We start from the raw sequence: 57,671 nt of genomic DNA, 5'->3' as shown, positions 1-57,671 counted from the left end.
ATTCCGGATAAAATAGAAGTTAATGTGTTGCGAGGGATGCTGACGGCTGTCCAGAAGTGTACTAAGGGCAAAGAATCTTAATGTCGGGGTTTGTTGTTATGGCATTATATATTACAAGGTTATAAGTCTGACTATTTTAGTCGGTTAAATAGTTGACCAAAATAGTTGGTTATTGCATAATGCTTGCAGCTTCGTCGCAGGACGAAATAAGATAAAGAGGCTGAGCGATGCGATTAACAACAAAAGGACGGTATGCGGTTACGGCGATGCTGGATCTGGCAATACATGCTGGTAACGGGCCGGTAAGCCTTGCAGATATTTCCGAGAGGCAGGGTATCTCACTCTCCTATCTTGAGCAATTATTTGCGAAACTGCGGCGAAATGAATTAGTACGCAGTGTACGTGGTCCGGGTGGTGGATACCAGCTCAACCGCGAGCAGCAGGATATAGATGTCGCTCAGGTGATTGACGCGGTTAATGAGTCTGTAGATGCCACTGGTTGTGGTCATACGGGTAACTGTCAGGATGGTAATATATGCCTGACCCATCACTTGTGGTGTGATCTGAGTAGTCAGATTCATGAGTTTTTAAGTCAGATTAGTCTGGCAGATCTTATGGCGAGAAAAGATGTTCGATCGGTAGCGGAACGCCAGGATCGTGGGCATAATGCGTCGTTTGAAGAGTCATTGATTTCAGCAAAAGTAACAGCCTGAGTTTGTTGATTCAGGTATTTGGAGAAGTATAGATAATGAAATTACCAATCTACTTTGATTATTCTGCAACTACCCCGGTTGATCCTCGGGTTGCGGAAAAGATGATTGAGTGCCTCACAATGGACGGTAATTTCGGTAACCCGGCGTCTCGTTCACACCTGTATGGCTGGAAAGCTGAAGAGGCTGTAGAAATAGCCCGTCGCCAGGTTGCTGACCTGCTTAACGCAGATCCGCGCGAAATTGTCTGGACCTCCGGTGCAACAGAGTCCGATAACCTTGCTATTAAAGGTGTGGCGCACTTCTATCAGAAGAAGGGTAAGCACATTATCACGTCCAAAATTGAGCACAAGGCGGTACTGGATACCTGTCGGCAGCTTGAGCGTGAAGGATTTGAGGTGACTTACCTTGATCCGGATAAGGACGGCATTATTCAGCCTCAGGCTATTGCCGATTCATTACGTGATGACACTATTCTTGTGTCAGTGATGCACGTGAATAATGAAATTGGTGTGATCAATGATATTGCGGCTATCGGTGAGATTACCCGGGCTAACGGTGTATTGTTTCATGTTGATGCCGCACAGAGTGCTGGCAAAGTCGAGATTGATATTGCGGCAATGAAAGTTGATCTTCTTTCTCTTTCTGCACATAAAATGTATGGCCCGAAAGGTATGGGGGCGCTGTATGTCCGTCGTAAGCCGCGGGTACGCCTGGAAGCGCAGATGCACGGTGGTGGTCACGAGCGTGGTATGCGTTCCGGTACATTAGCCACTCACCAGATCGTTGGAATGGGTGAGGCTGCAGCATTGGCTAAAGCTGAAATGCATGTGGAGCATGAGCGAATCACTACCTTGCGTAAACGTTTTTGGGATGGCCTTGCTGATATGGAGGAGATCTTTCTGAACGGTTCAGAAGGGCAGCGCTATATCGGTAATATGAATGTGAGCTTTAATTACGTTGAAGGTGAGTCGCTGCTGATGTCTTTGAAAGATCTGGCAGTATCTTCGGGTTCTGCCTGTACGTCAGCCAGTCTTGAGCCTTCCTATGTGCTGCGAGCATTAGGTTTAAGTGATGAGATGGCGCATAGTTCTATTCGCTTCTCTATTGGTCGTTTTACGACTGAAAATGATATTGATGAAGCTGTTGCTGAGATCCGCACGGCTGTTAGTAAGCTCCGCGAACTTTCTCCGTTGTGGGATATGTATAAAGACGGTGTGGATTTAAGCAAAGTTGAATGGGTTCACCACTAAATTTGTATTGGGTGAAACCGCTTTAGGAGGTCGTTATGGCTTATAGTGAACAGGTTATCGATCATTACGAGAATCCTCGTAATGTCGGCAAAATGAATGATTCAGACGAGAACGTTGGCACAGGTATGGTGGGAGCGCCAGCCTGCGGCGATGTTATGCGTCTGCAGATTAAAGTCAGCGATGAGGGTATCATTGAAGATGCCAAGTTCAAGACCTATGGATGTGGTTCTGCAATAGCATCAAGCTCACTGGTGACTGAGTGGGTTAAAGGTATGAGCCTTGATGAAGCGCAGGACCTGAAGAATACTAAAATCGCAGAAGAGCTGGCGTTGCCGCCGGTTAAAATTCACTGCTCGGTTCTGGCAGAGGATGCGATTAAAGCAGCTGTAGCTGACTATAAAGAGAAACAGACTAAGAAGTAATAACAGGGCCCAGGGCTCACGGAGTAAGCGGATTCATGGCTATTACAATGACACCTGCTGCGTCTCAGCATGTTGGTAAGTACTTACAGTCCAGAGGGCATGGGCTGGGTATACGCTTGGGTGTGCGTACTTCGGGCTGCTCTGGCATGGCTTATGTGCTGGAGTTTGTTGATGACACTCAGGATGAAGATGAGGTGTTTGAGACTGAAGGTGTTAAGATCATTATAGACCCCAAAAGTCTGCTCTATTTAGACGGTACAGAGCTGGACTTTGTCAAAGAGGGGCTTAATGAAGGGTTTAAGTTTAATAACCCTAATGTAAAAAACGAGTGCGGTTGCGGCGAAAGCTTTAACATTTGACGCCTATTCTCTTTATCTGCTGGTTATATAATGGATATTACCCAGAACTATTTTGAATTTTTAGCTCTGCCGGTGACTTATCAATTAGACCTGCAGTCACTGTCTGAGCGAAGCCGGGAGTTGCAGAAAACACTGCACCCCGATCGCTTCTCGCATCTGTCTGATCGGGAACGCAGGCTATCGGTACAATATACTGCTTATCTTAATGAAGCGGTGATGACTCTCAAAAAACCTCTCACCCGTGCTCAATACCTGCTGAAGCTGGAAGGTATCGATACCTTTTCTGAATCTCAGGTTCATCTTGAGCCTATGTTTCTTATGCAGCAGATGGAGCTTAGGGAAGGGCTTGAGTCAGTTCGCGATGCGTCTGAGCCTGAAGCTGAGTTACTGGCTCTTCAGGCAACGGTTGATAGTGAAATGGAAGTTTTACGTGGTCAGTTTGATAGTTTCTATCGTCAGTCAACACCGACCTCTCTGGAAGCTGCCGCGGTGTGCGTTAGAAAAATGCAGTTTATTGATAAACTGGGCCGCGAAATAGAGGCTCTGGAAGATCAACTTTTCGATGAATAAATAAATATGGCGTTATTGCAGATTGCAGAACCGGGACAGAGTCCTGAGCCACATCAGCGCAAGCTGGCGGTTGGCATTGATTTAGGAACGACTAACTCACTTATTGCAACGGTTCGCAGCGGTGAGGCGACGACCTTACCGGATGAGGGAGGGAGTCACCTGCTGCCCTCTGTTGTGCGTTATACCGATCAGGGTGTGGTTGTTGGGCAAGCGGCTTTAGCGCAAGCTTCAGTTGATCCTTTTAATACCATCCTGTCGGTAAAGCGTTTGATGGGGCGTGGAGCTGTCGACCTGAAAGGGCTGAAAGGCGAAGCGGTTTATCGTTTTGCTGATACTGATGGTGGTATGCCCTATCTCCAGACAGTTGCAGGCGATAAGAGCCCGGTAGAGATCTCTGCAGAAATTCTTAAAACGCTTAAAGCGCGCGCCCGAGCGTCCCTGGAAGGGGATTTGGAAGGTGCGGTAATTACTGTGCCGGCCTATTTCGATGATGCGCAGCGTCAGGCGACTAAGGATGCTGCTCAGCTAGCTGGAATTAAAGTGCTGAGGCTTTTGAATGAGCCCACGGCCGCAGCTGTTGCCTATGGTTTAGATCAGGGGGCGGAAGGTGTTATCGCTGTTTATGATCTGGGCGGGGGTACTTTTGATATCTCTATCCTGCGTCTCAATAAAGGCGTATTTGAGGTGCTGGCGACCGGCGGTGATAGTGCTCTAGGGGGAGATGACTTTGATTTGGCTCTGGCGCAATGGTTTCTGCAACAGTTAGGCGGTGTTGAAGTAATCGCGGGAGAGTCCCGTTATCTGACTGAGAAAGCGCGTTGGACTAAAGAGAGATTGACCGAGAGCTCTGTAGTGACTGTGGACCTGGAGCATGCAGGTCAAAAGGTCTCTTTAGAGGTGACCCGGGAGTTATTTGATGGGTTGGTTGAGTCATTAGTTAATAAAACCACCCGGGCCTGCCGTAGAGCGTTGAAAGATGCCGCTGTCAGTGCGGATGAAGTGCTCGAAGTTGTGATGGTGGGTGGAAGTACCCGGATGCCGGTTATCCGTGACTGTGTCGAGCAGTTTTTTGGTCGTCAGCCCCATATTGATATTGATCCGGATCGCGTAGTGGCGGTCGGTGCAGCAATTCAGGCGGATGTGCTGGCAGGAAATAAGCCCGACAGTGAGATGTTGCTGCTGGATGTGCTGCCGTTGTCTTTAGGGCTTGAAACCATGGGCGGGTTAGCTGAAAAAGTTATCCACCGGAATACGTCGATTCCGGTTGCCAGGGCTCAGGAGTTTACTACCTACCAGGATGGACAGACCGCAATGATGGTCCATGTGGTGCAGGGTGAGCGCGAGTTGGTTGATGATTGTCGCTCTCTTGCTCAGTTCGTTTTGCGAGGAATTCCACCGATGGCGGCTGGAGCGGCTAAGATTCGGGTTGCATTCCAGGTGGATGCGGATGGCTTGTTGAGCGTCTCCGCGAAAGAGCTATCGACCGGTATTGAGAGTGAAATTCAGGTGAAGCCTTCCTATGGTTTGGCGGATAATGAGATTGCCGAAATGCTCAAAGCTTCGTATAGCTTTGCTGAAGGTGATATGGCGGCGCGTAATTTGCGCGAGCATCAGGTAGAAGCTGATCGTTTGCTTCATTCGCTTGAGCAGGCCGTTATCGCTGACGGTCCGCAGTTGTTATCCGAGGAAGAGTTGCAGCACTTGCGGGAGCAGATGACGCTTCTGCTGAGCCTGCGTAATGGCACAGATGCCGCGCTGATAGAGCAGGGTGTGAAGGTGTTGGCGCAGGCCAGCGACTTCTTTGCTGCTCGGCGTATGGATCTGAGTATTAAGAATGCTCTTAAAGGGCACAGTATTGATGAGATTGAGGGAGATTCCTGATGCCGCAGATTATTATTCTGCCCCATGATGAGCTTTGTCCGGATGGTGTAGTGATTGAAGCCGAAGCGGGTGAAACTGTCTGTGATGCTGCTTTGCGTGAGGGGATAGAGATTGAGCATGCCTGTGAGAAATCATGCGCATGTACCACCTGTCATGTGATTGTGCGTGAGGGGTTTAACTCATTAGAAGAATCCGATGAGCTTGAAGACGATATGTTGGATAAGGCCTGGGGATTGGAGCCTGAATCGCGCCTGAGCTGTCAGGCTGTGGTTGCAGAGAGTGATCTTGTGGTTGAAATACCTAAATATACTATCAACCAGGTTTCAGAGCGGCATTGATTTGGGTTCTGAAGCGATGAAACAGAGGTCACTATGAAGTGGGTAGATGTTTACGATATTGCTATTGATCTTGATGAAAAATACCCGGATGTTGATCCGCTAGCGGTGAGTTTTCCTGATCTTTATGAATGGGTTATGGCGCTTGAAGGTTTTGATGATGATCCTGATCGGTGTGGTGAAAAAGTGCTTGAAGGGATTCAGATGGCCTGGATCGAAGAACGTCAGTGAATGATTCAAATAAAGCCCGCAAATGCGGGTTTTTTCATTTCTATCGATGCTGTTAAGTGAACGGTCCTTAGCGTATAATTGCGCGTTTTCTTTTTCCAGGAAGTCTGAGACTTTAGTCTGTTGGCTTCGAATTGCCCTGAAATTTATATTGAGGATGAATAGCACATGGCTATCGAACGTACTTTTTCTATCATTAAGCCTGATGCCGTAGCAAAAAACGTTATTGGTAAAATTGTTTCTCGTTTTGAGTCAAATGGCTTAAAAATTGTTGAAATGCAGCTGAAGCAGTTGTCTCGTGAAGAAGCTGAAGGTTTCTACGCTGAGCATAAAGAGCGCCCTTTCTTTGGTGATCTGGTTGAATTCATGACTTCTGGCCCTGTTGTTGTTCAGGTTCTTGAAGGTGAGAATGCAATCACGTTGAACCGTGACCTGATGGGCGCAACAAACCCACAGGAAGCAGCTGAAGGTACTATCCGTCGTGATTTCGCACAGTCTATCGATGCGAACGCTGTACACGGCTCTGACTCTGCAACTTCTGCAGAGCGCGAGATTGCTTACTTCTTCGGTAAGTAATTTCAGCGGGCCGCTATTAGGCGGCCCGTCATTCCATGAAAGTTGAGGCCGTTATGACCGAATCCACCCAAAAAATTAACCTGCTGGGATTCTCACCCAAGAAATTGGAAGAGTTCTTTTTGAGTATCGGCGAAAAACCTTTTCGTTCGACTCAGGTGTTGAAATGGATTCATCAGTTCGGTGCCAGCAGCTTTGATGAAATGACCAATATCAGTAAAGCATTGCGTCAGAAGCTCAGTGAAGTATCTGAAATTCGTGAGCCGGAAGTGCTGGTACAGAATATATCTAAAGACGGTACCCGCAAGTGGGTGATCAAGCTAGACGGCGGTTCTGCCGTTGAGGCTGTACTTATTCCCGATAATGGTCGGGCTACTCTCTGTGTCTCGTCACAGATAGGCTGTTCTCTGGACTGTAGTTTTTGTTCTACAGGGAAACAAGGTTTCAACCGTAATCTGAGTGCTGCTGAAATTATCGGTCAGGTAAGGGTAGCGATCCGTTCATTCGGGCCTTTTGATCCTGCCGGTGATCGTCGGGTGACCAATGTCGTTCTGATGGGGATGGGCGAACCCTTGATGAACTTTGATAACGTGGTCGATGCCATACAGTTGATGATGGAAGACAACGCATACGGTTTATCTAAACGACGAGTTACCTTGAGTACGGCTGGTGTGGTGCCGCAGATAGATAAGTTGCGTGAGCATACCGATGTGTCTTTGGCTATATCGCTTCATGCGCCAAATGATGAGCTGCGGGATCAATTGGTACCTATCAATAAGCGTTACCCAATCAATGAGTTGGTTGATGCTTGTAATCGATATATGGAAAGTTTGAATGATAAACGGGTAATTACCGTTGAATATACGATGATTGCCGGTGTAAATGATCATCCAAGTCAAGCAAAACAGCTAGTTAAGGTGTTAAAGCGTTTACCCTGCAAGCTAAACCTAATACCATTTAACCCGTTCCCGAATTCAGACTATCAACGTCCGTCTGATGATACGATTCAGGCTTTTAAGATGGTGATGGTCAAAGCGGGAATTATAACGACAGTGCGACGTACCCGGGGTGATGATGTTGATGCTGCCTGTGGACAATTAGTTGGTCAGGTGATGGACCGGACGCGTCGTAGTGAAAAGTACATACCGTTAAAAGATGCGAGTGGGGTGCAGCAGGAACCATCCCGTTAATTGATCGTATGTAATGCTATCTCGCCAGGAGTAAAAAAGATTGAAAGGTTATCTGATAATACTGATTAGTCTGATTCTCTCGGGTTGTGCGGGGCAAGAGGTTTCAAAGGCGGAACAAAATGCTCCTGAAGCATCGCAAGCCTATAGCTCTTTGGGGATGCAGTACTTGAGCAGTGGTGATACTGCTAATGCTAAAGTAGCTTTTCAACGGGCTATTGAAATCGACTCCAGAGGGGCACAGGCTTATAACGGGCTGGCGATGGTTTTCCAGCTCGAGGACGATCCCGTTCTGGCGGAAAGCTATTTTCAGCAAGCGATCTCTGTAGCGCCTGATAGCGCGATGATGCACAACAACTACGGCGCTTTTCTATTCAGTCTGGAACGATATCCTCAAGCCTGTAAAGAGTTAGCTCGTGCGACTGAAGACCCTTTTTATAATCAACGTAGTCAGGCTTTTGAAAATCTTGGCCGTTGTTATCTGTTGATTGACCGTCTGGATGCTGCTGAGCATGCCTTTAAGCGTAGTTTGAAGCTTAATCCCAATCGCCCTCTGGCGTTGCTGCAATTATCAGATGTGTTGATGCAAAAAGATAAGTTAGATGAATCAGTCAATTACTTTGAGCAGTTTAGAGCCATGGTAGATGATAAACGAGTTCAGCACAGTGCTCAGAGCCTTTGGCTTGGGGTGCAGATATCCCGATTGCAAAATAGTGGCGTAAATGCTGCTACTTATGGCTTGATTCTTAGAAGTATGTTTCCTGAGTCAGAAGAGTATCGTCAGTATAAGGAGTCGACTCCGTGAGTAATAACCAGTCACAGAACCCTGAAGGTGAAGGACAGGAACTAGCATTTCCAACCGCTGAGTTGGTTGCTGCAAGAGAGCGACAGGGTTTGTCGCAGAATGATGTGGCTCATGAGCTGAGATTGTCGGATAAATATATTGATGCTCTTGAGCGTGCAGCGTTTGAGGAGTTGCCCAGCCTGGTTTTTGCACGGGGTTATATTCGTTCATATACAAAGCTACTGAAGTTAGATGAAGAGCGTTTTCTTATCTGCTTTGATGCCCTTTATGGCCGTTCAGGGGCAGCGCCTAATATTCGTTCTGCTCCCGGAATGCAGTCTTCAGCACGTTTGGGTGACCCCATGATTAAGTGGTCGGCCTGGTTCTTTTTATTGGTTGTTATTGCGGCAACCATTTGGTGGTGGAAGACTCAGCAAGGACTTGATCAGCCGATATCCCAGTTGCCTACAACACAGTCGGTAGAGGTGGAATCTGCAGATGGTACTACTTTAATAGTTCCGCCAGATTCGGTAGCGGTGTCAGGTAGTGCGTCCGTTGTGCCGCCGGTTACGATCAAAAGTGACGCGCAGCTTGTCGAGGGTGAGCTCGAGGTGCAGCCTTCAGGAGAGCTTTCGATTCCTTTGACTGTGACGGGGTCTGTCTCGGTGGATGAGCCGACCACAGAAATCGTTGCGGAGCCTGCTGTTGAAGAAAGTGTGGCAGCAGCAAATACAGCGATGCAGGCCGTTACTGATAAAGGAACGCTACGAATTACCTTTGTTGATGAGTGCTGGGTAAGTGTTGAAGATCATACGGGGGAAGTGCTGGCGATGCGAGTTAAGCCAGCAGGTAGTGAGTTAACAGTCTCCGGTGTGACGCCGCTGAAAGTGTTGCTGGGAAGGGCTAGCGCTGTCGGTGAAGTTGTTTTTGATGGCAAAGCTGTGAGCTTCGAGCGTAATGGTCGTTCAGGTGTGGTGCGATTAAGTTTGCCGCAAAGTTAATAAAGAAATAGTCGATCAGGTATTAAACATTGGCCAAGATTAAAGCCATCCGCGGAATGAACGATATTCTGCCAGACCAGACGCCAGTATGGCAGTTTTTGGAAAAAAGTGTGAAGTCAGTGCTGGGGGCTTATGGGTATTCAGAGATTCGAATGCCTATTGTCGAGCAGACAGACTTATTTAAGCGCTCTATCGGTGAGGTTACCGATATCGTTGAAAAAGAGATGTATACCTTTGACGACCGAAATGGTGAAAGTCTGACGCTTCGTCCGGAAGGTACGGCTAGTTGTGTGCGTGCCGGTGAAGAGCATGGTTTGCTTTTTAATCAGGCACAGCGGTTATGGTATCAGGGGCCGATGTTTCGGTATGAAAAACCTCAGAAAGGTCGTTATCGCCAGTTTCACCAGATCGGTGTGGAAACTTTCGGTATGGCTAATGCTGATATCGATGCTGAAGTGATCATGCTCAGTGCCCGGCTCTGGAAGGAGTTAGGGATTCTTGATTCGGTCACTCTCCAGCTTAATTCGCTGGGGAGTAATGAGGCACGGGCAGAATATAAGGAAGCTCTGGTTGCATATCTGTTGGAGCGTAAAGATCAGCTGGACGAAGATAGTCAGCGTCGTTTAACGACAAATCCATTGAGAGTGTTGGATAGTAAGGATCAGCAGACGCAATCGTTGTTAAATGATGCGCCCTCTTTAGTCGATTATCTGGACGCTGAGTCCCGTGAGCACTTTGCTGGTCTTTGTAGCATGCTGGATCAGGCTGGAATTGCGTATGAGTTGAATCCACGTTTGGTTCGGGGTCTCGATTATTACTGCAAAACTGTCTTTGAATGGGTGACTGATAAGCTGGGTGCGCAAGGTACTGTGTGTGCCGGTGGTCGGTATGATGGTTTGGTTAAACAGTTAGGTGGTAGGCCCACACCAGCGGTTGGTTTTGCAATGGGAGTCGAACGTCTGATTCTCTTACTGGAAACCCTGGAGGTGGTGCCTGATACGGTGAAACAACCATTTGATCTATATCTGGCTGCAGAGCATAAAGGATTGCAAGAGCGATTGGTGGTGCTTGCGGATCAGCTTCGTGATCAGTTGCCTGAGATGCGGATTCGGGTACACTGCAGCGGACTTAAGAATATTAGTAGTAAGGCAAGGCAAACGGGTGCGCCCTGGGTAGTGTTAGTTCGCGAAGAAAACGATTCTCTGCTTGCTAACCTGTGGTATAACTCTGAACCAACTTATGATATTCAGGTCGATAACCTGAGTGAAACGCTGCTGCAGCAACAGCAGGCATAATTAGCAAAACAATAAGCGAATACGATTAGGAGCGGGCTGTGTCGGAAATGCGCACTGAGGAAGAACAGGTTGAAGCGTTAAAGGGCTGGTGGAAAGAGAACGGTCGATCTCTTCTATTGGGAGTTGCGCTGGCACTGGCGATTGTATTTGGCTGGAACGGCTGGCAAAACAACCAGCGTGTCAATGCAGAGAATGCGGCAACTGTGTATCAGAGTCTGGTGCAGGCAGTTGCACTGGCAAGTGGGCCGCAGTCTACAGATGTGCAGCGTACAACGGCGACCCATCTGGCTAAAAGTCTCAAGGAAGATTATGCCGATACTGCCTATGCTCACTTTGGTGCGTTATTCGCAGCACGTCTCTCTGTTGATGCGGGTGATTACGCGGCGGCATTAAATGAGTTGGACTGGATTCTGGTTCAGTCACAGGACAGTGTTATGAAAACTGTTGCAACTATGCGCAAGGCGAGAGTGATGGCTGCGATGGGTGATGCCGCTGATGCCGTTTCTTTGCTGAATGGACTACAAGAACCAAGTTTTAGTGTTAGCCTGGCAGAGTTAAAAGGCGATCTTTATCTGCAGCAGGGTGAGATTGATAAAGCGCGTAATGCTTATCAATCAGCCGCAGCTGATGCTCCTCAAGGTGCACGCCCTCTGCTCAATATTAAGCTTGAAAGTCTGGCTGCAGAAGGAAGTTAATAGATGAAACAACTATGTCGTCTTGCGCTGATATCACTCAGCGTACTCGGTCTTTCAGCTTGCGGTTGGTGGGGTGGTGAGGTTGAAATCGAACCCGCTGAGCTAGTGAGCTTTGAAACAGAAAAAGATGTTGAAGTGCTTTGGAGTACTTCTATTGGTGCAGGTTTGGGCGAAAAGTTTAACCAGCTTCGTTTAGCGGTTAACGAGAACGTCATCTATGCTGCCGATGTTGAAGGTCAGGTTTTTGCCGTTGACCGTGTCGATGGTAAGGTGATTTGGAATATTGATCTCGATACGGTGATTGTCGGTGGTGTGGGCATTGGTCCGGCACATGTGGCAGTCACGACTGAGCAGGGTGAAGTCGTCGTGCTCAGTGCGGTTGATGGTGCAGAGATGTGGCGTCAGCAGTTGAGTAGTGAAACGCTGGGTCCTGTACAGATGAATACTGAACTGGCCGTCGCTCAGCTTCAGAATGGTAAGCTGGTTGCAATGGATCAGAATACAGGTGAGCGTCGCTGGGCCTATGATAGTCAGATACCTCGTTTAACCTTACGCGGTACCAGTGCGCCAATCGTAGCTTCAAATGTAACTATTGCGGGTTTCGCGAATGGCAAGCTGATTGCAGTACGAAATGATACGGGGCTGGAATTGTGGCAGCGTCGTATTACGGTAGCTGAAGGTAAAACTGAACTAGAGCGATTGATCGACATTGATGCCCGGCCGTTATATATAGACGGCGTGATCTATATTGTAAGTTATCAGGGAAAGCTTGTAGCTGTCAGTGCTTCAGATGCTCAGGTTTTATGGTCACAGAAAGCTTCCAGCTATCAGAGCTTGTCAGCTGGCTTTGGTAATATCTATGTCAGTGAAGAGAATGGCTTTATTCAAGCGTTTGATCAGCGTAGTAGTGCCAGTGTTTGGCGTCAGTCAGCATTAGAGTATCGTCAGACTTCGGCTCCGGCAGTGCTGGGTAATACAGTTGTTGTAGGAGATTACGAGGGTTATCTGCACTTTATGTCCCAGGTAGATGGCCATTTTGTTGCGCGTTATCAGGCTGATTCTGCTGGTGTGCGCGGTGATATGGTTGTCGAAGGGAATGTGTTGTACGTACTGGGTAATAGCGGTCGTTTGGTTGCATTACAGCTTAACTAATCCCCTTGTTTAAAATCCGGCGGCTACCTGTATTATCAGATAGCCGCCATTTTGTTTTTATGTAATAACGTTTTTTGAAAAATTGGTAACTAAAATATGCTTCCGGTAATAGCCCTCGTCGGCCGCCCAAATGTGGGTAAATCGACACTGTTTAACAGACTGACAAAAAGTCGTGACGCACTTGTTGCTGACTATTCTGGTCTGACTCGTGACCGGAAGTATGGTGAAGGCCGTCTCGGAGAGCGTGATTATATGGTGGTAGACACCGGAGGGATCTCCGGTGATGAGGATGGTATTGATTATAAGATGGCGGAGCAGTCGCTACTGGCCATCGATGAAGCGGATATTGTACTTTTTCTGGTTGATGGTCGTGCTGGCCTTAATCCTGCTGACGAAATGATTGCCGATCACTTACGTCGCTGTGAAAAAGAAAGCTATATGGTTGTTAATAAAACTGATGGCCTTGATCCTGATGTTGCGATGTCAGACTTCTATGGTTTGGGGCTGTCGGAGCCTTTGCCTATAGCGGCGTCTCATGGCCGTGGTGTCACTCAGCTAATAGAGCACGTTTTACAGGATATTCCTCTGCGGGAAGAGTCTGAAGAAGATGAAGAGTGGCTGCGGCAGAAAAAAATAGCCATTGTAGGTCGCCCAAATGTGGGTAAGTCTACGTTGGTTAACCGTATATTGGGTGAGGACCGTGTTGTGGTCTTCGACGAAGCGGGTACTACTCGAGATAGTATTTACATACCCTTTGAGCGTGACGGCGACCCCTATACGCTAATTGATACTGCAGGTGTTCGTCGACGTAAGAATGTAACCGAAGCTGTTGAAAAATTTTCGATTATTAAAACACTTCGGGCAATTAAAGACGCCAATGTTGTTGTTCTGGTTATAGATGCTAAAGAGGGCGTGTCTGAGCAGGATCTGCACATGCTGGGTTATGTGCTCGATGCGGGTCGCTCACTAGTCATCGCGTTAAATAAATGGGATGGCATGACCGGCGATGAAAAAGAGGTCGTGCGAGAGCAGTTACGTCGACGCCTTGAGTTTGTTTCTTTTGCTCGAATGCACTTTATCTCTGCTTTACATGGCAGTGGTGTAGGTAATTTGTTTGGCTCGGTAGATGAAGCATATGGCTTTGCTATGATGAAATGGCCAACAAATAAACTGACGCGCATGCTGGAAGATATCGTCGCGGACCATCAGCCTCCCATGGTTAATGGACACCGTATTAAATTACGCTATGCTCATCAGGGTGGCTCGAATCCGCCTGTTATTGTAATTCATGGTAATCAGACGAATGCGTTACCAGGATCTTATAAGCGTTACCTTGAAAATAAATTCACTAAGGTGCTGGGGATTAAAGGCACGCCGCTACGCTTTGAGTTTAAGAGTAGTGAAAACCCTTTCAAAGATAAAAAGAATGAACTGTCCAAGCGTCAGCAGATGAAGAAGCTGCGACAGAAGCTTCATAATGACAAGCAGAAGAAGAAAGGTAAGAAGAGATAAACGGCAGTAGCTAGACGCTTCGCTTGTTAATTGAATCAGATGCTTCGCTTGCTAGTGGCTAGACTGGAAACTGCGTTTCCTCGCTAGAAAGAGCAAGAACATAAAACCGCCGGCAGGCGGTTTTATTGTTTAAAGGGTCATGCTGTTAAGTAAGTTTCTCTTACGAAGTAGGTTTTTACCTTGTTTAAAAAGAATGCTTACCTAGCTCCTCGAAAGCGGCGCAGCCGCGTCTAGCTAGTCACGTAGCGACGGTCTCGCTACTTGCCTCCTCGAAGTGCTGACTTTTTCATAAAATATTCACTTTTTTGTGCTCCCGATGTTGACTCCTCCACTCATGAATGTAGAATGCGCTTCCTCGCTTGAGACAGCCACTGGAAACGGTCGCTGACGCAGGTTGAGCTGTTTAGTTTAACTGATTGAAAAACAGTGTTTTTTAGTTAGATTAAACGGAACAGGAAGAAGATCGGATGGTTTGATAATTTGTTAAAAATTATGAAACAAAATGGTTGACTTCATCAGGGTGTTGAGTAGAATACGCACCTCGCTTGAGACGACTCGCCGGAAGCGGTTGAGAGTTGATAGCAACGCTCTTTAACAGTTTGATCAGATAATTCGTGTGGGCGCTTGTTGAGATGAAGCAAAAAGCTTTATCAAAGCAAACGACCAACGTGAATACATTTATTTGTTTTTATGTGAAATTGTTTAATGCTTTGAGCTAGATTTACAGAATGTCTTTTTCCGACATTCTTGATTTAAACTGAAGAGTTTGATCATGGCTCAGATTGAACGCTGGCGGCAGGCCTAACACATGCAAGTCGAGCGGTAACATTTCTAGCTTGCTAGAAGATGACGAGCGGCGGACGGGTGAGTAACGCGTAGAAATCTACCTAGTAGTGGGGGATAGCCCAGAGAAATTTGGATTAATACCGCATACGCCCTACGGGGGAAAGGAGGGGACCTTCGGGCCTTTCGCTATTAGATGAGTCTGCGTCGGATTAGCTTGTTGGTGAGGTAATGGCTCACCAAGGCGACGATCCGTAGCTGGTCTGAGAGGATGATCAGCCACACTGGAACTGAGACACGGTCCAGACTCCTACGGGAGGCAGCAGTGGGGAATATTGCACAATGGGCGAAAGCCTGATGCAGCCATGCCGCGTGTGTGAAGAAGGCCTTAGGGTTGTAAAGCACTTTCAGCAGTGAGGAAAGGTTGGTAGTTAATAACTGCTAGCTGTGACGTTAACTGCAGAAGAAGGACCGGCTAACTCCGTGCCAGCAGCCGCGGTAATACGGAGGGTCCGAGCGTTAATCGGAATTACTGGGCGTAAAGCGCGCGTAGGCGGTTTGTTAAGTCAGATGTGAAAGCCCCGGGCTCAACCTGGGAACTGCACCTGATACTGGCAAACTAGAGTACAGAAGAGGGTGGTGGAATTTCCTGTGTAGCGGTGAAATGCGTAGATATAGGAAGGAACACCAGTGGCGAAGGCGACCACCTGGTCTGATACTGACGCTGAGGTGCGAAAGCGTGGGGAGCAAACAGGATTAGATACCCTGGTAGTCCACGCCGTAAACGATGTCTACTAGCCGTTGGGAAACTTGATTTCTTAGTGGCGCAGCTAACGCAATAAGTAGACCGCCTGGGGAGTACGGCCGCAAGGTTAAAACTCAAATGAATTGACGGGGGCCCGCACAAGCGGTGGAGCATGTGGTTTAATTCGACGCAACGCGAAGAACCTTACCTACTCTTGAAATCCAGAGAATTCGCTAGAGATAGCTTAGTGCCTTCGGGAACTCTGTGACAGGTGCTGCATGGCTGTCGTCAGCTCGTGTTGTGAAATGTTGGGTTAAGTCCCGTAACGAGCGCAACCCTTGTCCTTATTTGCCAGCACGTAATGGTGGGAACTCTAAGGAGACTGCCGGTGACAAACCGGAGGAAGGTGGGGACGACGTCAAGTCATCATGGCCCTTACGAGTAGGGCTACACACGTGCTACAATGGCCGGTACAGAGGGCCGCAAACCTGCGAGGGGGAGCAAATCTCAGAAAACCGGTCGTAGTCCGGATTGGAGTCTGCAACTCGACTCCATGAAGTCGGAATCGCTAGTAATCGCGAATCAGAATGTCGCGGTGAATACGTTCCCGGGCCTTGTACACACCGCCCGTCACACCATGGGAGTGGATTGCACCAGAAGTAGCTAGCTTAACCTTCGGGAGGGCGGTTACCACGGTGTGGTTCATGACTGGGGTGAAGTCGTAACAAGGTAGCCCTAGGGGAACCTGGGGCTGGATCACCTCCTTAAACGATAGCGGATTCTTAGCAAGCGTTCACACGAATTATCTGATCACTGATAGAGAGAGCAACTAGCAGCCGAGAGGCTGTTTTTTATGCGATAGGCTTGTAGCTCAGCTGGTTAGAGCGCACCCCTGATAAGGGTGAGGTCGGTGGTTCAAGTCCACTCAGGCCTACCAATCTTCCGTCATACTCACGAGTAGAACGAAAGATGGTACTAATCATTGGGGCTATAGCTCAGCTGGGAGAGCGCCTGCTTTGCACGCAGGAGGTCTGCGGTTCGATCCCGCATAGCTCCACCATTACTGATGAACGTTAGTCTGGTGACATCGCACTCGAAAGTCTTAAAATATACGCATCATCTGATGTTTATCTTTTAAAGCTTTTAGCTTTAAACGCTCTTTAACAATTGAATCCTGTAACAAAACGAGAAAGAAAATGTACAAGCGCTTATCCGGCGTAATGTATCGTTATTTCAGCAGTCATCGAAAGATGACAAATGAAGTTTAATCAGTGACTTTGACAGACCCTTTTGGGTTATATGGTCAAGTGACTAAGCGTGCACGGTGGATGCCTTGGCAGTCAGAGGCGATGAAGGACGTGGTAACCTGCGATAAGGTTCGGGGAGGCGGTAAACGGCCTTTGATCCGGACATTTCCGAATGGGGAAACCCACCCAGTATAAGCTGGGTATCTCTTGAGTGAATACATAGCTCTTGAGAAGCGAACCCGGGGAACTGAAACATCTAAGTACCCGGAGGAAAAGAAATCAACCGAGATTCCCCTAGTAGCGGCGAGCGAACGGGGACCAGCCCTTAAGCTGTGTTGTAGTTAAAAGAACGCTCTGGAAAGTGCGGCCATAGTGGGTGATAGCCCCGTATTTGAAAACTTATACACAGTGAAATCGAGTAGGACGGGACACGTGATATCCTGTCTGAACATGGGGGGACCATCCTCCAAGGCTAAATACTCCTGACTGACCGATAGTGAACCAGTACCGTGAGGGAAAGGCGAAAAGAACCCCTGTGAGGGGAGTGAAATAGAACCTGAAACCGTGTACGTACAAGCAGTGGGAGCGGTCCTTGAGACCGTGACTGCGTACCTTTTGTATAATGGGTCAGCGACTTAATTTTAGTAGCAAGGTTAACCGTATAGGGGAGCCGTAGGGAAACCGAGTCTTAATAGGGCGTTCAGTTGCTAGGATTAGACCCGAAACCGAGCGATCTATCCATGGGCAGGTTGAAGGTTGAGTAACATCAACTGGAGGACCGAACCGACTGTCGTTGAAAAGCCAGCGGATGACTTGTGGATCGGAGTGAAAGGCTAATCAAGCTCGGAGATAGCTGGTTCTCCTCGAAAGCTATTTAGGTAGCGCCTCATATCTCACCTACGGGGGTAGAGCACTGTTTCGGCTAGGGGGTCATCCCGACTTACCAACCCGATGCAAACTCCGAATACCGTAGAGTGCAATTATGGGAGACACACGGCGGGTGCTAACGTCCGTCGTGAAAAGGGAAACAACCCAGACCGTCAGCTAAGGTCCCAAAGTTATGGTTAAGTGGGAAACGATGTGGGAAGGCTTAGACAGCTAGGAGGTTGGCTTAGAAGCAGCCACCCTTTAAAGAAAGCGTAATAGCTCACTAGTCGAGTCGGCCTGCGCGGAAGATATAACGGGGCTCAAACCATACACCGAAGCTACGGATGCTATTTATAGCATGGTAGAGGAGCGTTCTGTAAGCCGTTGAAGGGAAAGCTGTAAGGCATCCTGGAGGTATCAGAAGTGCGAATGCTGACATGAGTAACGATAAGGGGGGTGAAAAACCCCCCCGCCGGAAGACCAAGGGTTCCTATCCAATGCTAATCAGGGTAGGGTGAGTCGACCCCTAAGGCGAGGCTGAAGAGCGTAGTCGATGGGAAACAGGTTAATATTCCTGTACTTTTTGTTATTGCGATGGAGTGACGGAGAAGGCTAGGCCAGCACGGCGTTGGTTGTCCGTGTTTAAGGTTGTAGGTTTAGGACTTAGGAAAATCCGGGTCCTTATAAGACTGAGAATTGATGACGAACCCTCTTTTGGGTGAAGTGGTTGATGCCATGCTTCCAGGAAAAACTTCTAAGCTTCAGATAACAAGAAATCGTACCCCAAACCGACACAGGTGGTCAGGTAGAGAATACCAAGGCGCTTGAGAGAACTCGGGTGAAGGAACTAGGCAAAATGGTACCGTAACTTCGGGAGAAGGTACGCCGGTGCTGGTGATGGGACTTGCTCCCTAAGCTAGCGCTGGTCGAAGATACTAGGTGGCTGCGACTGTTTATTAAAAACACAGCACTCTGCAAACACGAAAGTGGACGTATAGGGTGTGACGCCTGCCCGGTGCTTGAAGGTTAATTGATGGGGTTAGCTTCGGCGAAGCTCTTGATCGAAGCCCAAGTAAACGGCGGCCGTAACTATAACGGTCCTAAGGTAGCGAAATTCCTTGTCGGGTAAGTTCCGACCTGCACGAATGGCGTAACGATGGCCACACTGTCTCCACCCGAGACTCAGTGAAATTGAAATTGCGGTTAAGATGCCGTATATCCGCGGCTAGACGGAAAGACCCCGTGAACCTTTACTATAGCTTCGCAGTGGACTTTGATATTACTTGTGTAGGATAGCTGGGAGGCTTTGAAATCTGGACGCCAGTTCAGATGGAGCCAATCTTGAAATACCAGCCTGGTACTATTGAGGTTCTAACTCAGGTCCCTTATCGGGATCGAGGACATTGTGTGGTGGGTAGTTTGACTGGGGCGGTCTCCTCCTAAAGAGTAACGGAGGAGTACGAAGGTGCGCTCAGCATGGTCGGAAATCATGCATCGAGTATAAAGGCATAAGCGCGCTTGACTGCGAGACTGACACGTCGAGCAGGTACGAAAGTAGGTCTTAGTGATCCGGTGGTTCTGTATGGAAGGGCCATCGCTCAACGGATAAAAGGTACTCCGGGGATAACAGGCTGATACCGCCCAAGAGTTCACATCGACGGCGGTGTTTGGCACCTCGATGTCGGCTCATCACATCCTGGGGCTGAAGCCGGTCCCAAGGGTATGGCTGTTCGCCATTTAAAGTGGTACGCGAGCTGGGTTTAGAACGTCGTGAGACAGTTCGGTCCCTATCTGCCGTGGACGTTTGAGATTTGAGAAGAGTTGCTCCTAGTACGAGAGGACCGGAGTGAACGAACCTCTGGTGTTCGGGTTGTCATGCCAATGGCATTGCCCGGTAGCTACGTTCGGACAGGATAACCGCTGAAAGCATCTAAGCGGGAAGCCCCCTTCAAGATGAGATCTCACTGGGACCTTGAGTCCCCTGAAGAGCCGTTCAAGACCAGGACGTTGATAGGCTGGGTGTGTAAGCGTTGTGAGGCGTTGAGCTAACCAGTACTAATTGCTCGTGAGGCTTGACCATATAACGCCAAAAGCGTTTGGGTCATCTGATTGAAAGACGATATATGCAAGACGGATAAGAGTTTGTACATACTCTCCGACTGATTACAGGATTCAAATGACGCTTGAACAGCAATGTTCAATCGTTAGAGCAACCAGTTTTGCTTGGCGACCATAGCGAGATGGAACCACCCGATCCCTTACCGAACTCGGAAGTGAAACGTCTTAGCGCCAATGGTAGTGTAGGGTTTCCTTATGCGAGAGTAGGTCATCGCCAAGCTTCAAATAAGAGACAGCCCCGATCATTAGTTTGGTCGGGGCTTTTTCGTGTCTGGGATTTAGAAAACAGGCGCTAGACGCGACTGCGTCGCTGCTAGAACGGCGCTACGCGCCTGCTCGTGGCTGGAATAAGCGTAAGAGCAAAAGCCTTCTTTATGAGTCATATCAGTCAATGTAATTGATAACTTTGTAAGATTATTCATTCGCCGTGAGGGCACGGCTCCTACATACAACAGACATAGCAGAGAATGCTATCACTGGGGTCTATGCTTTTTCTAGCAACGAGCAAGTGGCGAAGCTATGGCTGGCGGCTGCTCTTCTCATGACTCCCGTCATCAATAATCCCAACGACTACAGGTTTGGCTTGCTAGTTAGGGGTATAATTTTATATATTGCCAAACTTGTTTCGGCTATGCGCGATAATCGTGATTGCTGAACCTTACAAATAAAGCAGGTTTAAAATGTATACCGAAGAAGATGTTCGTCGTTTACGCTGGCAGAGCCGAAGAGGCATGCTGGAACTGGATGTATTGTTTGTACCTTTTGTTGAAGAAGCCTTTACTGAACTTGATCTTGAAGATCAGGATCGGTTCGTTCAGCTACTGACTTGTGAAGATACTGAATTGTTTGTCTGGCTGATGGAGCGGGAAGTGCCTGAAGACCCCAATATGCAACGTATTGTTCGGATCATACTGGATCGTGTTCAGCCCACTGCAGGTTGACATTAATCCTTCCATCTATGGTGGGGGGAGTATTGTCTTACTGGTGTTTTTTTCGCTGCTTTCTGTGTGGGTGTCGGATCTGGATGGCATCCATAAATTACTGCTTTCGCTGGTAAGTCTGGGGTATAGCTTTTTTTGCTGGTCCCGTATGGTCAGCTTAACAGATAGGTTTTCTGTTATCGGCTTGCGTTGGTTGGTAGAACACCAATCGGTAGTGGTCTGTGTGAACGAAGGTGGCTGGGTTAATGTTGACCGGATTGAGCAGAAATTTGTATTCCCGTTTCTAATCGGACTTAGGTTGAAGTTAGCTTCAAAAAAACGCTCTGTTACTGTTCTTGTTTGGCGGGACAGCACAAACGCAGATGACTTTCGCAAGCTGCGTGTGCTATTTCGTTTTGCTCCGCCACCGGTCAGCGCCACTCATAGTTAACCGGTGTAAGAATAGTGTCTCTGGCTTCAATGTTGCTGTCAGGATAGTCCAGTGTGTAATGAAGGCCCCGGCTCTCTTTTCGTAGCATAGCTGAACGAATAATCAGATCGGCGACGACAGCAAGGTTTCTGAGCTCAAGAAGATCACTGCTGACTTTATAGTTACTGTAGTATTCGCTAATTTCCTGCTGTAAAAGATCTACTCTGTGTTTTGCCCGTTGTAGCCGCTTATCTGTTCTTACTATCCCTACGTAATCCCACATGAAGCGACGAAGCTCATCCCAGTTGTGAGCGATGATAACGTCTTCATCCGAATCCGTAACCTGGCTCTCATCCCAGAAGGGGATTTCCGGTAGTTCTCCCAGAGGTCTGTTGTGCTCGGTAATATGGCGGGCTGCGGATGAGGCATAGACGATACATTCCAGCAATGAATTGCTGGCGAGTCGATTTGCCCCGTGAAGACCTGTAAAAGCAGTTTCTCCAATCGCGTAGAGGCTTTCTACATCGGTCAGGCCGTGTTTGTCGGCCATTATGCCGCCACAGGTGTAGTGTGCGGCAGGGACCACAGGGATTGGCTCTTGTGTGATATCAATACCGTACTCTAAGCAACGCTCATAGATCGTTGGGAAGTGTTGCTTTACAAACTCTGGTGGTTTATGTGATATGTCGAGGAACAGACAGTCGTGGCCTAGTCTTTTCATCTCATGGTCTATCGCCCGGGCAACGATGTCGCGGGGTGCCAGTTCGCCGCGTTCGTCAAACTTGTCCATAAACCGCCTGCCATCTGGCAATAACAGTTTACCTCCTTCTCCGCGTACTGCCTCTGAAATGAGGAATGATTTTGCCTGAGGGTGATATAAGCAGGTGGGGTGGAACTGATTGAATTCAAGATTGCCAACCCGACACCCAGCCCGCCAGGCCATTGCAATTCCGTCTCCGGATGCTCCGTCCGGATTGCTGGTATAAAGATAGGCCTTACTAACGCCGCCGGTCGCTAAGACGGTAGAGCCTGCTTTGAAAACATCGACATGCCCGCTGCTGTTATCCAGTACATAGGCTCCGATACAGCTGTTGTTTGGCAGGTTTAGTTTATGGCGGGTAATGAGGTCGACAGCAAGCCGGTCTTCAAAGAGGTCGATGTTAGTTCGTGCGTGCGCCTGCTCGATTAAAGTTTGCTGAATCGCCTGTCCGGTAGCATCGGCAGAGTGAATAATTCTACGATGGCTGTGTCCGCCTTCTTTAGTCAGGTGATATTCATCGCCATCACGGGTAAACGGTACTCCCTGCTCAATCAGCCAGTCGATACTATTTTTTCCATGCTCGATGGTAAAAGCAACCGCATCCATACGGCTCAGATTTGCGCCTGCGGTGATCGTGTCCTGAATGTGGGCTTTGGTGCTGTCTGTGCCGTCCATTACTGCAGCAACACCGCCTTGCGCCTGATAGGTCGATCCGCTGGTCAGACTGGCTTTACTCAGAACTGCAATCTTGTACGTTTCGGGTAGTTGTAGAGCTAGCCCTAGGCCGGACGCACCGCTGCCAATGATTAGTACGTCATACTGAAACTCTTTGCTCATTGCGGGCTCTCTGTTAACTACTGTCCAAGAGGCAATTATTGCCCGAACTGATGTTATGAGCCAGTCTGGAAGGTTAATTATTAGTTTTTTTTATCCAAGGGGAACTTACTTAAGGTTAAGTGCTCATAGGTTATAACTTAATACCTGTATTGAAGCAGGGTTGCATAGAGTAGGGGTTGACATTCATACTTCCTTTAGGCTGTTCTACAGCCATGTAGGTTAGGGGTTGTTCATACATATTAAGGAATCGAATGTCCGACGAAAGCCAAGCATCGATAGACCAGAAGCTGGTTAAGCGTGTTCAAGAAGGGGATAAAACTGCCTTTGACCTGTTGGTTAAGAAATACCAACATAAGATAATCGGTCTTATTGGGCGTTATGTTTATGATCACCATGAAGCGATGGATGTGTCTCAGGAAGCGTTTATAAAAGCATATCGTGCGCTCCCTAATTTTCGCGGTGACAGTGCTTTTTACACATGGTTATATCGAATTGCTATTAATACAGCAAAGAACCACCTGGTAGCTAAAAACCGCCGGCCGCCTGATATGGATATTGATGTTGACGATGCACATCACCTTGAAGGTGATCGGGGTTTAAAAGATATTGAAACGCCTGAGAATAGTTTGTATCGGGATGAACTGGCCAGAGTCGTGAGAAACGCTATGGATAAGCTTCCAGAAGATCTTCGTGCCGCGATCTCTCTACGAGAGTTTGAAGGGCTGAGTTATGAAGATATTGCACAGATTATGGATTGCCCGGTTGGCACAGTACGTTCGCGTATTTTCCGGGCTCGGGAAGCGATCGATAAAGAGATTGCACCACTGTTAACTTAACGAGTTGAATTTGATGTTGAACTTGAGCATCGAATTTTACTCATAGAATAAAGAGCTCAATGGATTACCGGTCCGGGGGCTCAATTAAAACACTTAATCCGTTAGGAGTTGGCTAATGAGCGAACAACCGAGAGAAGCTCTTTCTGCATTGATGGATAATGAAGTGGGTGACTTTGAGTTACGCAGTCTTCTAAAGCAGAGTGCCGACAATGACGAACTGTCAGGGCAATGGCAGCGGTATCATGTTGCCAGCTCGGTGTTAAAGCAGGAGCAGGTTGCATCTGGTGATATCAGTGCTTCAGTAATGGCTGCGCTTGACGAAGAACCTGCTCTCAATGTGGCTTCTTCTGAGAATACGGTTGTTAAAACTAAGTCGTCAGGCATTAACTTTTGGAAGCCTTTAGCTAGCATGGCAGTGGCAGCGTCGGTAACGGCGGTTGTTATTTTAGGTGGACAAAACTTTGGTGTTGGCCAGCCGACCGCAGTAACACCAGACCTGGCGCAAACTTCAGTATCTGAGACAACATATGCTCAGCCTGGACTAACTGTTCCCAGCGGCTTTATGCGAGCCCAGTTTGGTGCTCCACGTATTGCTCAACAAATTGATAATAATGAAGATATCATCCGCTTTAATTCTGGACTGAATAGCTATATTCAACAGCATAATGTGTTGAATAACGGTGTGTTGGTGAGCTCTAACCCTGGTTGGTTGCCAGAGGGCTTTACACCGGTAAAGAATGCACTTGCACCGGGTGCGGAGTTGACCGTATTTAGTAATGGCGAACACTCTTTTACTCTGAGTATTGAGCGAACAGGTGATGTTTCAGTGCCTGAAGGTGCTACTCAATTGGGCGATATGGTTGCTATCGGTAAAAAAGTAGATCAGTTTTTTGTGACGGTTGTCGGTGATGTTCCGCTTATGGTTGCTGATCGGGTAGTGAACTCTGTCAGGAAAATTCAATAACCTATGATAGAGGAAAGTGGCCGTGTTATTCGTGTTGGCTCAGAATCTATTTGGGTCGAGACGATAAAGCAGAGTGCTTGTTCAAGTTGTAGTGTACAGAAAGGTTGTGGGCAGCGTTTGTTGGCCACAATAGGAGATGGAAAGCGGATGGAGATTCAGGTCGATAATCCGCGCCATATTAAGGTGATTGAGAATGATCAGGTTACTGTAGGCGTAGGTGAACGATCTTTTCTAACGGCTTCTTTCCTGGTTTACCTGTTACCTTTAATTGTTATGTTCGCTTTATCTGTGTCAGTGCAGCTATCGGGCTTTACTGAACCTTTTGTCATATTAAGTGCGTTAATCGGTTTGGCAGGAGGTTTTTTGCTAACCCGTATTATCTCTGGCCGAATAAGCCGGAACTGTAGTTACCGGCCGGTGCTGCTTCGTAGAATCTGATTTATATTTAAATAGTTGAGTACAGGATAAAATATATGAAACTGGTCAGAGCGACTTTTAGTCTGGTTCTTTTCTGTTTGTGTATAACGAGTGTTCAGGCCGCTTTGCCTGACTTCAGAGACTTAGTTAAGCAGGCCTCCCCGGCGGTTGTTAATATTAGTACTGTGCAGCAGGCACAAACCCAGACTCAGGGGATGCCTGAATTTCAGCTGCCAGAAGGGCAGGAAATTCCTGAGATATTTAAACATTTTTTCCGTTTCCCCCAAGGGCCTGGTCAGAATGCCCCCCGCCGAAAAGCTCCGCAATCATTGGGCTCTGGTTTTATTATATCTGAAGACGGTTATATCCTGACTAATCATCATGTCGTCGCCGAAGCTGAAAAAGTGATTGTTCGCTTGAGTGACCGTCGAGAACTTGAGGCAGAGGTTATTGGTTCTGATAAACGTTCAGATGTTGCTCTGCTCAAAATTGAGGCTACCGAACTACCTGTCGTAAAAGTCGGTGATTCAGATAAAGCCGAAGTGGGTGAGTGGGTGCTGGCTATAGGCTCGCCATTTGGTTTTGATCACTCAGTCACTGCTGGAATTATTAGTGCAACAGATCGAAGTCTCACGAATGAAACTTACGTTCCTTTTATTCAGACGGATGTGGCGATAAATCCAGGTAATTCCGGTGGCCCATTATTTAATTTGAGTGGGGAAGTTATCGGTATTAATTCCCAGATATACACTCGTTCGGGTGGTTTTATGGGGTTGTCATTCTCTATTCCGATGAGTGTAGCGATGGAGGTTGTTGATCAGCTGAAGGATAAGGGGTCCGTGAGTCGTGGCTGGCTGGGGGTTATTATTCAGGAAGTGAGTCGTGATCTGGCTGAGTCTTTTGGATTAGATAAGCCTGAAGGCGCACTGGTTGCTAAAGTACTGCCAGGTAGTCCTGCAGAAGCGGCGGGCCTGCGAGAAGGCGATATTATCTATAGCTTTAATGGTCAGTCTATTAATCGTTCCGGCGATCTGCCTCATCAGGTGGGCCGTATTTCCCCTGAAACTGACGCTAAGGTCGGTATTGTGCGGGGTGGTAAGAAAAAGTTTATAACCGTAACTATCGGCCTGCTTCCGGCACCCGGTGAAGAACTGAAAACGTCTGCCAGTAAAAGCAAAGCATCCTCAGCTAATCGATTGAATATACAGATTAGTGCGTTGGATGATCAATTGCGTGAGCGATTGGGTGTTACTAGCGGTGTTGTAGTGCGTAGGGTTGAAGAGGGGGCAGGTGCAGAGTCTGGCTTGATGGTGGGTGATGTGATTACTATGCTCAATGGTGACGAGATCGATTCAGTTGATGTGTTTGCTGGAGTGGTTGCAGAGCTTCCTGACAAGAAAGCTGTGCCGATGAGGATCGTTCGTCGGGGAAGTCCGATGTTTGTGCCGCTTAAACTCAAATAATTCAATTCATATTCTGATCTATCGAATAGAGGGGCTGTTAGCCTCTCTGTTTTTTTTAGATGCTGAGCTCTTTGATGGTCGTAACTGATGAAATACGGTACACTTGCCCGCTTCAGATTTGCTCTCTCAGGTTGAGACAGCAAGCTTAAATTTATTAGCTGGTGATTCCGTAGTGACTAAGCTCGACCATATTCGTAATTTTTCGATAATTGCCCATATAGACCATGGTAAATCCACACTGGCGGATCGTTTCATCCAGACTTGTGGAGGCTTGTCTGAGCGTGAAATGGAGAAGCAGGTTCTTGATTCAATGGATCTTGAACGGGAGCGGGGAATCACCATTAAAGCGCAGAGTGTAACGCTTAATTACACTGCGGAAGATGGTAAAACCTATCAGCTGAACTTTATCGATACGCCGGGACATGTTGACTTTAGTTATGAGGTTTCCCGTTCACTGGCAGCTTGTGAAGGGGCTTTGCTGGTTGTTGATGCTGCTCAGGGAGTTGAGGCCCAATCCGTTGCTAACTGCTATACCGCGCTGGAACAGGGACTTGAAGTGTTACCTGTTCTCAATAAGATGGATCTGCCCCAGGCTGAGCCTGAGCGAGTGCGTAATGAGATTGAAGAGGTTATCGGCATTGAGGCTGGTCACGCAGTTCAATGTAGCGCTAAAAGCGGCCTGGGTATCAACGACGTATTAGAACAGCTGGTACAAGATATCCCCGCTCCGGAAGGTGATGTCGATGGGCCACTTCAGGCATTAATCATCGATTCATGGTTTGATAACTACCTGGGTGTGGTCTCTCTGGTTCGTGTAAAACATGGAACACTGCGCAAGAAAGACAAAATTAAGATGAAGTCGACCGGCCAGATACATCCGGTCGATGGAGTGGGTATCTTTACACCTAAGCGTAAAGAAACCGATGTGCTGAAAGCCGGTGAAGTAGGTTATGTGGTTGCGGGGATCAAAGATATTCATGGTGCACCAGTCGGTGACACTATTACTCATGCGAAAACCCCTGACGTTGCAAGTCTGCCAGGTTTTCAAAAGGTTCAGCCCCAGGTCTATGCGGGCTTATTTCCTACCAGCTCTGATGACTATGAAGATTTCCGAGAAGCTCTGAGCAAGCTGACACTGAATGATGCTTCGTTGTTCTTTGAGCCTGAATCATCTGATGCACTGGGTTTTGGTTTCCGTTGTGGTTTCCTTGGTATGTTACACATGGAAATTATTCAGGAACGCCTGGAACGCGAATATGATCTTGACCTGATCACCTCAGCGCCGACTGTTGTGTATGAGCTGGAGTTGAATAATGGTGATGTAGTTCATATTGATAGCCCCTCAAAAATGCCGGATCCCGCCTCGATTAAAGAGATGCGTGAACCAATAGTTGAAGCGAATATTTTGGTTCCGCAGGAGTATCTGGGACAGGTTATAGGACTCTGTGTTGAGAAACGGGGCGTACAGAAGAATATGAATTTTGTCGGTAACCAGGTGCAGGTCTCTTATGAACTGCCGATGGCTGAGGTTGTTTTGGACTTCTTTGACCGGCTTAAATCTGTCAGCCGGGGCTATGCCTCACTGGAATACAATTTTGTTCGTTTTGAAGCGGCTCAGCTTGTGCGACTGGATATCTTGATTAATGGTGACAAAGTAGATGCGCTGGCGGTGATTCTTCACCGTGATAATGCTCAGCAACGTGGTCGTCAGCTGTGCGAAAAGATGAAAGACCTTATTCCGCGTCAGATGTTTGATGTAGCTATCCAAGCGGCTATCGGCGGTAAAATTATCGCCCGTACGTCGGTTAAAGCCCTGCGTAAAAACGTAACAGCGAAGTGTTATGGTGGTGATGTTAGCCGTAAGAAGAAGCTTCTGCAGAAGCAGAAAGAGGGTAAGAAACGGATGAAGCAGGTAGGTAGCGTTGATATTCCGCAGGATGCGTTCCTGGCTGTACTGAAAATAGATAATTAGGACGAGTTGACATGGATTTTGATTTCGCTCTGGTGCTTGTTGTACTAACCTTCGTTGCCGCTTTAGGCTGGGTTTATGATCGAGTGTTACTGGCCGGGCCGCGTAAGCTTAGAATTGCTGCTGCAGAGCAGCAGGTGAATGGTTCTTTGCCGGAAAGTGCATTAGAAGAGTTGAATAAGGAAAACGGTCCGGTTGATCTGTGCCGCTCTTTGTTTCCTGTCCTCCTGGTGGTACTTGTTTTACGCTCATTTGTTGTTGAACCCTTTCAAATCCCTTCAGGGTCAATGAAGCCGACGTTAGAGGTGGGCGACTTTATTCTGGTCAATAAGTGGCACTATGGTTTTCGTTTGCCGGTGCTTGGCACTAAAGTTATACCGATGAATGATCCGCAGCGAGGTGATGTTGTCGTGTTTAAATACCCTAAGGATCCTCGCGTTAATTATATTAAGCGGGTTGTAGGGTTACCTGGTGACCGGGTGGGATACCAGAATAAGACAATCTTTATCAACGGTAAGCCTCAGACGCAAACACTGTTGGCTCAGTTGCCGCCACAAAAGCCACAATTATTACTAACCGAAGAGCAGTTGGGAGATGTTAGTCATCAGCTGTATCGTGATGTGTCACCGCCACGTATTGACGCAGAATGGGTAGTGCCGGAAGGACACTACTTTGTTATGGGCGATAATCGTGATAATAGTAATGACAGCCGTTTCTGGGGTTATGTGCCGGATGAACTGCTGGTCGGTAAAGCATTCGCAGTTTGGATGCACTGGCCTGAGTTTTTCACTCTGCCTGCGTTCAGTGATGTAAGAACTATCCACTAAAGGGAAAAAGGGGTGCGTTATGTCGATGTATAAATCGCAGCGGGGAATGTCATTCTTTTCGCTGATGATCATTTTGATTGTTGCCGGTGTTTTCTTGTCGGTAGCGTTTAAGTTATATCCTCCTTATTGGGATCATGGTCTGGTAACGTCCATGATGGAGGAGTTGGTAGAACAGCCTGAGACAAAAACAGACTCGCCAACCGAAACCCGGTCAAAAATTAATAAGCGTTTGCGAATTAATCAGGTAACGCTGCCGTCACAAGAAGCTATAACTATCGTTGAGGAAGAGGGGATTAAAACCCTAACCCTTAAATATAATATAGTTGTGCCAATGTTCTACAATGTAGATGCAGTTGTGAAATTTAACGAGCAATATGAAGTGATTATCCGTTGATTATCAAGCCTGCTACAGATCTGGCGAAAAAGCTGGGTTATAAGTTTAACGATGAGAGCATGATTGAACTGGCTCTTACCCATCGTAGTCATGGAAAACGTAATAATGAACGCCTGGAGTTTCTTGGCGATTCGATTCTCAATTTTGTTATCGCCGAAGCGCTTTATCTTCGTTTTCCTGAAGCGAAAGAGGGGCAGCTAAGCCGATTGCGGGCGCTACTCGTTAAAGGGGAAACGCTGGCCGAGCTGGCAAGAGAGATGAAGCTGGGGGACTATCTTAGATTGGGCTCCGGTGAATTAAAGAGTGGTGGTTTCCGCCGTGATTCTATTCTGGCCGATACCGTAGAAGCTATTATTGGTGCGATCTATCTCGATAGCGATATGGAGTGCTGTCGTCCCTATATTCTTAGCTGGTACCAGACTCGTCTCGAACAGACCTCTCTTGAAGATACCCAGAAAGATTCAAAAACGCGTTTGCAGGAGTTCCTGCAGTCCAGACGTGCACCATTGCCGGACTATGAGTTACTTTCAGTCACCGGTGAAGCACATAAACAGACGTTTGAAATTAGCTGTCAGGTGAGTATGTTAGATAAGCCAACAGAGGGCCGGGGCAGTAGTCGTCGTCAGGCAGAACAGAATGCTGCGGGCGCTGCGCTTAAACTTCTGAAAGTAGGTAGTAAAGTATGAGTCGTGATCTGAGCTATCTACTGGATCAACCTAATGAAGAGCAACGCTGTGGTTTCGTTGCCATCGTTGGTCGGCCTAATGTGGGTAAATCTACCCTGATGAACAATATTCTGGGGCAGAAGCTGAGTATTACCTCACGTAAGCCGCAGACAACCCGCCACCAGATCGTTGGTATTAAGACAGAGGGCGATGTTCAGGCTGTCTATGTCGATACTCCGGGGCTACATAAAGACCAGGATAAAGCGATCAATCGCTATATGAACAAGGCCGCCAGCTCAGCACTTCGCGATGTTGATGTTGTGGTGTTTATTATTGATCGTACGGCCTGGACTGAAGAAGACGAAATCGTTTTTGAAAAATTTGGTGGCATAAAGTGCCCCGTTATCCTTGTGATCAATAAAATTGATCAACTGGATGATAAAGACTCACTGCTACCGCATCTGGAAGAGCTGTCAAAGAAGATGGAGTTTCTGGAAATTATTCCTATTTCAGCGAAAAATGGTACCAGTGTTGATCGCCTTGAAGCGGTGATCAATGAACAACTGCCAAAGAGTGTTCACTTTTACCCGGATGATCAGATAACTGATCGTAGTTCCCGTTTTCTTGCCGCGGAATTGGTGCGGGAGAAACTGATGCGTAACTTAGGCGACGAAGTGCCCTACGGAACGACGGTTGAAATAGAAGAATTCAAGCGTAACGAGCGTGGTATTCTTATTATCAGTGCGTTAATTCTGGTTGAACGCGAAGGACAGAAGCGCATCGTTATCGGCGATAAAGGCGATAAAATTAAAGGCATCGGTCGGGACGCCCGTCTTGATATGGAGAAAATGTTCGACTCCAAAGTGATGCTGAACCTCTGGGTTAAAGTGCGTAGTAACTGGTCTGATGATGAGCGGGCGCTGCGTAGTCTGGGTTACAACGATATAGATTGAGTGATGGCTGCCTATGAGTTATCAAGTAGACGCTCAGGCAGCCTATGTCCTGCACTCCCGTCCTTATAGAGAAACCAGTTTGCTGGTTGATCTCTTTACCCTGGAGCAAGGTAAAGTCAGTGCTGTGGTAAAGGGCGCGCGTAGCCCACGCTCGCGTATGCGAGCGATGATACAGCCTTTTACCCCCTTGCAGGTCAGTTGGCGGGGACGGCATGAACTGAAAACCATCACCCAGGCCGAAGCCGTTGCTGCTCCTCTGTTTCTCAAAGGTGATTCGCTGATCTGCGGACTCTATGTCAATGAGCTGCTTGAACGCTTGCTACAGCCCTCTGATTCTCACCCTCAGCTCTACGTTTATTATCAATATGTGTTAAATGAATTGCGTGATGCAGTTGATGTTGAACTGGCACTGCGCACTTTTGAGCAACAGCTACTGAAACAGCTGGGTTTTCAGTTTGATGTGCAAAACTGCCAGCCAAATATTATTTATCGGTATGATCCGGCACAGGGCTTTATGGTGGTTTCTCAGCTCAGTGAGAAGATTAAATCGTCTTGCTTCACCGGTGAGCAGTTACTCGGTATTGTCGATGAGCAGTATCAGTATCCCAAGATTCGCCGGGCAGCAAAAAGGCTGATGAGGCTTGCGTTAGAGCAACAACTGGGTCATCGGCCTTTACGGAGTCGTGAGTTGCTGCAGGGCTATACCCCCCAAAGGACATAGTCAGGCTATTTCTCAGCGTACGATTCTAGTAAGCTTTGTTTTGTTTTCATTATTTTATAATTTTTGTTTGAGAAGAGGTTAACTGTGGTAGAGCCAAGTCGATTACTGCTAGGTGTAAACATCGATCATATTGCGACCTTGCGTCAGGCCCGGGGAACTCGATATCCGGATCCGGTGCAGGCGGCAGCCTTAGCTGAAGAAGCTGGCGCTGATGGCATTACTGTACATCTGCGAGAAGATCGCCGTCATATCCAGGACCGCGATATCTACCTGCTGGCAGAGACTCTGCAAACGCGTATGAATTTCGAAATGGCAGTGACTGATGAGATGGTCAGCATCGCCGAAAAGGTCAAGCCAGGGCATGCGTGTCTGGTGCCGGAAAAGCGTGAAGAACTGACAACTGAAGGTGGCCTGGATGTAGTAGGTCAGTTTTCTAAAGTGAAGAGCGCCTGTGATCGTTTAGCTGCGGCTGGGATCGAAGCCTCTTTGTTTATAGATCCGGATAATGCACAAATCGATGCGACGCTTAGCTGCGGGGCACCGGTAATTGAATTGCACACCGGTGCTTATGCCGATGCTGAAACGACGGCAGAGCAACAAGCTGAATTGGAACGGATCAAGTCAGCCGCGGCATATGCGTTTCAAAAAGGGCTGATTGTTAATGCCGGGCATGGTCTGAATTATCATAACGTTGAGCAGATTGCTGAAATTCCAGAGATAAATGAACTTAATATCGGCCACGGTATTATCGCCCGTGCGGTCTTCGTTGGTCTTAAAGACGCGATTGGTGAAATGCGTCGTCTGATGATGGAAACCCAGGCGCGGATTCAACCGCTAAGGGATGCGGTACGCCGATGATTTTTGGTGTGGGGACAGATCTGCTTGATATCCGGCGGATAGAGATGGCATTGGCGCGAACACCACGTCTGCCTGAGCGGATTCTGACCCCCGCCGAATTATTGCAATATCAGAAATCTAGCCAGCAAGCCCGGTTCCTGGCCAAACGTTTTGCCGCAAAGGAAGCGGCCGTAAAAGCGTTAGGTACCGGTATAGGGCGCGGCATAAGCTGGCAGCATTTTGAAGTGGGCCATAATGAACTGGGGCGGCCCATAATGACTCTGACCGGTAATGCGCAACAGCGTGCAAAGGATCTGGGAATCGCTACCTTCCATCTTTCCTATAGCGATGAGCAGGATCAGGTTATCGCATTTGTTGTGGCAGAACAGCGCTGATTAAGTATTGTCCCTGAAAGATCTGTCCGGCTATTTCTATAGACTAAACTGAAAGCAGACATCAGAGAGTTCTATGGAGGTAGTGCGATGAACAATATTGTAGTTGCTACTAATTTCTCACCGCTCAGTGAAAAACTTATCGATCTGGCCCGGGTATTATCCAGTACTGTTTATCTGTTGCATGTCGTGCTGCCGAACGAAGATATCAGTTACCGGGATAAGAAGGAGATAGGGCAGGAATTTGCCGAAGAGTCATCTGCGCTTAATCAGCAGGCTCAGCAATTTCGGGATCAGGGTATTGAAACGCATGCTCTCTTGCTGGAAGGAATCGCCACTGTGGCAATTCTTGAAGAGGCTGATCGGTTAAATGCGGACCTGATTGTGCTGGGTGGGGCTGGTCAAAGCAGTTCAACCCTTCTCGGAGATGACCTCGTTCATAAAGTTGTCAAACAATCGCAACGAGCGGTACTGGTTCTTCCGTAGTCCGAGTATATTTTTGACGAGTGTATTCGTTCGAGCATGAATTATTCTGTATTGAGCTTTAACGGCAGGCTCGGTATGATCGCGCTCTATATTTAAGTTATATTAAATTAATTTTTAATTTCTTCTGGTTATATTTTTATATCTTCAGAACGATCACTGGTAATAAGTTATGAGCGTGCAGTTTCCAACCATCGAAGATTATGTGGGTAATACACCGCTGGTGCGCCTGCAACGGTTGACTGTGGGGCGGGGCAATACGGTCCTCTGTAAGCTGGAAGGCAATAATCCGGCCGGCTCGGTAAAAGATCGTCCGGCCATGAGTATGATTCAGCTGGCAGAACATCGAGGTCTGATAAAGCCGGGTGATACGCTGATTGAAGCGACTTCTGGTAATACCGGTATTGCGCTGGCAATGGCAGCAGCGATTAAAGGCTATAAGATGAAGCTGATTATGCCGGATAACAGCAGCGAAGAGCGTAAGACCTCTATGACGGCTTATGGTGCGGAGCTGATTCCGGTGACCAAAGAGGAAGGTATGGAAGGTGCCCGTGATCTGGCATTGCAGATGCAAGCCGATGGAAAGGGCATTGTGTTAGATCAGTTTGCCAATATGGATAATCCTGAAGCGCACTATCGCGGAACAGGCCCCGAACTGTGGCAGCAGACCGCTGGGACAATTACTCATTTTGTCAGTGCTATGGGAACCACAGGCACAATTATGGGAACCTCCCGGTATCTGAAAGAGCAAAACTCAGCGGTTCAGATAGTCGGTCTTCAACCGGCAGAAGATGCTGCTATTCCGGGTATTCGTCGCTGGCCTGAAGAGTATATGCCAAAGATCTTTGAAGCATCACGGGTTGATTCAGTATTGGATATTACGCAGGAAGAGGCAGAAGATACGATGCGTAATCTGGCACAACAAGAGGGGATCTTCTGTGGTGTCTCGTCTGGGGGGGCCGTTGCGGGTGCTTTGCGTCTGGCGCAGCAGGTCGAAAACGCTGTGATTGTCTGTATTATCTGCGATCGGGGTGATCGCTACCTGTCTACGGGTGTTTTCAGTTCGTAAGTAGCATGGATATGATTTCTGTTGATTGAAGGGGCCTCGGCTCCTTTTTTTATGGCAAAAAAATACCTCTTAACGACCTAAGTCTGATGATGTTTGGTTGTGGATCTTATTGAACTTACTCGCTATTGAATGTCTGAGATACTAGAATGGGCCGCTATCTGTGCTGTGATTTGAAGAGAATCAGCTAACTTTTTTATTCTTTTTTTACGCTGAAATCGCATAAAAAAAGCCTAAAGTGCAGTTGTCAGGGACATAAGGTTAACCGGGAGTGGCACTAAGCCGTGGTAAAAGTACGCGAAGATCATCCAATACATGCAGATGGTAGTGTAGATCTGGAATTGTGGCTGGAACGGCTGCAGGAACAGGTTGAAGTAAAAGATATAGATACGGTTCGTCAGGCATGCCTTTATGCTAAGGAACTCAAGGATGAAGCTGAGCCTTCAGACGATTCATGGGAGAATACTGACAGTTACCTGACCGGTCTTGAGATGGCTCAGATTTTGATTGAGCTGAACCAGGATCAGGATGCACTGGTGGCGGCTATCCTTTACCGGAGCGTGCGTGAAAAGCGAACCGCGCTGGAAGACATCCGGCGCCGCTTTGGTCCCGTTATCGCCTCCTTGATTGAAGGCGTGCTTCAGATGGCGGCAATCGGCAGTCGTCAAAACCCTCGTCGTGAAAATGTATTAGGTCAGAGTGGAAACCCTCTCGACAATGTCCGTAAGATGTTGGTGTCGATGATCGACGACGTACGGGTTGTTCTTATTAAAATAGCTGAACGTACCTGTGCTATCCGGGGTGTTAAAGAGGGCTCCCGGAAAAAGCGTTATTTGGTCGCCCGGGAAGTTTTCGATGTCTATGCGCCACTCGCGCACCGTTTGGGCATCGGTCATATTAAGTGGGAATTAGAAGACCTCTCGTTCCGCTACCTCAAGCCCAACGACTATAAGCAGATTGCTAAACTGCTGGACGAAAAGCGGCTGGACCGTCAGCAGTTTATTGAAGACTCGGTGAATCTTCTTAATTCTGAACTGGATAATGTCAATATTGACGGCGAAGTAATGGGCCGGGCAAAGCACATTTACAGTATCTGGCGAAAAATGCAGAACAAGAATATCGACTTTAATCAAGTCTACGATATTCGTGCGGTAAGGATTCTGGTGCCTGAAATCAGAGACTGCTACACGGTGCTGGGCATCGTCCATGGTCTGTGGCGCAATATTCCCCACGAGTTTGATGATTACATCGCCTCGCCAAAACCGAATGGCTATCGTTCATTACATACTGCTGTATTTGGTCCATCCGGGAAAGTGCTGGAAATCCAGATCAGAACCTATTCGATGCATGAAGAGGCAGAGCTGGGTGTCTGTGCTCACTGGCTTTATAAAGGTACGGATACTCAGTCACAGAGCTCGAGTTACGAGGATAAGATCGCCTGGTTACGTCAGGTCCTGGAGTGGACTGAGGATCTGGGTGACAGCGAAGAGTTCTCGGAAGTCATCAGTGGTGATATCACCCATGACCGGGTCTATGTTTTCACCCCTGAAGGTCATGTAGTTGATATGCCTGTAGGGTCAACGCCGGTCGACTTTGCTTACCGGGTACATACCGAAGTAGGGCATCGCTGTCGTGGTGCTAAGGTCAATGGCCGGATCATGCCGTTGACGCGCCAGCTTAAGACCGGCGATCAGGTGGAGATTCTAACTGCCAATACTGAGCACCCTCGGCGCGACTGGCTTAACCCAAACCTGGGTTTTATCACCAGTGCCCGTTCCAGGGCTAAAGTACAGCACTGGTTTAAGCTGCAGGATAAAGACAAAAATGCGGCGGCGGGTAAGAAAATTATTGATCGTGAATTCCGGCGTTTAGCGCTGGAAAATGCCGAGATGAATTTTGAGCTGATGGCCGAGTCGGTTAATCATCGCTCAGCGGAAGATATGTATGCCGCGCTGGGCGCGGGTGATATTCGCCTGTCACAGATTATTAACGCAGCACAGCAACAAGTAGAAACTGATCATTATGATGAACAGTTAGTGCTGGAGTTGCCGGGGAATACTACCAAGGCTCAGACATTATATGACGGGATTAAGATTCGCGGTGTAGGCAACCTGCTTACCTCGGTGGCACCTTGCTGTAAGCCAGTGCCGGGTGATCCTATTATTGGTTACATCACTAAGAGCCGGGGGGTGTCGATACACCGGGAAGATTGCACCAACGCTTTCCAGCTGCGCCAGCATGAAAGTGAGCGAATTGTTGAGGTTAGCTGGGGTGAAGACAGTGAATCAACGTATCCTGTGGATATCTTTGTTGAAGCCTTTGACCGTTCTGGTTTGCTACGTGACCTGATGATGGTGCTGGCAAACGAGAGTGTGAATCTGGTTGCCGCCAATACCCACTCCGATAAGAAGAGCAATGTCGCCCAACTGACACTGACCATTGAGATTAGTCGGCTGGAACTCCTGGGTAAGGTTATGGATAAGATTAATCAGATTCCAAACGTCACCGATGTGCACCGTCAGCGAAGCGGTCTCTGATGGACACTAAATACACACTGGAAGACCTGCTTAAGCTGATGGCGCGTCTACGGGACCCTGTCGATGGTTGTCCCTGGGATCTGAAGCAGGATTTCGCCAGTATCGTGCCGCATACCTTGGAAGAAGCCTATGAAGTGGCTGATACCATCGAACGTGAAGACTGGGAGCATCTGCCGGGCGAGTTAGGCGATCTGCTGTTTCAGGTGATTTTCTATGCGCATCTGGGGCAGGAAGAGCAACGATTTGAATTTGCAGATGTCGTTGATACCCTGGTGAGTAAACTGATACGTCGTCACCCTCATGTGTTTCCGGAAGGGACGCTGGAGAGCAGGGGTGCCGCCGGGTCAAAAGATGAGCGGGACATCAAAGCCACCTGGGAAGCGATAAAAGCACAGGAACGGAGTGAAAAGCCGCTGCAGGAGCCCAGAGTTCTGGACGATATCCCGATGGCGCTGCCAGCGTTGAACCGAGCGGTGAAGTTGCAGAAGCGGGCCGCGCGGGAAGGCTTTGACTGGGGTGATGTGGGCCCGGTCCTGGATAAGATTGAAGAGGAGATTGCTGAACTCCGTGAAGCGATCGCCGCAGGTGATACCGTCGAGATGGAACATGAGTTGGGTGACCTGTTGTTTGCTCATGTTAATCTGGCACGCCATATGGGGGTTAATCCTGAGTCGGCGCTGCGCTATACCAATCAGAAATTTACTAATCGCTTTAATTATATCGAAGACCGGGTAAACGATTCCGGTCAGTCTTGGCAGACTTATAGTCTTGAAGCGTTAGATAGCTGGTGGAACGAAGCGAAGCGCAAAGGTTTATAGCTTGCGCTTTCTGAGGAGGAAGGGAATGGGAACATTACAGTGGTTTATCCTGGCGATGATCGTGATGGCTGGCCTGGGTTATTGGAATTACCAGCGTATTGATGGTCAGCGAAAAGCACTGGAAGGCGCTGGTTTTGTTGTTTCAGATGACCTGAAAGGTAACCCGGGCTTATTAGTCAGTACGACCCAGAAACAGATTGCGGTGTTGGTTCCAAGCGGTTATCTGCGAGTGGATTTTTCACAGCTAGAGCATGGTGAAATCCGGCACGATGAGACCAGTCAAACCGATATACCAACCAGCTACCGTATAGCACTGGTGCTGACTGGCGCGTCTCAGTCAGCGGTCGAAATCGGTTATCAAACCGAACACCACGCCGATATCGCTTTTAAAAAACTACGCGCTTTAACCGGCCATTAGTTTAGCTGGGGCAGTCCTCAAGACCTGTCGCCCCTGTCTATACGGTTCCTTATCTCCCCTGATCTCCTTCTGATACTAAGATAGTATTTGTGCCTCCTACAAAAACTGTAGTATCAAGAGTACTAATGATAAGTACTCAATATCTGACAGGGGACGTGGTATGACAACGCTTCATGAAGATCTGCGTGATGATGTCCGAATGCTTGGTGAATGCCTGGGGCAGACCATTGCGGCTCACAAAGGGCAGGATTTCCTCGATAAGATTGAAAACATTCGGGCTTTGTCTAAAGCAGGTCGCTCCTCCGGCAAGGGGGCAGATGATGAACTGCTCAAAACCCTCAGCGAGCTCGATGATAATGAACTATTACCGGTAGCCCGCGCCTTCACTCAGTTTCTAAATCTCTCCAATATTGCAGAAGAACACCATCGGGTTCGGCGCCGTTCCGGCGTTATGGATGTCTGTACCAGTGATTCATTCTGCGGTCTGGTCGGGCGTTTGCTTCAGCAGGGTGTATCAAAACAACAGATTGCTAAAACGGTTAGCGAAATGGATGTTGAGCTGGTACTGACGGCCCACCCGACCGAGGTAAACCGTCGCACACTGATTCAGAAATTTGATTCGATAACCGATTGTTTGCAAAGAATTGATCGGGGTGAGGATCTGCGCCACCGGTTGCACGAACTGATCAGTCAGGCCTGGCATACCGATGCGATTCGTAAGCAACGGCCAACACCGGTAGATGAAGCCAAGTGGGGCTTTGCGGTTATTGAGAACTCTCTCTGGGAAGCGGTGCCTGTTTTTCTGCGCCATATCGATCAGCAGCTGTTTGATGCGACCGGTGAACACCTGCCCCTGACACACTCACCGGTACGGTTTGCTTCCTGGATGGGCGGAGACCGTGACGGAAACCCTAACGTGACGTCGATTACCACGGAAAAGGTGTTGTTGCTGTCCCGTTGGATGGCTGCGGATATGTACCTGAAAGACATTGATCTGCTGCGCAGCGAGTTATCGATGAACCGCTGCAGTCCGGAAATACGCGCACTGGTCGGTGATCACCCGGAACCCTACCGGGCGTTGCTGCGTGAAGTGCGTAATCAACTGCGGATTACCAAACATTGGACGACAGAACGACTGGAAGGCCACCCAGTGGACAAAGAGGGGGTTTATATCGTCCCTCAGCAGTTGTTGGAGCCTCTGATGCTGATCGACAAGTCACTGCGTGACTGTGGTATGGGCGTGATTGCCGATGGCCTGCTGACCGATACGATTCGCCGGGTCGCCTGCTTTGGTATGACGCTGGTGAATCTGGATATTCGTCAGAACGCAGATCGACATGCGGAAGTCTTTGATGAACTGACCGGTTTTTATGGCATCGGTTGCTACAGCGAGTGGAGCGAGACGAATAAGCAGATGTTTCTGCTGAAAGAGTTACAAGAGAAACGTCCACTGTTACCCCGGCAATGGCAGCCCTCTGAGAATGTTCAGGAAGTGTTGGATACCTGTCGGGTGGTCGCTGAAGAGGAGGCCAGCTCGCTAGGTTCCTATGTGATCTCCATGGCCAGCCAGCCGTCCGATGTGCTGGCGGTGATTCTCCTGTTAAAAGAGAGCGGCATTGGTCATAACATCCGTGTGGCACCGCTGTTTGAGACCCTCGATGATCTGGATGGTGCAGAAGACTGCATTCGTCAGTTGTTGGGAATTCCCTGGTATAAGGCTTATACCGAAGGTCATCAGGAAGTGATGATTGGGTATTCTGACTCCTCCAAGGATGCGGGTCAGCTGGCCGCGGCCTGGGGGCAGTATCGCGCTCAGGAAGCGTTGACTAAAGCCTGCGCGGATAACGATATTCATTTGACCTTGTTTCATGGTCGCGGTGGTACCGTGGGCCGGGGCGGCGGTCCAAGCCACACCGCTATTCTGGCGCAACCCCCCGGCTCGGTTGCCGGTAGTTTACGGGTGACAGAGCAGGGCGAGATGATTCGCTTTAAATTTGGTGTGCCAGAGATTGCGATCCGCAACTTAGAGCTCTACACCTCCGCGACACTTGAGGCGACCCTTGCGCCAGCGCCGGGGCCCAAGCTTGAGTGGCGTCAGTTGATGGATGATCTGTCAGCCAGCGGTTTAGCAGCGTATCGCGATGTCGTGCGGTTTGATCCGCAGTTTGTGCCCTATTTCAGAACAGCAACCCCCGAGCAGGAACTGGCAAAGCTGCCACTGGGAAGTCGTCCTGCTAAGCGAAAAGCCGATGGAGGGGTGGAAAGCCTGCGAGCGATTCCATGGATCTTTGCCTGGACCCAGATTCGTCTGATGCTACCGGCCTGGTTGGGTAGCGATGTGGCGCTTCAGGATATTCTTGATAAGGGGCAGTTCGAACTCGTGCAAACAATGCGCCGCGACTGGCCGTTCTTTCGTTCGTATATTGATATGCTCGAAATGGTTGTCGCTAAGTCAGATGGAAACATCGCGGAATACTATGAGAAGCGCCTGGTTTCAGATGAGCTGAAAGTGCTGGGTGCCGATCTGCGGTGCCGCTTAGCGAACACGGTTGAGCTGGTGAAGAAGATAAAGCAACAGGATGAGTTACTGGAAGAGAATCCGATCATCCGGCAATCAATTGATGTGCGGAATCCCTATATCGATCCATTACATTTTCTCCAGGCTGAACTGCTCTATCGGGACCGAAACCAACCGGATGAACGCTTGGAACAGGCGCTGATGATTACCATGGCAGGTATCTCTGCAGGGATGCGTAATACGGGCTGATAAGCAGATGTTTGAGCGCGCCAGTGGGTCACTGAATAAGGTGTCTAAACACTTTAAGGGTTGATACATTGGCGCGTTTTGACTACTCTCGAGCGTCAGTTTTCGGTGATTTCGGGGTTTAAACAGGCCCGATCAGAGAAACGGGCCTCCTGCAATTGGCGGTAGATTAGATATTGGTAGTAGGCCGAATGTCCAATTGTGAGTAGCAGGCAAACCACTGTAATGTCGATGGATTACAGGTTATGAGAATTATTGCCGATGGTCTTAGGTGACGGTCAGGCAGACAGCTTTTAAAATTATATAATTAGAAATGGAGCAATCCTTACATGCAAATCATTCTTTTGGGTGCGCCAGGCGCCGGTAAAGGTACTCAGGCTCAGTACATCTGCGATAAATACAGCATTCCACAGATCTCTACAGGCGACATGCTGCGTGCAGCGGTTAAAGCGGGTACGCCTCTGGGTATCGAAGCGAAGAAAGTAATGGATGCGGGCGGCCTTATTTCTGATGAGATCATCATCGGTCTGGTAAAAGAGCGGATCACCGAGTCAGATTGCGCTAACGGATTCTTGTTTGACGGTTTTCCACGCACCATTCCCCAGGCTGACGCAATGAAAGACGCAGGCGTTGCGATCGATGCTGTGGTTGAGATCGACGTGGCCGATGAAGAGATCATCAAGCGGATGGCGGGTCGCCGTGTGCACCCGGGTTCAGGTCGTACTTATCATGTTGTCTTCAATCCACCATCGACTGAAGGTAAAGACGATGTAACCGGTGAAGATCTGATTCAGCGTGCAGATGATGCAGAAGAAACCGTGCGTCAGCGTCTGGATATATACCATGAGCAGACTGCGCCACTGATCACCTATTACAAAGGCTGGGCTGAAGAGTCTCCTGCCAGTGCACCGAAATACAACTACATCCCAGGTGTTGGTGGTGTTGAAGACATCCGTGATGCGGTATTTGCCTCACTGGAAAAGTAATTCTTTGTATTGATTATGAAAAACCGCTCCATTGAGCGGTTTTTTATTGTCTGTAATTCCGGGATAATAGCGTTTTGCTTTCAATCGGAATTCAACGGATGTCTCAGCCCAAAACAGCGGTGCTGCTTGTTAATTTAGGCTCGCCGGATCAGCCCACGCCGGGCGCGGTACGCCGATACCTTAAAGAGTTTCTGTCAGACCGGCGGGTCGTTGAAGGCAACGGCGTTATGCGTCTGGTCTGGCTGGCAGTTCTGAACGGCATTATTCTGACCTTCCGCCCCCGTAAAGTGGCTAAGTTATACGCTTCGATCTGGGATAAGGATTCCCCTTTACGGCTGATACTCAACCAGCAGGTTGCCGCGCTGCAGTTAGCACTGCAGCAACAGATGCCCAACCGGGATATTCAGGTGTTTTCGGCGATGACTTACGGCAACCCGGGTTTGACGGCGCGTTTAGCCGAGTTAAAAAAGGCAGGTTACCAGAGAATTTTAGTATTACCCCTGTATCCGCAATACTCGGATACGACCACGGCACCGATCTATGATCAGATCGCCCGGTTTCAGTTACAGAACCGAAATCCGCCGGATATTCGGGTGCTGCATGATTATCATGACCATCCGCTCTATATTCAGGCGCTGGCAGCGTCAGTCCGCGATTACCGCGCTGAGCATGGGCAGGGGGATAAGTTGATTCTCTCTTACCACGGTATTCCTCAGGAATATGCCGACCGGGGCGATCCTTATCCGGACCATTGTCACCGCACCTCAGAACTGCTGGCAAGTGAATTGGAGTTGACACCAGAGCAGTGGCAGACCACTTTCCAGTCCCGTTTTGGGCCGAAGGCCTGGTTACAGCCCTATACCGATAAAACCCTTGAGAAGCTGCCTGAGACTGGTACTAAACGGGTTGATATTATCTCGCCGGCATTCTCAGCGGACTGTCTGGAAACACTGGAAGAGCTGTCAGTAGAAAATCGCGATATATTTATGGCCGGAGGCGGTGAACAGTATCAGTATATTCCTGCCCTGAATGATGATCCGGGGATGATCAGCCTGCTGGTGGACCTGGTACAACAGAACAGTTCAGGCTGGTTTAGCCCGGCTAGCACAGAAAACGAACAGAAAGAGACAGAGAATGCGTCCTGAATATATATTTGGCATACATGCCGCGACCACCACGCTGGAACGAGACAGCAAGCGTGTTAAAGGGATGTGGGCGTTAAAAGGCCGCGCTGATGGCCGGATGCAAAAATTGCTGGATCTGGCGAAAGCCAAACAGATTCAAGTCGAGTGGGTGAGTCGTAAAGAACTGGACGAGATGGCGGAAGAGGGCGTGCACCAGGGCGTCGTTGTGGCCTGTGAACCGATTCAAACGAAGAACGAACAGTTCCTGGACGCGATGTTAGAAAAGCTTGAAGAACCGGCTTTCCTGCTGGTGTTAGACGGTGTTACTGACCCGCATAATCTTGGGGCTTGTTTGCGGACTGCTGATGCGGCGGGTGTGCACGCGGTGATAGCACCAAAAGATAAGTCGGCACCGCTTAACGCTGTCGCCAGTAAAGTGGCCTGTGGCGCCGCGGAAGTCGTGCCCTACGTACTGGTGACTAATCTGGCACGTACCCTGAAAGATCTGCAGCAGAAGGGCGTCTGGATCACCGGGACCGCCGGCGAAGCCGACACGCTGATCTACAATGCCGACCTGAAAGGTCCGATGGCGCTGGTAATGGGGGCGGAAGGTCAGGGAATGCGTCGTCTCACCCGTGAAAACTGCGATTTTCTGGTAAAGATTGATATGGCGGGGGAAGTTTCCTCGTTAAACGTATCGGTTGCGACTGGGGTTTGTTTATTTGAAGCAGTTCGGCAGAGGAAGGCGTAGAAGTCGCTAGAACGCTGCTTCGCAGCTGCTAGACGTGGCTGCGCCACTTGCTAGAAAAGGCAGGGTGCAGCTCTTTGTAGGAGTCGCATCCTGCGGCGATGAGCTACTGAAAGATAGGCTTAAAAAGGAGATTGCAGATGGTGCTGTTCTGGCCCATTCAACAAGAACTTGATTGCATTAGTGGAAGCGGTCGCATTCTCGGCAAGATTAAGTTTGATGGCTATAACGATACGCACCGATTCTGCCCCGACAATGAATCACTGGTCTTATCAGATCTGGAACAATCCTGTATTGATGAGCGGCTATCGGGTCTTGATTCAGGGAAGTATTCAATACCTATGCAAGATGATGACTGATGTAACCCGGGAGTTGAGTTCGCGCTAAGCTTTCTTCACAAACTTAGCGGTCACCATCATTTCACCGGCACCCGCAAGCTTACAGTCAAGCTCGTGATCCTTGCCTTCTACTATTCTTCTTATGCTCGCTTTTGTGCCGACTTTAAGGACTTGCGAGCTGCCTTTCACTTTAAGGTCTTTAATCAGTGTGACCTTATCGCCCGCTTCAAGCAGGGTTCCGTTTGCATCTTTTACGGTAAAGATCTCTTCTTCCTGCGCCGCCTCCGACGGATTCCATTCATGCGCACATTCGGGACAAACCAGATTAGTCTGATCTTCGTAGACGAATTCTGAGTTACATTTTGGACAGAGAGGGTATGACATCGGTTTTATCCTTTGGGTTCTTTAATGCTGGTATAACGCCGCAATGTGCGGATTTCAAAAGTGGAGGCGAAGCTGGAGCTTTTGAATTTCCGAACCATTGCTTTGTTATGTTTAGTTGACCGTATCAATTTTAAACTCTTCCCTTGAATAGTTTTTAATTAAGCCCTCAAATTCTAGACACAGTTCAAAGAGTTCTTTAGCTTGATTTTCATCAAATTCTTCATCTCTATCTTCCTCGTGAGTTCCCTTATTCAGTAAATTCCATGTAACTTGATTCTTTTTACTAACATCTTTTACTTTCATCAAACATTGGCGATGCCGAGAAAAATTATTAATGCCAGGCTTTTTCTCTATTTCTTTAATATAGCCAATCAAACCATCAATTAAGTTGTATAAGTCCGGTGATGTAGAAGGTGCCCTAAGTTTTACAGTCAAGGCAGGATCAAGCCCCTCAGTTTTCATTTTCTTCCACAATCTTGGGGCGAGCTCCTCCAGTGAGCGTCTACACTCCATCAGACCATCCTTAATCAGGCCTTTCTTAAAGTTACTTTCTGCCTTAATCAAATAATGCCTGTTTAAACTAGGCTCTATCAGTACCTCTCGTGAATCATGGTTTCTAATAAAATCATATCGGGTTAACTTCCTATTCAAACCTCTACTGAGAAGTTGATTTTCCAACCTTTTAATAAAATCTTCACCATGGGTTGTAAGAATCATTTGCTTTTCAGACAAAAGACTATTTGAGAATAGCTCGTTTATTACCCCAGATCGATGTTCGTCATCTATAGCATTAACAACATCGTCAAAAATTATTACGTTGTGAGCGTCATGAATATTTTTAGCGAGAAGAATTGACAGCCCAAGACAGCGTAAATGGCCTTCACTTAATACTCTTAATGCATCTTCAGTGGTTCCATCCAGATACCTAATTTTAATCACATCATTTGGCTTGGTTGGAAGGCTGACTGAACCCAATACTTCATGATCATATGGGTGTTTGTTAATCGAGTTATAAATCGATACTACTTGATTATCAAGTGATTTTGCGAGTCGTAGGGGAAGAGATTCTGAGTATCTCTTTAACTTATTAATGAAAGATTCATATGCTCCTGAGTATTGCAAATAATGAGATATCTCTTTTTTTTCCTCTTCTACCTTGGCTATCAAACCTTTGTTAGCAGTGTTAAATTCACTGATTATTTTTTCAGCCCTGTTTTTTTCTTTATATGCGGCTTTATAAAGCTCTGTTATTGTAGAACACTCTCTATAATCAGCCTCAAGCGATTTAAGTTCCTTTTTGTAACTTGTAATCTTTTCAAAGGCTTCTTTATTTTCACTATTCCACTTAGCCCATTCGCTGATGTTCTTTTCCAATCCTAACTTTAATGATTCATATTCTTTATTGAAATTATCAGTCGTAAGAGAGATAGAAGTATCAACTGATTTTAGTTCGGATGAAAGTCGAATTAGTGCCCCTGAAATGCTTTTCTCTTTTTCAGCTAGGGATTTCTGTTTTGCTGAAATGTCTTCAAGTATTTTTAGCTGACTTTCTGCTTTTACAAAAGGATTTGTCGTTACTTGAGAAATTGGCGTGTCACATGCTGGGCAACAATCCGTAGGTATGGATGACATTTTCTTAATTGCTGAATACAAGTCAACAAAGTTAATCTCATCTCTATATTTTTTTACTTCATTAGTAAGATTGGTAAAGATTAAAAATTTTTGGTTTAGGGATACTAGAGTATCTAAAAACCTTTGGGCTTTATCGACTGGCTTAACAATAATTTTAGATATTTTTTCAATTTCATCTTTTTTCTTGAATATTAAACCGTCAGTGTCAGATGTAAGCAGTTCCATTACTTCTGACACTAGTTTTTGAGTCGGGTATTTAGAAAGGAGAGACTCTTTTCTTTTTCCATAACCCTCTATTTCTGCTTTTTTGTTTTCAACTATTAGCTTTGATTTCTCTACTTCTCTTTCTTTAATCTTTAACTCTTTTTCCTTGACTGGAGTAATTGGCAGTTTGTGCTCTATAGTCTTATTGAATCCACTAGAGAAATTATTAAACTCTTCCAGACCAAATAAAGCCGATAATCGCTGCTGTTGACCTTGTGGTGCATGTGAGGAAACTCTAGCAAATGCTTCAATTCTATTTTTCTCAACAAATAGGAATTCATTTTCTAGAGGATCTTTTATTGCGGGTAATAAGTTCCCATCATCATATTCCGCTGTCAATATGACTTCAGTCTTAGGTGATGATATATTATTTAAATATTGACTGGACTCAAATCTTTTACTTGATGCCTCATTAATCTTTCCAGTAAGTGAATGTTCTAACGCTTCGCAGAAGCTTGATTTTCCAGTCCCATTTAACCCATATATGAAAGTGAACTTTTTACTTAAATCAAATTCCTGGGGCTCGTTAAAACCTCGAAATCCTTTTACCTTTAACTTTGAAAGATTCTTAATTTTTGGCTTGATTGATAATGTTTCAATCTTACTATCTACATATGGTGAAATACTTTTTCCACTTTTTATAATAAGTGATGATATTTTGTTTGCTCTAGCTCCACCAGCAGAAGACTTACGTTCCACTTCTGAAAAGCTATTTAGAATCAAGTTTCCAAGCTTTAACTCCATATCACTCATCGATTTTGAGTATTCCGACAGGAACTTCTTAAATTCTATAATTGATTTGGACAAACCTTAGACTCCATCTTTCGAACTGATTGATACCATATTTGTAAAACATAACGCCGCCAGCAGGAGCCGTAAAACCAAAGCGAAGCGGCGGTTTTATGGTCCCTCTGGCTGGCCTTGTTAGGGCGCGCTGACATAGAAGTATATTGCCAGAGCAATTGAAATAACTGAAAAGCCTACAGTTGCGAATAACCCCTTCTTTGCTAGGGATAGAGACTCTTTCTGCTCATCTATGTATTTCTTAGATTCCTCATCCCGGAGCTTTATCGCCGAAGATAGTTCCAGTAGTGACTTATGAATTAATTCTTTAGCATTTGATTCAGCTAGATCATATATAACTTCTAAATGATGCCTTTCTGGTTCTGAAACACCCTGAAAGGGCTTTTTCTTCAACATCTCTCCTATCTCTAGCTGGCACTTTTCTAAAAGCTCATTAACTTTATCTAGAGCCTTTTCGTTGTCGCTTATCTGAAGTCGGCCTACCAACTCTGTGGAAAGCTTGGTTTTAAGCTTTAAAAGTTGAAGTCGAATTCTTTCTAGAGCAGACAGACCAGTTAAGAAGTCCTCAAAAATTGATTCATGGATATCTAATACATCTTTAAGATCGCTTGCATTATTTTTGGATATTGCTGATGAAAGAGATGCAAAAAATTTCTTGGTTCTCTCTTCCTCAATAATTTTTCTTTTTCTGATTACGTAGACCTGAATGGCAATGGGGATCATCACCAAAAAAGCTCCTACAATTCCAATCAGATATGTTTCGGTATTGCTCATAGGTTATCTTCACCCTAACGCTTCAAGAACTGGCGGCGCTTTCGCCGTCCATGTTGCTTGACTTGTTAGAACGATACTTAACTAGTGCTTCAAATAGTCTTACTGAGAACGGCATTTTGAATTCTTTGCCAAATAGTGGGTAAAGAACATGTAGTAGGACAGCAAGAAGCAAGTATAACCAGATACCAATATTCAATAAATTAGGGATAATTCCATCAGATATTAGAGGGATGCTTCCTCCACTGTCTTTTGAAACTACACCGAGTGCAAATTGAAACACGATTAACCCAGCTGCATAGGCTATTGCAGTAATGCAAATATCAAAATAACGCATAGCATTTGTAGCTGCGAACGTCAGACGAAAACTCTTAAGAAGAAAATAACAAGCTAGAGGGGCGAAAAAGCCTAAAAAAGATGACCCGCTTCCAACCATAACTGTGGTGATCGGCACTAAAGCTGCCAATACTCTTTCTTTCCATAGAATCATAATTTTCCCTTTTTGGTGTTCTAACGCTTAAAGCAGCGGCGCACGAAGTGCGTCCAGCCCGGAGGGCGTTGCTGCCTTTTCTTGTTATAAGCTAAATTTGAAAGCATCACTGACAATCCTTGTTTTAACTATCAGCCAGCCTTCCTCCAGCCTTTCCAAACTCAAATATAGCTTTACCTCAGACCTTTCGTAGATACAGGCAGCAGTACTTTCGGAAGAGACAGTATTTAGTGTGACCTCAATTGGAAGATTAAATGTACACTTTTCTAAAACCCCAAACGAGTTAAGGGCCTCCTTGAAAAGGGACATATCGCTATCTTCCGTAAGCTCAATCTGAAAGTACCGATTAGAGGCTTTCCAATTCCTGTCACTCAAAATATCGGAATCGAATGAATTAGCAAAGGAAACTAACTCTTCTTCATACTTACTGGACTTAAGCTGAAAATTAACAGCTATCCCTCCAATAATCAGAATTTGAATCCAGAATATAACGCCTGATATTTGTAAAAACTTCTTCATGGCTTATAACATTTTAATACTACGCCGGCGCACATGCATGCCAGACCTGATTGACAAAAAGTAGGATAACCATCAGATAATAAAGAGGAATTACTGTGCATCATGATTTCCCTGAAGACAAAAACGAGAATGCGCATATGCATTCTTAGCCCGGCTTAGTATCCGCCAGCGTTTCTAACCTATCCCTTTGTTTTTCTGATGTTTTGCTAACAATATCGGCAGCAAAACGAGCCTTCTCTAACGATAAAACGAGCATAACCGCTGAATCGTAAAAAATAAACTGTGTATGCGTACAGATTATCTGTAGCTGTAGCTGTTGCTGGTGGCAGAGCCTGCTAGAGGTTCTTGCTCGTTGCTTTGTCGAACAATGAGCAAGTCAGGTTTTGCTGACGGCCGGGCTACGTCAGACTACTTTTTCCAACAGTTTGTGTGTCTGTCTCATCCACCTCGGTAAAGCCAAAGTCTTCGAGAATTGCATAGGCGGACGGCAGTACCAGGAGCAGCAGCATCGTCGAGGTGATCATGCCAAACACTACGCTGGCCACCAACGGTACTAATACCTGTGCCTGCAAACTGGTTTCTGACAGCAGGGGTAACATGCCTGCGACAGTCGTCACCGACGTCAGGAAAATCGCACGGAATCGGTCTCGCACAGCCTGACCTGCGGCGTCATGAAGACTTAAGCCTTCACGGGAACGAATTTTGACAAACTCCACCAACAGAATCGAGTCGTTAACCACAACCCCGGCTAACGAGACGAAACCGATCATGCTGGGCAGGCTCAGGTTCAGCCCCATCAGCATATGCCCCCAGATCACACCGATCAGGGCTAAGGGGATATTCAAGAGGACAATCAACGGCTCCTTATAGTTACGGAACTGTAAGCTGAGTAACAGGAAGACCCCTGCGATACCCATGACAAACCCTGTTAGAACCGAACCACTGGTTTCCTGATTGTTTTTTACTTCGCCTTCCAGGCTGAAACTCAGCTGTGGATAACGTTGCTGCAATTCACTCAGAAAGCGATTACGGGTGTCTGTGATAATCTCACTGGTGTTGGCTATCTCTGAATCAACATCGCCGGAGATGGTGACGGTGCGCCGGTGGTTGATCCGTTGAATCCGTGAGAACTCCCGCTCTTCATTGATCGACGCAACCGCTGTCAGTGGTATATCGACACCGGTTTTACTAAATAACGTCAGGTTTTCAAAATCTGATAATGCCTGCTCGGGCGCACTATCCAGTTTCACCGTGACTTCGTAAGCTTCACGCCCCTGATAGATATCGCTCACTTTAATGCCCTGATACGCCGCGCGTAACTGGCTGGATAGCGTTCGCGCATCGATACCGGAGTCTAACGCGCCCGGCAGCAGACGAACATTCAGCTGTGGTTTGCCCGGGCGCAGGTCATCCATAATATTGGAGACCCCGTTATAACCCTTGAGCCAGTGTTGAAGCTCCCAGCTTGCCTTCGATAGCTGGTTCAGATCATCACCTTGTAAACGAATAGAAATGGCTTGCCCGGATGGCCCGAATTGCGGCTCTTTAAACTGTATGGAAACCGCATCTACAATCTCCGGGGAGGTCTTACGCCATAACCGCATCAGCTCGACTAACGAGGTTTGGCGCTTCTCCGCATCCAGCAGGTCTAAACTGATCGTGGCCAGATGCCCGCCTTCCTCGTTAGCATCCTGATTCTGACTAAATGAGACCTGAACGTTCTTGACCAGTTGATCTTGCGGTTCGGGTGGCAGTTGCGCCAGCGTGCTATCCAGACTTGTTAACAGATCACTGACAACGGTCTCGGTGCGCTCAAAGGGTGTACCTTGCGGCATTAAGATCCGTGCTTCTAGCCGGTTACCCTCAATATCAGGGAACCCTTTGAATTTTACGACACCCGCGGCCAGTAAGCCGATTGAAAAGACAAAGGCGACAATTGCCAGTCCAACAACCAGATAACGATACGCGATTGCCAGATCAGCCAGTTGGCCGACTCGTTCTCTCAACTGTTCAAACTTAGCTTCAAATGTCGTCCGCCAGCCCGATTTTTGCTCGCTGGCCCGATGCTCAAGGGAGTGTTTTAAATGGTGTGGCAGGATTAAAAATGCTTCGACCAGGCTAACGGTCAATACCGCCAGTAATACCACCGGCAACACCCCGAGAATCTGCCCCATATCACCTTTTAAAAAGAGCAAACTACCAAACAGAATTGCTGAGGTGACAAAGGATGAAAATACCCCGCGGGCAACTTTCTTCACACCGTCGACGGCGGCATCCAGCGCATTTTTGCCTTTCCTGAACTCGTTTTCGATGCTCTCAGACAAGACGATGGCATCGTCCATCAGAATACCGATCGCCATTAGTAGTGCGACCATGGAGATCATATTGATACTGATACCGAAGCTACTCATCACCACCAAGCCTCCCAGGAAGGAGATGGGCAGGCCCAGGGCAACCCAGAAAGTGTAGCGCCAGGCAAAAAACAGGAACAAAACAAAGGTGGCCAATAACAGGCCTTGCCAGCCATTGCTCAACAGCAGGTTAAGGCGGTCTTTTACAATCGATGCCGCATCCTGCGTAATGACGAGCTCAGTCCCTTCAGGTAACCGGGCATTTTCTTCGTCGACAAAAGATTTCACGGCGTTAAAGACCGTCAGGGTATCGTCGGTGGTGTTCTTACTGACCTGAATCAGCGCTGCTGGCATCCCGTTCAGTTCGGTGCGTTTCTCCTCATCGGAAAAATTGTCTTCGATACGGGCAAGATCGCCCAGCTTAACCTGGCCGCCTTTTTCACTGTTCAGGATAATAAGATCCTGAAGCTCGCGAATCGTCCGGCGCTCGTTTTCAAAGCGCACCTGATAAGAACCTGCGCTGGCATCTAATACGCCAGCCGGGAGGTCTAACGCCTGAGCACTGATAAGATCGGCAACATCCTGCACGCTGAGATTGTACTGATGCAGTACTTCAGGTTTGAGCAAGATACTGAGTTCATGGTCCGAAAAGCCCGTCACCGTGACAATCGGTACCTGAGGCAGGGCCAGTAAACGATTACGATAGTATTCAGCGAGCGCTTTTAACTCAGGCTGTGTCAGTTGTGCAGTAATGGCTATACTCAGTACCGCTTCGGTACGGCCCAGCTCTTTTACCACCGACTTTTCAACGTTATCAGGAAATGCGGTGATGCCATCAACAGCCGCATTCACGTCATCCAGAAACTGCTTAATATCCCCGGATTCCAGCATGCTCAGTGTCAGCGTTCCCATGCCATCACGGGCTTCACAGGCCTGTTCTTCCAGAAAACTGATGCCATCTGTCGCATCTTCCAGGCGGTTACAAATTCCCTCTTCTACTTCAGAAGGGCTGGCTCCCGGATAGGGCACAGAAACCTGTACCTTATTCAATTTAACTTCGGGGAAGGTTTCTTTATTCAACGTCGGCAACGCTACCGCACCCAGTAGCAATATCACCATCATCAGAATATTGGCAGCGGTGGGGTGTGCTGCAAAATAACGGATCATTCTGCAATTACTCCCTGCGACTCAAGAGCTTCAACTGCTCCACCCGCTGCTAATTGCTGCAACTCAGTTTCCAGTGCTGTATCGATATTGGCTTTGAGCGGCATCCCTTCAATGACCGGGATAAGATCATTGACGATCAGCTGATCACCGGGATTCAGCCCGCCAGCAATCACCGCCATCTCTCCCTGCAGCAGCATCACCTCAACCGGACGGATCTCTAGTTGGCTATCGCTATTCATCAGATACACACGCCCCTGATGCAGTGCTTGATAGGGAATGACCAGCGCATCACTGGCCGGGGTAAATATATCAACCTGAGTAAACATCCCTTTCAACAGCGGTGGCCGTTTCCCCGGGATTATTTTTTCATAAGGCTTATCCACTGCGACTACTATGCCTAAGGTGCGTCGCTGTGGGTCGATAGACTCTGTAAAACGCAGTACTTCGGCATCCCATTGGGCATTACCCTGGTCGCCAACCAATTTAACGATCGCCTGTAATTTCAAATCATCCAGCGCTTGCGCTAAGTTATCCACCGTCAGATTAAGCTCTCGATTTTGCAATGGCTGAACTAAACCTCGCATCTGATTGACCGGTACCTGCGCATTGATCTCAACTCCATCGAGGTTCAGCGCTTCAAACAGAACTGAGCCGGCCGTCACAAACTCACCTATCTCGACTGATACATCACCCACTCTTGCATCGAACGGCATCACAATCTCTGTTCGTCCCAGCGTCGTCTGCTGGCCTTTTACCTGCTCCTCGGCACGGCTGATCTTCGCGTTTTCTGCTGCCAGACGACTGGCGTAAGTGTTTAGCTGTCCCTGTAGATCACTGACAGACTGGCGCAGTTGAATGACTTTTTGTTCTTCGGCATCGAGGGTTGAACGAGCGATCAAACGCTTTTTCCAGATATCCTGAATACGGGTCAGCTCTTTCTCCCCAACGCGCAGATTATCCTTCGCCAATTTAAGCGAGCGTGCCGTTGTTTTCTGCTCCTCTTCAATCTGGCGCAGGGTCGATTCACTACTCTTCAGGTCTGCTTCACTCTGCTTCAATGATACGACAAAATCATCCACATCAATCCTCGCCACAACAGTGCCCGCAGCGATACTGTTGCCCTGTTTCAGTTTGTGATGAAGATAAGTGATTTTGCCATTCAACTCAGCCTTTCCCTGTAGCGAAACCGCCGGTTCCACATTGCCGTAGGCACTGACCCGATGACGATAGGGCATTGTCTGCACCCGAATAATATTGATAGTACGGGCCTGCATCTCTGCATTGTTATGTGTCACTTCGGGCTTATTTTTTACCATCAGAACGGTCAGGCCGACGCCTATCGCCAGCACGATGAGAAAGGTAAGGGGTTTTTGCAGTAGCTTTTTCATGACTGAATCCGTTAGTCCGGGATAAAGTGAAGAGACAGTGTTGGCAAAGAAAAGCCGACATAGAGTTAAAGGTTAATTATAGATTAGTAACCTCTAAAGTAATCTGTTTTAACCTAACTTTACACTGTACGTATTCATCCGGGGTAATCCTGGCCACAAAAAAAGAGAGCCTGCAGGCTCTCTTTATGTTTTTTCTAGCAAGCGACGCAGTCGCGTCTAGCCACTACTTAGTCCAATACTTCTTCTGTGTGCAGCGCGATCATCGCTTCTTCATTGGTTGGTATCACCCTTACAACAACAGGGCTGGAGGCTTTGCTAATGATAGCTTCTCCCTCTTTGTTGGCGCTTTCGTTTAGCTTGATGCCTAACCATTCCAGTTGATCGCAAACCCGCTTGCGCAGTTTGTTATCGTTTTCACCAACGCCACCGGTAAATACCAGTTGTTCCAGGCCTTGCAGGGCGGCAGAAAGGCGACCTATCTCCAGTGCTGCGCGGTAGGCGAACATGGCGATCGCTTCTTCTGCTTCCGGCGCCTCAGATTGTTCTAGTTCCAGCATGTCGGCGCTAATACCCGATACGCCCAGCCAGCCACTCTCTTTATAGAGGAAGCTTTCCAACTGGTCGGCGTCCATCTGGTAGTGGCGCTGCAGGTAAAGCAAAACACCGGGATCAATATTGCCGGTTCGGCTGCCCATTGGCAGGCCGTCTACCGCTGTAAAACCCATTGTTGAAGCAATAGATCGGCCATTGTTAACCGCACACATACTGGCGCCTGCGCCCAGGTGACACACGATAGTTTTTGCGTTTTCAGCGCCGCGCCCGATGTTGTCTAGTGAACGCTGGATAAATTCGTAGGACAGTCCGTGGAAACCGTATTTATGAATACCCGCTTCAGTGTACTTACGCGGGATAGCATAATGACGTTCCACATTGGGCTGGCCGATATGGAACATCGTATCAAAGCAGGCGATCTGCGGGAGGGCCGGCTCCAGATGTTGGCACGCCTGGATCAGCTTCAGATTATAGGGTTGGTGGAGCGGGGCCAGGGGGATAAATTCTTCCAGCTGCTGCATAATCTGATCGGTTATCTGTACCGGGTCACTGAACGCTTCACCTCCGTGGACAACACGGTGGCCAAAGGCACTGATACGGCTATCCGGCAGCTGTTTGTGCACCCATTGGATCACCTGATCAAGACAGGCCTGATGGCGATTGTCGGTGGCGATCTCGGCCATGTCTAATTGATGCTGCTCCAGGATTTCGCCCAGGCTGGAGACTATTTTCATTACTGGTGCATTAAGAATGTTGGCCAGCTTAAATTGGTACAGACATTCAGCATTGCCGGTATGACGGGAAAAGAGTGCGCATTTAAGGCTGGATGAACCGCCGTTTACGGTAAGAATCAGACTCATTTACATACTCTCCTGCGGGTGTAGAACCATATGTGACGCCAGGGCACAGGATGCTAAACGCGCCAGCGTGCCGTCGGAACGGCTATTCAGAATGATCGGGGCGCGGGCGCCCAGTGCGATACCGGCTGATTTGGCATTTGCCAGATAAATTAACTGTTTCGCCAGCATATTGGCCGATTCAAGGTCGGGGGCTAAGAGGATATCGGCATCACCGGAGACCGGCGAAGAGATATGCTTATCGATAGCCGCCTGCAGAGAGATCGCATTATCAAACGCCAGTGGGCCATCCAAAATGGCACCGGTGATCTGTCCCCGGTCTGACATTTTACAGAGGGCCGCTGCATCAATAGTACTTTGCATCGAAGGTTTCACTTTCTCTACTGCCGCGAGAATCGCGACCTTAGGTTCGTTGATACCCAGCGCATGGCAGAAATCGATAGAGTTTTGCAGAATATCCCGTTTCACTAACAGGTCTGGTGATACATTGATCGCCGCATCGGTGATCATTAATGGCTTATGGTAGTTTGGAACGTCCAGTACAAAGATATGGCTCTGGCGGCGCTCAGAACGAATTCCCTGGGTTTTGTGGATAACTGCACTGAGTAACTCTGAAGTACCCAGGTCGCCCTTCATCAGGGTTTCTGCCCTGGCTTCCCGGATCAGACTGACAGCCCGCTCAGCGGCAGCATGGCTGTGTTCTACGTTGATCAGCTCGTAGCCGTCAATATTTAACTGATATTGATCAGCCGTGGCGCGTATTTTTGCTTCAGGGCCTACCAGGATGGGCTCTATCAGGCCACGTTCAGCTGCCTCTACGGCACCCATTAATCCGTTATGCTCAACCGGATGCACGACGGCGGTGCGAACAGGGCGGGCTTTAACGGCTTCCTCAATAAAGAATTCAAGCTGATTATGGATAGGGGGTTTTTCTGAAAGAATCATTTTACTACTCCTGGTATTCATCGGTGATAACGCAGGATCACTGCGATATCACCCATACATTGCGCTGTATCAGCGTGTGTATTTACTCTATGACAAGAGTATGAACTTCTTATGACGCAGTGCAATATGTTAGTTCACTAAACTGGTGACTTCTTAAGGTGATATGGTCGTTATTTGATATAACGCACTTGCGGAATATATAAGTGGCTAGATCGCGGCTTCGCCGCTGGCTAGTCGCTCGAACGTCGCTACGCGACTTGCTAGAAAAGCTAAGGATAAGCAGGTTGTAGGGGAGCTGCTTTGTATCATTAGCGAACATAGAACAGAGTCTTTTCAATATTATTCTGATCCATTTTTTTTGGCGTCATACTTTCGATAAAGAGCTTGCAGGGATTTAACCTGATTTTGATCTAGGTTTTCTATAATTTCTTGATTTAAAGATGTTCTGCAAAGTACTTGTTGGGGGGGCTGATCCAGATCCTGCGTAACTATAATTTTATCAAGCCAACGATAACCAAGTGCCCCTGGTTTCTGACATAAAATTAGCTTGGCTCCAACATTGGCTTTGCTATAGATAATGTAAGGCACACGGATTTTTTGACTTACATTGGAGTTATTCCAGTTTTCTGTGTAAAGGTAATGGATAGTGCCTTTTCTGCTAGTGAACTTTTTCCTATCGAGAACTAAAGTTTCATAGATATTAGGTTCTTCTTTATCAAAGGCATGGTTAATGCTCTTGAGTTCAACATAGCTAGTTGGAAAAATACCAATCCCTGCTAATAAAATGACCTGAAACAAAACCCTATGAGATCTAGGGCTTCGCCCTAATAAGTAAAAGGTTAAGATAATTATTAATAACAACAATAACCCACCAACTACGGCTGCATGGCTAAGCAATAAATAGTTATCTATTACTACTGGCTCATCGATTAAAAGGATCCGTTGAGCTTGAATGTAGCCTGTGATTGCTAATGCAGTACTGATACCTAGTAAAATGGATGGTTTGTATACATTGTTCTCCTTCCAGTAAGTATTTAATTGTTTATAAGTAAAAAAAATGAAAAACATATAAAACATACAAAACTAAATGGAATCCACATTAGTCACACTCCATTGTATTTTGGATTACAATTAATTTGGTGGATAATAATTGAATTTATCAT

52 protein-coding genes, 2 tRNA genes and 3 rRNA genes (1 of these 57 cut by a window edge) are annotated in these 57,671 nt (G+C 47.6%); 46 read left to right on the top strand and 11 right to left on the bottom strand.

Annotated elements, in window-relative coordinates:
• The 24 genes from trmJ to AMJAP_RS14535 all read left to right on the top strand — a co-directional run.
• A protein-coding gene (trmJ, locus tag AMJAP_RS14650) for a tRNA (cytosine(32)/uridine(32)-2'-O)-methyltransferase TrmJ (protein ID WP_019622700.1) crosses the window boundary here: on the top strand, positions 1-81 show its 3' portion. 663 nt of this gene lie to the left of the window's left edge; only the last 81 of its 744 coding nucleotides appear in the window; the start codon falls outside the window, past its left edge; its stop codon occupies positions 79-81.
• Between the two features lie 146 nt (positions 82-227).
• Positions 228-713, top strand: a complete 486-nt coding sequence (gene iscR / locus AMJAP_RS14645; protein WP_019622701.1) for a Fe-S cluster assembly transcriptional regulator IscR — start codon at positions 228-230, stop codon at positions 711-713.
• 35 nt (positions 714-748) lie between these two features.
• On the top strand, positions 749-1,963 hold the full coding sequence (locus AMJAP_RS14640) for an IscS subfamily cysteine desulfurase (RefSeq protein WP_019622702.1): 1,215 nt from the start codon (positions 749-751) through the stop codon (positions 1,961-1,963).
• 35 nt (positions 1,964-1,998) lie between these two features.
• Positions 1,999-2,385: a Fe-S cluster assembly scaffold IscU gene (gene iscU / locus AMJAP_RS14635; RefSeq protein ID WP_019622703.1), complete on the top strand. Its 387-nt coding sequence runs from the start codon at positions 1,999-2,001 to the stop codon at positions 2,383-2,385.
• A gap of 35 nt (positions 2,386-2,420) precedes the next feature.
• Positions 2,421-2,744, top strand: coding sequence for an iron-sulfur cluster assembly protein IscA (gene iscA / locus AMJAP_RS14630; RefSeq protein WP_019622704.1), 324 nt, complete (start codon positions 2,421-2,423; stop codon positions 2,742-2,744).
• Positions 2,745-2,774: 30 nt separating this feature from the next.
• Positions 2,775-3,314: a Fe-S protein assembly co-chaperone HscB gene (gene hscB, locus AMJAP_RS14625; RefSeq protein WP_019622705.1), complete on the top strand. Its 540-nt coding sequence runs from the start codon at positions 2,775-2,777 to the stop codon at positions 3,312-3,314.
• A 6-nt stretch (positions 3,315-3,320) separates the two neighbouring features.
• Positions 3,321-5,195: a Fe-S protein assembly chaperone HscA gene (gene hscA / locus AMJAP_RS14620; protein WP_019622706.1), complete on the top strand. Its 1,875-nt coding sequence runs from the start codon at positions 3,321-3,323 to the stop codon at positions 5,193-5,195.
• Positions 5,195-5,533 (top strand): ISC system 2Fe-2S type ferredoxin, encoded by a 339-nt coding sequence (gene fdx / locus AMJAP_RS14615; RefSeq protein WP_019622707.1) that lies wholly within the window; start codon positions 5,195-5,197, stop codon positions 5,531-5,533. Before hscA ends, fdx begins: the two co-directional genes overlap by 1 nt.
• A 33-nt stretch (positions 5,534-5,566) precedes the next feature.
• Positions 5,567-5,761, top strand: coding sequence for a Fe-S cluster assembly protein IscX (gene iscX / locus AMJAP_RS14610; protein WP_019622708.1), 195 nt, complete (start codon positions 5,567-5,569; stop codon positions 5,759-5,761).
• Between the two features lie 165 nt (positions 5,762-5,926).
• Positions 5,927-6,334, top strand: coding sequence for a nucleoside-diphosphate kinase (gene ndk, locus AMJAP_RS14605; RefSeq protein ID WP_019622709.1), 408 nt, complete (start codon positions 5,927-5,929; stop codon positions 6,332-6,334).
• Positions 6,335-6,387: 53 nt separating this feature from the next.
• Positions 6,388-7,521 carry a dual-specificity RNA methyltransferase RlmN gene (gene rlmN, locus AMJAP_RS14600; protein WP_026340220.1) on the top strand — a complete coding sequence of 378 codons (1,134 nt, stop codon included), beginning with the start codon at positions 6,388-6,390 and terminating at the stop codon, positions 7,519-7,521.
• Between the two features lie 40 nt (positions 7,522-7,561).
• Positions 7,562-8,323: a type IV pilus biogenesis/stability protein PilW gene (pilW, locus tag AMJAP_RS14595; RefSeq protein WP_019622711.1), complete on the top strand. Its 762-nt coding sequence runs from the start codon at positions 7,562-7,564 to the stop codon at positions 8,321-8,323.
• Positions 8,320-9,303: a RodZ domain-containing protein gene (locus AMJAP_RS14590; RefSeq protein WP_019622712.1), complete on the top strand. Its 984-nt coding sequence runs from the start codon at positions 8,320-8,322 to the stop codon at positions 9,301-9,303. The genes pilW and AMJAP_RS14590 overlap by 4 nt, the downstream gene beginning before the upstream one ends.
• Before the next feature lie 56 nt (positions 9,304-9,359).
• Positions 9,360-10,598: a histidine--tRNA ligase gene (hisS, locus tag AMJAP_RS14585; RefSeq protein WP_051088433.1), complete on the top strand. Its 1,239-nt coding sequence runs from the start codon at positions 9,360-9,362 to the stop codon at positions 10,596-10,598.
• A gap of 47 nt (positions 10,599-10,645) precedes the next feature.
• Complete coding sequence (locus AMJAP_RS14580; RefSeq protein ID WP_019622714.1) at positions 10,646-11,293, top strand: YfgM family protein; 648 nt, start codon at positions 10,646-10,648, stop codon at positions 11,291-11,293.
• A 3-nt stretch (positions 11,294-11,296) separates the two neighbouring features.
• Entirely contained in the window at positions 11,297-12,445 is a 1,149-nt protein-coding gene (bamB, locus tag AMJAP_RS14575) for an outer membrane protein assembly factor BamB (RefSeq protein ID WP_019622715.1), read from the top strand.
• A gap of 96 nt (positions 12,446-12,541) precedes the next feature.
• On the top strand, positions 12,542-13,957 hold the full coding sequence (gene der, locus AMJAP_RS14570) for a ribosome biogenesis GTPase Der (protein ID WP_019622716.1): 1,416 nt from the start codon (positions 12,542-12,544) through the stop codon (positions 13,955-13,957).
• A gap of 754 nt (positions 13,958-14,711) precedes the next feature.
• Positions 14,712-16,252, top strand: a 16S ribosomal RNA gene (locus AMJAP_RS14565).
• A 93-nt stretch (positions 16,253-16,345) separates the two neighbouring features.
• Positions 16,346-16,422: transfer RNA gene (locus tag AMJAP_RS14560), tRNA-Ile, on the top strand.
• Positions 16,423-16,469: 47 nt separating this feature from the next.
• Positions 16,470-16,545, top strand: a tRNA-Ala gene (locus tag AMJAP_RS14555).
• Positions 16,546-16,786: 241 nt separating this feature from the next.
• A 23S ribosomal RNA gene (locus tag AMJAP_RS14550) occupies positions 16,787-19,679 on the top strand.
• A gap of 142 nt (positions 19,680-19,821) precedes the next feature.
• A 5S ribosomal RNA gene (rrf, locus tag AMJAP_RS14545) occupies positions 19,822-19,937 on the top strand.
• Together the 16S, 23S and 5S rRNA genes with 2 tRNA genes alongside form the textbook arrangement of a ribosomal RNA operon.
• 460 nt (positions 19,938-20,397) lie before the next feature.
• The gene (locus AMJAP_RS14540) at positions 20,398-20,658 is read left to right on the top strand and encodes an FAD assembly factor SdhE (protein WP_019623276.1); all 261 of its coding nucleotides are present in this window, start codon (positions 20,398-20,400) and stop codon (positions 20,656-20,658) included.
• Positions 20,636-21,088: a protein YgfX gene (locus AMJAP_RS14535; RefSeq protein ID WP_019623275.1), complete on the top strand. Its 453-nt coding sequence runs from the start codon at positions 20,636-20,638 to the stop codon at positions 21,086-21,088. The genes AMJAP_RS14540 and AMJAP_RS14535 overlap by 23 nt, the downstream gene beginning before the upstream one ends.
• Here the strand turns inward: AMJAP_RS14535 and nadB are convergent.
• Entirely contained in the window at positions 21,069-22,664 is a 1,596-nt protein-coding gene (gene nadB, locus AMJAP_RS14530; protein WP_019623274.1) for an L-aspartate oxidase, read from the bottom strand. The two genes, AMJAP_RS14535 and nadB, sit on opposite strands and share 20 nt — an antisense overlap.
• 251 nt (positions 22,665-22,915) lie before the next feature.
• On the opposite strand from nadB, the gene rpoE reads away from it, so the two are divergent.
• The 22 genes from rpoE to AMJAP_RS14420 all read left to right on the top strand — a co-directional run bounded on the left by rpoE (position 22,916) and on the right by AMJAP_RS14420 (position 44,405).
• The gene (gene rpoE, locus AMJAP_RS14525) at positions 22,916-23,500 is read left to right on the top strand and encodes an RNA polymerase sigma factor RpoE (RefSeq protein ID WP_019623273.1); all 585 of its coding nucleotides are present in this window, start codon (positions 22,916-22,918) and stop codon (positions 23,498-23,500) included.
• A gap of 115 nt (positions 23,501-23,615) precedes the next feature.
• Positions 23,616-24,464 (top strand): MucB/RseB C-terminal domain-containing protein, encoded by an 849-nt coding sequence (locus tag AMJAP_RS14520; protein ID WP_019623272.1) that lies wholly within the window; start codon positions 23,616-23,618, stop codon positions 24,462-24,464.
• Positions 24,465-24,467: 3 nt separating this feature from the next.
• Complete coding sequence (locus tag AMJAP_RS14515; protein ID WP_019623271.1) at positions 24,468-24,902, top strand: SoxR reducing system RseC family protein; 435 nt, start codon at positions 24,468-24,470, stop codon at positions 24,900-24,902.
• Positions 24,903-24,937: 35 nt separating this feature from the next.
• Positions 24,938-26,344 carry a DegQ family serine endoprotease gene (locus AMJAP_RS14510; RefSeq protein ID WP_019623270.1) on the top strand — a complete coding sequence of 469 codons (1,407 nt, stop codon included), beginning with the start codon at positions 24,938-24,940 and terminating at the stop codon, positions 26,342-26,344.
• Positions 26,345-26,516: 172 nt separating this feature from the next.
• Positions 26,517-28,316, top strand: coding sequence for a translation elongation factor 4 (lepA, locus tag AMJAP_RS14505; RefSeq protein WP_026340280.1), 1,800 nt, complete (start codon positions 26,517-26,519; stop codon positions 28,314-28,316).
• A gap of 11 nt (positions 28,317-28,327) precedes the next feature.
• On the top strand, positions 28,328-29,140 hold the full coding sequence (gene lepB / locus AMJAP_RS14500) for a signal peptidase I (RefSeq protein ID WP_019623268.1): 813 nt from the start codon (positions 28,328-28,330) through the stop codon (positions 29,138-29,140).
• Positions 29,141-29,159: 19 nt separating this feature from the next.
• Positions 29,160-29,534 carry a DUF4845 domain-containing protein gene (locus tag AMJAP_RS14495; RefSeq protein WP_019623267.1) on the top strand — a complete coding sequence of 125 codons (375 nt, stop codon included), beginning with the start codon at positions 29,160-29,162 and terminating at the stop codon, positions 29,532-29,534.
• Entirely contained in the window at positions 29,534-30,220 is a 687-nt protein-coding gene (gene rnc / locus AMJAP_RS14490) for a ribonuclease III (protein WP_026340279.1), read from the top strand. The genes AMJAP_RS14495 and rnc overlap by 1 nt, the downstream gene beginning before the upstream one ends.
• Positions 30,217-31,152, top strand: coding sequence for a GTPase Era (gene era, locus AMJAP_RS14485; protein ID WP_019623265.1), 936 nt, complete (start codon positions 30,217-30,219; stop codon positions 31,150-31,152). The genes rnc and era overlap by 4 nt, the downstream gene beginning before the upstream one ends.
• Positions 31,153-31,165: 13 nt before the next feature.
• Complete coding sequence (gene recO / locus AMJAP_RS14480; RefSeq protein WP_019623264.1) at positions 31,166-31,873, top strand: DNA repair protein RecO; 708 nt, start codon at positions 31,166-31,168, stop codon at positions 31,871-31,873.
• 84 nt (positions 31,874-31,957) lie between these two features.
• Positions 31,958-32,731, top strand: a complete 774-nt coding sequence (gene pdxJ / locus AMJAP_RS14475) for a pyridoxine 5'-phosphate synthase (RefSeq protein ID WP_019623263.1) — start codon at positions 31,958-31,960, stop codon at positions 32,729-32,731.
• The gene (gene acpS, locus AMJAP_RS14470; protein WP_019623262.1) at positions 32,728-33,105 is read left to right on the top strand and encodes a holo-ACP synthase; all 378 of its coding nucleotides are present in this window, start codon (positions 32,728-32,730) and stop codon (positions 33,103-33,105) included. Before pdxJ ends, acpS begins: the two co-directional genes overlap by 4 nt.
• An 87-nt stretch (positions 33,106-33,192) precedes the next feature.
• Positions 33,193-33,588, top strand: a complete 396-nt coding sequence (locus AMJAP_RS14465) for a universal stress protein (RefSeq protein ID WP_019623261.1) — start codon at positions 33,193-33,195, stop codon at positions 33,586-33,588.
• Between the two features lie 169 nt (positions 33,589-33,757).
• Entirely contained in the window at positions 33,758-34,654 is an 897-nt protein-coding gene (gene cysM, locus AMJAP_RS14460; protein ID WP_019623260.1) for a cysteine synthase CysM, read from the top strand.
• Between the two features lie 281 nt (positions 34,655-34,935).
• Complete coding sequence (gene relA, locus AMJAP_RS14455; protein WP_019623259.1) at positions 34,936-37,188, top strand: GTP diphosphokinase; 2,253 nt, start codon at positions 34,936-34,938, stop codon at positions 37,186-37,188.
• Entirely contained in the window at positions 37,188-38,006 is an 819-nt protein-coding gene (gene mazG / locus AMJAP_RS14450) for a nucleoside triphosphate pyrophosphohydrolase (RefSeq protein ID WP_019623258.1), read from the top strand. Before relA ends, mazG begins: the two co-directional genes overlap by 1 nt.
• Before the next feature lie 25 nt (positions 38,007-38,031).
• Positions 38,032-38,424, top strand: a complete 393-nt coding sequence (locus AMJAP_RS14445) for a hypothetical protein (protein WP_019623257.1) — start codon at positions 38,032-38,034, stop codon at positions 38,422-38,424.
• Positions 38,425-38,584: 160 nt separating this feature from the next.
• Complete coding sequence (gene ppc, locus AMJAP_RS14440; protein ID WP_019623256.1) at positions 38,585-41,191, top strand: phosphoenolpyruvate carboxylase; 2,607 nt, start codon at positions 38,585-38,587, stop codon at positions 41,189-41,191.
• A 326-nt stretch (positions 41,192-41,517) separates the two neighbouring features.
• Complete coding sequence (gene adk, locus AMJAP_RS14435; RefSeq protein ID WP_019623255.1) at positions 41,518-42,174, top strand: adenylate kinase; 657 nt, start codon at positions 41,518-41,520, stop codon at positions 42,172-42,174.
• Between the two features lie 98 nt (positions 42,175-42,272).
• Positions 42,273-43,319, top strand: coding sequence for a ferrochelatase (hemH, locus tag AMJAP_RS14430; RefSeq protein WP_019623254.1), 1,047 nt, complete (start codon positions 42,273-42,275; stop codon positions 43,317-43,319).
• Complete coding sequence (rlmB, locus tag AMJAP_RS14425) at positions 43,309-44,049, top strand: 23S rRNA (guanosine(2251)-2'-O)-methyltransferase RlmB (protein ID WP_019623253.1); 741 nt, start codon at positions 43,309-43,311, stop codon at positions 44,047-44,049. The genes hemH and rlmB overlap by 11 nt, the downstream gene beginning before the upstream one ends.
• A gap of 137 nt (positions 44,050-44,186) precedes the next feature.
• Positions 44,187-44,405 (top strand): hypothetical protein, encoded by a 219-nt coding sequence (locus AMJAP_RS14420; protein WP_019623252.1) that lies wholly within the window; start codon positions 44,187-44,189, stop codon positions 44,403-44,405.
• A 24-nt stretch (positions 44,406-44,429) separates the two neighbouring features.
• Here AMJAP_RS14420 and AMJAP_RS14415 read toward each other — a convergent pair whose 3' ends face one another.
• From AMJAP_RS14415 to AMJAP_RS14370, 10 genes are all read right to left on the bottom strand, one after another.
• The gene (locus AMJAP_RS14415) at positions 44,430-44,768 is read right to left on the bottom strand and encodes a zinc ribbon domain-containing protein YjdM (protein WP_019623251.1); all 339 of its coding nucleotides are present in this window, start codon (positions 44,766-44,768) and stop codon (positions 44,430-44,432) included.
• Positions 44,769-44,879: 111 nt separating this feature from the next.
• On the bottom strand, positions 44,880-47,417 hold the full coding sequence (locus AMJAP_RS14410; RefSeq protein WP_019623250.1) for an AAA family ATPase: 2,538 nt from the start codon (positions 47,415-47,417) through the stop codon (positions 44,880-44,882).
• Positions 47,418-47,588: 171 nt separating this feature from the next.
• Positions 47,589-48,242 (bottom strand): hypothetical protein, encoded by a 654-nt coding sequence (locus tag AMJAP_RS14405; protein WP_019623249.1) that lies wholly within the window; start codon positions 48,240-48,242, stop codon positions 47,589-47,591.
• A 22-nt stretch (positions 48,243-48,264) separates the two neighbouring features.
• Complete coding sequence (locus AMJAP_RS14400) at positions 48,265-48,729, bottom strand: hypothetical protein (protein ID WP_019623248.1); 465 nt, start codon at positions 48,727-48,729, stop codon at positions 48,265-48,267.
• An 84-nt stretch (positions 48,730-48,813) separates the two neighbouring features.
• A complete protein-coding gene (locus tag AMJAP_RS14395; protein ID WP_019623247.1) occupies positions 48,814-49,248 on the bottom strand; it encodes a hypothetical protein in 435 nt (144 codons plus the stop codon).
• A 398-nt stretch (positions 49,249-49,646) separates the two neighbouring features.
• Positions 49,647-52,766 (bottom strand): efflux RND transporter permease subunit, encoded by a 3,120-nt coding sequence (locus AMJAP_RS14390; RefSeq protein WP_019623246.1) that lies wholly within the window; start codon positions 52,764-52,766, stop codon positions 49,647-49,649.
• Positions 52,763-54,154 (bottom strand): efflux RND transporter periplasmic adaptor subunit, encoded by a 1,392-nt coding sequence (locus AMJAP_RS14385; protein WP_019623245.1) that lies wholly within the window; start codon positions 54,152-54,154, stop codon positions 52,763-52,765. The genes AMJAP_RS14390 and AMJAP_RS14385 overlap by 4 nt, the downstream gene beginning before the upstream one ends.
• Positions 54,155-54,381: 227 nt before the next feature.
• The gene (locus tag AMJAP_RS14380; RefSeq protein WP_019623244.1) at positions 54,382-55,566 is read right to left on the bottom strand and encodes an acetate/propionate family kinase; all 1,185 of its coding nucleotides are present in this window, start codon (positions 55,564-55,566) and stop codon (positions 54,382-54,384) included.
• Positions 55,567-56,508 (bottom strand): bifunctional enoyl-CoA hydratase/phosphate acetyltransferase, encoded by a 942-nt coding sequence (locus tag AMJAP_RS14375; protein ID WP_019623243.1) that lies wholly within the window; start codon positions 56,506-56,508, stop codon positions 55,567-55,569.
• Positions 56,509-56,847: 339 nt separating this feature from the next.
• Positions 56,848-57,576, bottom strand: a complete 729-nt coding sequence (locus AMJAP_RS14370; RefSeq protein WP_201356384.1) for a hypothetical protein — start codon at positions 57,574-57,576, stop codon at positions 56,848-56,850.
• Positions 57,577-57,671 lie beyond the last annotated feature (95 nt).

The organism is Amphritea japonica ATCC BAA-1530 (assembly GCF_016592435.1).
Taxonomy (GTDB): domain Bacteria; phylum Pseudomonadota; class Gammaproteobacteria; order Pseudomonadales; family Balneatricaceae; genus Amphritea; species Amphritea japonica.
The sequence above is the reverse complement of the archived record's forward strand: the minus strand, read 5'-3'. Positions and strand labels throughout refer to the sequence as shown.

Bases quoted from the DNA above. Each gene is read 5' to 3' on its own strand.
- iscA (WP_019622704.1), top strand. From the start codon at position 2,421: ATGGCTATTACAATGACACCTGCTGCGTCTCAGCATGTTGGTAAGTAC.
- AMJAP_RS14520 (WP_019623272.1), top strand. From the start codon at position 23,616: ATGAGCGAACAACCGAGAGAAGCTCTTTCTGCATTGATGGATAATGAA.
- AMJAP_RS14390 (WP_019623246.1), bottom strand. From the start codon at position 52,766: ATGATCCGTTATTTTGCAGCACACCCCACCGCTGCCAATATTCTGATG.
- rlmN (WP_026340220.1), top strand. From the start codon at position 6,388: ATGACCGAATCCACCCAAAAAATTAACCTGCTGGGATTCTCACCCAAG.
- AMJAP_RS14405 (WP_019623249.1), bottom strand. From the start codon at position 48,242: ATGAGCAATACCGAAACATATCTGATTGGAATTGTAGGAGCTTTTTTG.
- cysM (WP_019623260.1), top strand. From the start codon at position 33,758: ATGAGCGTGCAGTTTCCAACCATCGAAGATTATGTGGGTAATACACCG.
- AMJAP_RS14420 (WP_019623252.1), top strand. From the start codon at position 44,187: ATGGTGCTGTTCTGGCCCATTCAACAAGAACTTGATTGCATTAGTGGA.
- bamB (WP_019622715.1), top strand. From the start codon at position 11,297: ATGAAACAACTATGTCGTCTTGCGCTGATATCACTCAGCGTACTCGGT.
- rlmB (WP_019623253.1), top strand. From the start codon at position 43,309: ATGCGTCCTGAATATATATTTGGCATACATGCCGCGACCACCACGCTG.
- hscA (WP_019622706.1), top strand. From the start codon at position 3,321: ATGGCGTTATTGCAGATTGCAGAACCGGGACAGAGTCCTGAGCCACAT.
- AMJAP_RS14445 (WP_019623257.1), top strand. From the start codon at position 38,032: ATGGGAACATTACAGTGGTTTATCCTGGCGATGATCGTGATGGCTGGC.
- era (WP_019623265.1), top strand. From the start codon at position 30,217: ATGAGTCGTGATCTGAGCTATCTACTGGATCAACCTAATGAAGAGCAA.
- hemH (WP_019623254.1), top strand. From the start codon at position 42,273: ATGTCTCAGCCCAAAACAGCGGTGCTGCTTGTTAATTTAGGCTCGCCG.
- iscX (WP_019622708.1), top strand. From the start codon at position 5,567: ATGAAGTGGGTAGATGTTTACGATATTGCTATTGATCTTGATGAAAAA.
- iscR (WP_019622701.1), top strand. From the start codon at position 228: ATGCGATTAACAACAAAAGGACGGTATGCGGTTACGGCGATGCTGGAT.
- AMJAP_RS14580 (WP_019622714.1), top strand. From the start codon at position 10,646: ATGCGCACTGAGGAAGAACAGGTTGAAGCGTTAAAGGGCTGGTGGAAA.
- AMJAP_RS14515 (WP_019623271.1), top strand. From the start codon at position 24,468: ATGATAGAGGAAAGTGGCCGTGTTATTCGTGTTGGCTCAGAATCTATT.
- ppc (WP_019623256.1), top strand. From the start codon at position 38,585: ATGACAACGCTTCATGAAGATCTGCGTGATGATGTCCGAATGCTTGGT.
- AMJAP_RS14415 (WP_019623251.1), bottom strand. From the start codon at position 44,768: ATGTCATACCCTCTCTGTCCAAAATGTAACTCAGAATTCGTCTACGAA.
- AMJAP_RS14380 (WP_019623244.1), bottom strand. From the start codon at position 55,566: ATGAGTCTGATTCTTACCGTAAACGGCGGTTCATCCAGCCTTAAATGC.
- AMJAP_RS14375 (WP_019623243.1), bottom strand. From the start codon at position 56,508: ATGATTCTTTCAGAAAAACCCCCTATCCATAATCAGCTTGAATTCTTT.
- acpS (WP_019623262.1), top strand. From the start codon at position 32,728: ATGATTTTTGGTGTGGGGACAGATCTGCTTGATATCCGGCGGATAGAG.
- hscB (WP_019622705.1), top strand. From the start codon at position 2,775: ATGGATATTACCCAGAACTATTTTGAATTTTTAGCTCTGCCGGTGACT.
- hisS (WP_051088433.1), top strand. From the start codon at position 9,360: ATGAACGATATTCTGCCAGACCAGACGCCAGTATGGCAGTTTTTGGAA.
- AMJAP_RS14510 (WP_019623270.1), top strand. From the start codon at position 24,938: ATGAAACTGGTCAGAGCGACTTTTAGTCTGGTTCTTTTCTGTTTGTGT.
- AMJAP_RS14400 (WP_019623248.1), bottom strand. From the start codon at position 48,729: ATGATTCTATGGAAAGAAAGAGTATTGGCAGCTTTAGTGCCGATCACC.
- ndk (WP_019622709.1), top strand. From the start codon at position 5,927: ATGGCTATCGAACGTACTTTTTCTATCATTAAGCCTGATGCCGTAGCA.
- iscU (WP_019622703.1), top strand. From the start codon at position 1,999: ATGGCTTATAGTGAACAGGTTATCGATCATTACGAGAATCCTCGTAAT.
- fdx (WP_019622707.1), top strand. From the start codon at position 5,195: ATGCCGCAGATTATTATTCTGCCCCATGATGAGCTTTGTCCGGATGGT.
- AMJAP_RS14385 (WP_019623245.1), bottom strand. From the start codon at position 54,154: ATGAAAAAGCTACTGCAAAAACCCCTTACCTTTCTCATCGTGCTGGCG.
- AMJAP_RS14370 (WP_201356384.1), bottom strand. From the start codon at position 57,576: ATGTTTTTCATTTTTTTTACTTATAAACAATTAAATACTTACTGGAAG.
- AMJAP_RS14640 (WP_019622702.1), top strand. From the start codon at position 749: ATGAAATTACCAATCTACTTTGATTATTCTGCAACTACCCCGGTTGAT.
- der (WP_019622716.1), top strand. From the start codon at position 12,542: ATGCTTCCGGTAATAGCCCTCGTCGGCCGCCCAAATGTGGGTAAATCG.
- AMJAP_RS14540 (WP_019623276.1), top strand. From the start codon at position 20,398: ATGTATACCGAAGAAGATGTTCGTCGTTTACGCTGGCAGAGCCGAAGA.
- AMJAP_RS14410 (WP_019623250.1), bottom strand. From the start codon at position 47,417: ATGAGTGATATGGAGTTAAAGCTTGGAAACTTGATTCTAAATAGCTTT.
- AMJAP_RS14465 (WP_019623261.1), top strand. From the start codon at position 33,193: ATGAACAATATTGTAGTTGCTACTAATTTCTCACCGCTCAGTGAAAAA.
- AMJAP_RS14395 (WP_019623247.1), bottom strand. From the start codon at position 49,248: ATGAAGAAGTTTTTACAAATATCAGGCGTTATATTCTGGATTCAAATT.
- nadB (WP_019623274.1), bottom strand. From the start codon at position 22,664: ATGAGCAAAGAGTTTCAGTATGACGTACTAATCATTGGCAGCGGTGCG.
- lepB (WP_019623268.1), top strand. From the start codon at position 28,328: ATGGATTTTGATTTCGCTCTGGTGCTTGTTGTACTAACCTTCGTTGCC.
- rpoE (WP_019623273.1), top strand. From the start codon at position 22,916: ATGTCCGACGAAAGCCAAGCATCGATAGACCAGAAGCTGGTTAAGCGT.
- mazG (WP_019623258.1), top strand. From the start codon at position 37,188: ATGGACACTAAATACACACTGGAAGACCTGCTTAAGCTGATGGCGCGT.
- adk (WP_019623255.1), top strand. From the start codon at position 41,518: ATGCAAATCATTCTTTTGGGTGCGCCAGGCGCCGGTAAAGGTACTCAG.
- recO (WP_019623264.1), top strand. From the start codon at position 31,166: ATGAGTTATCAAGTAGACGCTCAGGCAGCCTATGTCCTGCACTCCCGT.
- AMJAP_RS14495 (WP_019623267.1), top strand. From the start codon at position 29,160: ATGTCGATGTATAAATCGCAGCGGGGAATGTCATTCTTTTCGCTGATG.